The 57,671-nt window shown below is 52.6% G+C and carries 49 protein-coding genes, 1 tRNA gene, 1 other RNA gene and 1 pseudogene (2 of these 52 cut by a window edge); 38 read left to right on the forward strand and 14 right to left on the reverse strand.

The genetic code is table 11. The features are described from left to right. The 5 genes from NNL35_RS03780 to NNL35_RS03800 form a co-directional block, all read left to right on the forward strand. Positions 1 to 196: the end of an extracellular solute-binding protein gene (locus NNL35_RS03780; protein WP_006678126.1), read on the forward strand. Its footprint begins 1,097 nt before the window's first position; only the last 196 of its 1,293 coding nucleotides appear in the window; its start codon lies beyond the left edge, outside the window; the stop codon is at positions 194 to 196. Positions 197 to 282: 86 nt separating this feature from the next. Further along, on the forward strand, positions 283 to 1,584 hold the full coding sequence (locus NNL35_RS03785; protein ID WP_006678125.1) for a carbohydrate ABC transporter permease: 1,302 nt from the start codon (positions 283 to 285) through the stop codon (positions 1,582 to 1,584). Continuing rightward, positions 1,584 to 2,426: a sugar ABC transporter permease gene (locus NNL35_RS03790; protein ID WP_006678124.1), complete on the forward strand. Its 843-nt coding sequence runs from the start codon at positions 1,584 to 1,586 to the stop codon at positions 2,424 to 2,426. Before NNL35_RS03785 ends, NNL35_RS03790 begins: the two co-directional genes overlap by 1 nt. A gap of 88 nt (positions 2,427 to 2,514) precedes the next feature. Further along, the gene (locus tag NNL35_RS03795) at positions 2,515 to 3,222 is read left to right on the forward strand and encodes an MgtC/SapB family protein (RefSeq protein ID WP_006678123.1); all 708 of its coding nucleotides are present in this window, start codon (positions 2,515 to 2,517) and stop codon (positions 3,220 to 3,222) included. 31 nt (positions 3,223 to 3,253) lie between these two features. After that, a complete protein-coding gene (locus tag NNL35_RS03800; RefSeq protein ID WP_006678122.1) occupies positions 3,254 to 5,677 on the forward strand; it encodes a glycoside hydrolase family 31 protein in 2,424 nt (807 codons plus the stop codon). Between the two features lie 36 nt (positions 5,678 to 5,713). Here NNL35_RS03800 and NNL35_RS03805 read toward each other — a convergent pair whose 3' ends face one another. Together NNL35_RS03805 and clpP are read right to left on the reverse strand one after the other, a co-directional pair. Further along, positions 5,714 to 6,760, reverse strand: coding sequence for a LacI family DNA-binding transcriptional regulator (locus tag NNL35_RS03805; protein ID WP_006678121.1), 1,047 nt, complete (start codon positions 6,758 to 6,760; stop codon positions 5,714 to 5,716). Positions 6,761 to 6,937: 177 nt separating this feature from the next. Continuing rightward, positions 6,938 to 7,516: an ATP-dependent Clp endopeptidase proteolytic subunit ClpP gene (gene clpP / locus NNL35_RS03810; RefSeq protein ID WP_006678120.1), complete on the reverse strand. Its 579-nt coding sequence runs from the start codon at positions 7,514 to 7,516 to the stop codon at positions 6,938 to 6,940. A 295-nt stretch (positions 7,517 to 7,811) separates the two neighbouring features. Here clpP and NNL35_RS03815 point away from each other — a divergent pair, with 295 nt between their 5' ends. From NNL35_RS03815 to NNL35_RS03825, 3 genes are all read left to right on the forward strand, one after another. Continuing rightward, a complete protein-coding gene (locus tag NNL35_RS03815; RefSeq protein WP_006678119.1) occupies positions 7,812 to 8,765 on the forward strand; it encodes an ABC transporter permease in 954 nt (317 codons plus the stop codon). Between the two features lie 84 nt (positions 8,766 to 8,849). Beyond that, positions 8,850 to 10,391 carry an extracellular solute-binding protein gene (locus NNL35_RS03820; protein ID WP_006678118.1) on the forward strand — a complete coding sequence of 514 codons (1,542 nt, stop codon included), beginning with the start codon at positions 8,850 to 8,852 and terminating at the stop codon, positions 10,389 to 10,391. 390 nt (positions 10,392 to 10,781) lie between these two features. Next, a complete protein-coding gene (locus NNL35_RS03825) occupies positions 10,782 to 11,651 on the forward strand; it encodes a carbohydrate ABC transporter permease (protein ID WP_006678117.1) in 870 nt (289 codons plus the stop codon). Positions 11,652 to 12,290: 639 nt separating this feature from the next. Here the strand turns inward: NNL35_RS03825 and NNL35_RS03830 are convergent. After that, a complete protein-coding gene (locus NNL35_RS03830) occupies positions 12,291 to 14,636 on the reverse strand; it encodes a helix-turn-helix domain-containing protein (RefSeq protein ID WP_006678116.1) in 2,346 nt (781 codons plus the stop codon). A gap of 121 nt (positions 14,637 to 14,757) precedes the next feature. Between NNL35_RS03830 and NNL35_RS03835 the strand changes: the two genes are divergently transcribed. Both NNL35_RS03835 and NNL35_RS03840 read left to right on the forward strand, forming a co-directional pair. Beyond that, positions 14,758 to 16,677, forward strand: coding sequence for a heparinase II/III domain-containing protein (locus tag NNL35_RS03835; protein WP_006678115.1), 1,920 nt, complete (start codon positions 14,758 to 14,760; stop codon positions 16,675 to 16,677). A 548-nt stretch (positions 16,678 to 17,225) separates the two neighbouring features. Further along, positions 17,226 to 17,540: pseudogene (locus NNL35_RS03840) on the forward strand (hypothetical protein); the annotation flags it as partial. Positions 17,541 to 17,601: 61 nt separating this feature from the next. Here the strand turns inward: NNL35_RS03840 and NNL35_RS03845 are convergent. The 3 genes from NNL35_RS03845 to NNL35_RS03855 form a co-directional block, all read right to left on the reverse strand. Continuing rightward, positions 17,602 to 17,676 (reverse strand) — tRNA-Arg (locus NNL35_RS03845). 115 nt (positions 17,677 to 17,791) lie between these two features. Further along, positions 17,792 to 18,106 (reverse strand): DMT family transporter, encoded by a 315-nt coding sequence (locus NNL35_RS03850; RefSeq protein ID WP_006679161.1) that lies wholly within the window; start codon positions 18,104 to 18,106, stop codon positions 17,792 to 17,794. Next, entirely contained in the window at positions 18,106 to 18,468 is a 363-nt protein-coding gene (locus tag NNL35_RS03855) for a DMT family transporter (protein ID WP_006679162.1), read from the reverse strand. The genes NNL35_RS03850 and NNL35_RS03855 overlap by 1 nt, the downstream gene beginning before the upstream one ends. A 392-nt stretch (positions 18,469 to 18,860) precedes the next feature. On the opposite strand from NNL35_RS03855, the gene NNL35_RS03860 reads away from it, so the two are divergent. The 21 genes from NNL35_RS03860 to NNL35_RS03960 all read left to right on the forward strand — a co-directional run bounded on the left by NNL35_RS03860 (position 18,861) and on the right by NNL35_RS03960 (position 42,902). Continuing rightward, positions 18,861 to 19,916 (forward strand): sugar-binding transcriptional regulator, encoded by a 1,056-nt coding sequence (locus NNL35_RS03860; RefSeq protein ID WP_006679163.1) that lies wholly within the window; start codon positions 18,861 to 18,863, stop codon positions 19,914 to 19,916. Between the two features lie 32 nt (positions 19,917 to 19,948). Then, the gene (gap, locus tag NNL35_RS03865; RefSeq protein WP_181454460.1) at positions 19,949 to 20,956 is read left to right on the forward strand and encodes a type I glyceraldehyde-3-phosphate dehydrogenase; all 1,008 of its coding nucleotides are present in this window, start codon (positions 19,949 to 19,951) and stop codon (positions 20,954 to 20,956) included. 456 nt (positions 20,957 to 21,412) lie between these two features. Continuing rightward, positions 21,413 to 22,594, forward strand: a complete 1,182-nt coding sequence (locus NNL35_RS03870) for a phosphoglycerate kinase (RefSeq protein WP_006679165.1) — start codon at positions 21,413 to 21,415, stop codon at positions 22,592 to 22,594. A gap of 60 nt (positions 22,595 to 22,654) precedes the next feature. Further along, positions 22,655 to 23,407 carry a triose-phosphate isomerase gene (gene tpiA, locus NNL35_RS03875; RefSeq protein ID WP_006679166.1) on the forward strand — a complete coding sequence of 251 codons (753 nt, stop codon included), beginning with the start codon at positions 22,655 to 22,657 and terminating at the stop codon, positions 23,405 to 23,407. Position 23,408: 1 nt separating this feature from the next. Then, on the forward strand, positions 23,409 to 24,950 hold the full coding sequence (gene gpmI / locus NNL35_RS03880) for a 2,3-bisphosphoglycerate-independent phosphoglycerate mutase (RefSeq protein WP_006679167.1): 1,542 nt from the start codon (positions 23,409 to 23,411) through the stop codon (positions 24,948 to 24,950). Between the two features lie 59 nt (positions 24,951 to 25,009). Next, positions 25,010 to 26,296, forward strand: coding sequence for a phosphopyruvate hydratase (gene eno, locus NNL35_RS03885; protein WP_006679168.1), 1,287 nt, complete (start codon positions 25,010 to 25,012; stop codon positions 26,294 to 26,296). 355 nt (positions 26,297 to 26,651) lie between these two features. Then, positions 26,652 to 26,996, forward strand: a complete 345-nt coding sequence (locus tag NNL35_RS03890) for a PadR family transcriptional regulator (protein ID WP_420798550.1) — start codon at positions 26,652 to 26,654, stop codon at positions 26,994 to 26,996. A 47-nt stretch (positions 26,997 to 27,043) separates the two neighbouring features. Further along, the gene (locus NNL35_RS03895; protein ID WP_006679170.1) at positions 27,044 to 27,754 is read left to right on the forward strand and encodes a DUF1700 domain-containing protein; all 711 of its coding nucleotides are present in this window, start codon (positions 27,044 to 27,046) and stop codon (positions 27,752 to 27,754) included. Then, positions 27,755 to 28,609 carry a DUF4097 family beta strand repeat-containing protein gene (locus NNL35_RS03900; RefSeq protein ID WP_006679171.1) on the forward strand — a complete coding sequence of 285 codons (855 nt, stop codon included), beginning with the start codon at positions 27,755 to 27,757 and terminating at the stop codon, positions 28,607 to 28,609. Between the two features lie 143 nt (positions 28,610 to 28,752). Next, complete coding sequence (pdxK, locus tag NNL35_RS03905) at positions 28,753 to 29,577, forward strand: pyridoxine/pyridoxal/pyridoxamine kinase (protein WP_006679172.1); 825 nt, start codon at positions 28,753 to 28,755, stop codon at positions 29,575 to 29,577. A gap of 176 nt (positions 29,578 to 29,753) precedes the next feature. Then, on the forward strand, positions 29,754 to 29,990 hold the full coding sequence (gene secG / locus NNL35_RS03910; RefSeq protein WP_040733900.1) for a preprotein translocase subunit SecG: 237 nt from the start codon (positions 29,754 to 29,756) through the stop codon (positions 29,988 to 29,990). A gap of 337 nt (positions 29,991 to 30,327) precedes the next feature. Further along, positions 30,328 to 33,231 carry a ribonuclease R gene (gene rnr / locus NNL35_RS03915; protein ID WP_254552934.1) on the forward strand — a complete coding sequence of 968 codons (2,904 nt, stop codon included), beginning with the start codon at positions 30,328 to 30,330 and terminating at the stop codon, positions 33,229 to 33,231. Between the two features lie 260 nt (positions 33,232 to 33,491). Continuing rightward, complete coding sequence (locus tag NNL35_RS03920; protein WP_006678561.1) at positions 33,492 to 33,692, forward strand: cold-shock protein; 201 nt, start codon at positions 33,492 to 33,494, stop codon at positions 33,690 to 33,692. Positions 33,693 to 33,776: 84 nt separating this feature from the next. Continuing rightward, positions 33,777 to 33,998 carry a cold-shock protein gene (locus NNL35_RS03925; protein WP_006678562.1) on the forward strand — a complete coding sequence of 74 codons (222 nt, stop codon included), beginning with the start codon at positions 33,777 to 33,779 and terminating at the stop codon, positions 33,996 to 33,998. A 375-nt stretch (positions 33,999 to 34,373) separates the two neighbouring features. Then, positions 34,374 to 35,189: an MgtC/SapB family protein gene (locus tag NNL35_RS03930; RefSeq protein ID WP_006678563.1), complete on the forward strand. Its 816-nt coding sequence runs from the start codon at positions 34,374 to 34,376 to the stop codon at positions 35,187 to 35,189. Between the two features lie 221 nt (positions 35,190 to 35,410). Further along, the gene (gene smpB, locus NNL35_RS03935) at positions 35,411 to 35,884 is read left to right on the forward strand and encodes an SsrA-binding protein SmpB (RefSeq protein WP_006678564.1); all 474 of its coding nucleotides are present in this window, start codon (positions 35,411 to 35,413) and stop codon (positions 35,882 to 35,884) included. Positions 35,885 to 36,102: 218 nt separating this feature from the next. Next, positions 36,103 to 36,469, forward strand: a transfer-messenger RNA (tmRNA) gene (ssrA, locus tag NNL35_RS03940). 288 nt (positions 36,470 to 36,757) lie between these two features. Beyond that, positions 36,758 to 37,396 carry a TetR/AcrR family transcriptional regulator gene (locus NNL35_RS03945; protein WP_006678565.1) on the forward strand — a complete coding sequence of 213 codons (639 nt, stop codon included), beginning with the start codon at positions 36,758 to 36,760 and terminating at the stop codon, positions 37,394 to 37,396. Positions 37,397 to 37,585: 189 nt separating this feature from the next. Beyond that, positions 37,586 to 39,904, forward strand: a complete 2,319-nt coding sequence (locus NNL35_RS03950; RefSeq protein ID WP_006678566.1) for an ABC transporter permease — start codon at positions 37,586 to 37,588, stop codon at positions 39,902 to 39,904. 3 nt (positions 39,905 to 39,907) lie between these two features. Then, positions 39,908 to 40,666 carry an ABC transporter ATP-binding protein gene (locus NNL35_RS03955; protein ID WP_006678567.1) on the forward strand — a complete coding sequence of 253 codons (759 nt, stop codon included), beginning with the start codon at positions 39,908 to 39,910 and terminating at the stop codon, positions 40,664 to 40,666. A 529-nt stretch (positions 40,667 to 41,195) separates the two neighbouring features. Then, positions 41,196 to 42,902: an SWIM zinc finger family protein gene (locus tag NNL35_RS03960; protein WP_006678568.1), complete on the forward strand. Its 1,707-nt coding sequence runs from the start codon at positions 41,196 to 41,198 to the stop codon at positions 42,900 to 42,902. A 151-nt stretch (positions 42,903 to 43,053) separates the two neighbouring features. Here NNL35_RS03960 and NNL35_RS03965 read toward each other — a convergent pair whose 3' ends face one another. Then, positions 43,054 to 43,776 carry a hypothetical protein gene (locus NNL35_RS03965; protein ID WP_006678569.1) on the reverse strand — a complete coding sequence of 241 codons (723 nt, stop codon included), beginning with the start codon at positions 43,774 to 43,776 and terminating at the stop codon, positions 43,054 to 43,056. A 419-nt stretch (positions 43,777 to 44,195) separates the two neighbouring features. On the opposite strand from NNL35_RS03965, the gene NNL35_RS03970 reads away from it, so the two are divergent. The 6 genes from NNL35_RS03970 to NNL35_RS03995 all read left to right on the forward strand — a co-directional run bounded on the left by NNL35_RS03970 (position 44,196) and on the right by NNL35_RS03995 (position 49,037). Then, the gene (locus NNL35_RS03970; RefSeq protein ID WP_006285820.1) at positions 44,196 to 44,498 is read left to right on the forward strand and encodes an AbrB/MazE/SpoVT family DNA-binding domain-containing protein; all 303 of its coding nucleotides are present in this window, start codon (positions 44,196 to 44,198) and stop codon (positions 44,496 to 44,498) included. Next, positions 44,499 to 44,891 carry a type II toxin-antitoxin system death-on-curing family toxin gene (locus NNL35_RS03975; protein ID WP_006678570.1) on the forward strand — a complete coding sequence of 131 codons (393 nt, stop codon included), beginning with the start codon at positions 44,499 to 44,501 and terminating at the stop codon, positions 44,889 to 44,891. Between the two features lie 351 nt (positions 44,892 to 45,242). Next, the gene (locus NNL35_RS03980; protein WP_006678571.1) at positions 45,243 to 45,926 is read left to right on the forward strand and encodes a PspA/IM30 family protein; all 684 of its coding nucleotides are present in this window, start codon (positions 45,243 to 45,245) and stop codon (positions 45,924 to 45,926) included. Between the two features lie 27 nt (positions 45,927 to 45,953). Continuing rightward, positions 45,954 to 46,991 (forward strand): TFIIB-type zinc ribbon-containing protein, encoded by a 1,038-nt coding sequence (locus NNL35_RS03985; RefSeq protein WP_254552935.1) that lies wholly within the window; start codon positions 45,954 to 45,956, stop codon positions 46,989 to 46,991. Beyond that, positions 46,988 to 47,785 carry a TPM domain-containing protein gene (locus NNL35_RS03990; RefSeq protein ID WP_006678573.1) on the forward strand — a complete coding sequence of 266 codons (798 nt, stop codon included), beginning with the start codon at positions 46,988 to 46,990 and terminating at the stop codon, positions 47,783 to 47,785. The genes NNL35_RS03985 and NNL35_RS03990 overlap by 4 nt, the downstream gene beginning before the upstream one ends. 268 nt (positions 47,786 to 48,053) lie before the next feature. Beyond that, positions 48,054 to 49,037 (forward strand): SPFH domain-containing protein, encoded by a 984-nt coding sequence (locus NNL35_RS03995; protein ID WP_006678574.1) that lies wholly within the window; start codon positions 48,054 to 48,056, stop codon positions 49,035 to 49,037. 71 nt (positions 49,038 to 49,108) lie between these two features. On the opposite strand, the gene NNL35_RS04000 is transcribed toward NNL35_RS03995, so the two are convergent. Next, complete coding sequence (locus NNL35_RS04000; protein ID WP_006678575.1) at positions 49,109 to 50,017, reverse strand: EamA family transporter; 909 nt, start codon at positions 50,015 to 50,017, stop codon at positions 49,109 to 49,111. A 196-nt stretch (positions 50,018 to 50,213) separates the two neighbouring features. On the opposite strand from NNL35_RS04000, the gene NNL35_RS04005 reads away from it, so the two are divergent. Beyond that, positions 50,214 to 50,816 carry a hypothetical protein gene (locus NNL35_RS04005; RefSeq protein WP_254552936.1) on the forward strand — a complete coding sequence of 201 codons (603 nt, stop codon included), beginning with the start codon at positions 50,214 to 50,216 and terminating at the stop codon, positions 50,814 to 50,816. A gap of 47 nt (positions 50,817 to 50,863) precedes the next feature. Here NNL35_RS04005 and NNL35_RS04010 read toward each other — a convergent pair whose 3' ends face one another. From NNL35_RS04010 to NNL35_RS04035, 6 genes are all read right to left on the reverse strand, one after another. Further along, positions 50,864 to 51,730 carry an ATP-binding cassette domain-containing protein gene (locus NNL35_RS04010; RefSeq protein WP_006678577.1) on the reverse strand — a complete coding sequence of 289 codons (867 nt, stop codon included), beginning with the start codon at positions 51,728 to 51,730 and terminating at the stop codon, positions 50,864 to 50,866. Between the two features lie 2 nt (positions 51,731 to 51,732). Beyond that, on the reverse strand, positions 51,733 to 54,141 hold the full coding sequence (locus NNL35_RS04015) for a hypothetical protein (RefSeq protein WP_006678578.1): 2,409 nt from the start codon (positions 54,139 to 54,141) through the stop codon (positions 51,733 to 51,735). A 34-nt stretch (positions 54,142 to 54,175) separates the two neighbouring features. Continuing rightward, on the reverse strand, positions 54,176 to 55,375 hold the full coding sequence (locus NNL35_RS04020; RefSeq protein ID WP_006678579.1) for a hypothetical protein: 1,200 nt from the start codon (positions 55,373 to 55,375) through the stop codon (positions 54,176 to 54,178). A gap of 112 nt (positions 55,376 to 55,487) precedes the next feature. Then, a complete protein-coding gene (locus tag NNL35_RS04025) occupies positions 55,488 to 55,886 on the reverse strand; it encodes a hypothetical protein (RefSeq protein WP_138985662.1) in 399 nt (132 codons plus the stop codon). A 164-nt stretch (positions 55,887 to 56,050) separates the two neighbouring features. Beyond that, on the reverse strand, positions 56,051 to 57,181 hold the full coding sequence (locus NNL35_RS04030; RefSeq protein ID WP_006678580.1) for an ABC transporter permease: 1,131 nt from the start codon (positions 57,179 to 57,181) through the stop codon (positions 56,051 to 56,053). Then, on the reverse strand, positions 57,178 to 57,671 hold the 3' portion of the coding sequence (locus tag NNL35_RS04035) for an ABC transporter ATP-binding protein (RefSeq protein ID WP_006678581.1). 379 nt of this gene lie beyond the right edge of the window; the window shows 494 of its 873 coding nt (coding positions 380–873); its start codon lies beyond the right edge, outside the window; the stop codon is at positions 57,178 to 57,180. Before NNL35_RS04035 ends, NNL35_RS04030 begins: the two co-directional genes overlap by 4 nt.

The following is a 57,671-nucleotide window of genomic DNA, read 5'->3' on the forward strand; positions in this document are numbered from 1 at the left end:
TCCTTACTTCTCGGCGGTGGCCGAGCAGTCCAAATTCGCTACGCCAACGCCGAATAACCCGGAAATCTCCCAGACATGGGAGCCGATGAAAAATGCCCTTGTGTTCCTGGCCCAAGGGCAGGACGCCAAAGAGGTGCTGGATGAAGCGGTCGTTCAAATCAAAGAACAAATCGCGATCAACAACGCCAATAAGTAAGGAATGATTATCGGATTGGGGTGCGGGTCCGCATCCCCATCCGCTTGAATTCGCATTGCGGATGTCAACGAGGAGGCTTGATTAGATTGGGAGAACAACAGACACGAACCGACAAGCCGCAAATCAGTGCGCATAACCCGAAGTTGGCGATGCTGCTCTCCATTATCCCGGGGCTGGGGCAACTGTATAACCGGAGATATATCAAGGGTTCATTATTTTTGGTTTTATTTCTCTCATTTTTTATCGTGTTCGCTGATTTTTTGAACATTGGGTATTGGGGGCTCATGACGCTGGGGACGTTGGAAGGGGTTGACGACTCCCGCTCTTTGCTCATTCAAGGCATTATTTCGGTCATTTTGACCGTCTTCCTTCTTATCTTTTATTGGATCAACTTGACCGATGCGCGCAATGACGCCCAGAAAATCCGCGAAGGCTGGAAGATCACGACGATTCGCGAAGGCTTCAAGCAGGCGTGGGATAAAGGGGTTCCTTATCTGTTCGTCGGTCCCGGCATTTTCATGATTACGTTTGTGCTGATTTTGCCGCTCTTGTTCATGGTTTCCTTGGCATTTACGAATTACAATATTTACAATTCACCGCCCCGTTTCTTGCTCGATTGGGTAGGGTTTGAAAACTTTAAAAATATTTTTTCCGTTCCAATTTGGCGGAATACGTTTTTCTCCGTCCTGTCGTGGACGCTCGTATGGACATTCGTCGCGACGACGCTGCAGATTTCGCTGGCCTTGTTCTTGGCTGTAATCGTGAACGACAAGCGCGTCAAATTCAAGAAATTCATTCGAACGATGCTCATTCTGCCTTGGGCCGTTCCTTCCTTCGTATCCATTCTCGTGTTCGCCGCCATGTTCAATGATCAATTCGGTGCGGTGAACCGGCAAATTTTGGGGCCGTTGGGCCTGTCCATTCCTTGGATGTCCGATCCGCTATGGACAAAGGTAGCCATCATTATTATTCAAGTATGGCTCGGCTTCAGCTTCGTGTTCGCCTTGTTCACGGGGGTGCTCCAAAGCATATCAAACGACTGGTACGAGGCGGCGGAGGTCGACGGAGCGAGCAAGTGGCAAAGATTCCGCTACATTACGCTCCCGCATGTTCTGTTCGCGACCGCTCCGCTGCTCATTATGCAATATACGGGCAATTTCAACAACTTCAACCTGATCTACTTGTTCAACCAAGGCGGACCGCCAGTTCGCGGGCAGTCGGCCGGATCGACGGACATCGTCATTTCATGGGTGTACAAGCTGACCTTTGAAACGTTGAACTACAATATGGCGGCCGTTATCTCCATTATATTGGGTCTGATTGTGGCAACCGTCGCCTTTTTCCAATTCAGGAGAACCCGATCGTTCAAGGAGGAGGGCAGCGTCTGATGAGTACGAGATGGAAATCGAGATTGGAGCTCACCGGTATCTATGCATTCATTTTGTTCATGTTCATCGTGATCGTGTATCCGCTCGTATGGGCCTTGGGCGTCTCGCTAAATCCGGGCACCAGCTTATACAGCGCCAAGATTATTCCCGAGAACTGGTCGACGGAGCACTACTCCTGGCTGTTCTCCAGTCCGGACAGCGAATATATGCTGTGGTACAAAAATACGCTGATTGTCGCCAGCTGGAAGACGGTGCTCTCTCTGATCGTGACGACGTTCCTGGCGTATGCGTTCTCGCGCTATAACTTCAAAGGGCGCAAGCACGGCTTGTATGCGCTTCTGCTAATCAAGATGTTCCCGGTATTAATGGGGATGGTCGCCATTTATATTTTGCTGAACATTTTGGGTCTGCTCGATACGCTGGCCGGCTTGATTCTGGTCTATGTCGGATCGTCCATTCCAATGCACGCCTTTCTGATCAAAGGCTATTTCGATACAATTCCGCGGGATCTGGACGAGTCGGCGAAGATTGACGGCGCGGGCCACTTCCGGATTTTCTTCCAGATTATTTTACCGCTGGCGAAGCCGATACTGGCCGTGGTCGCCCTGTTCAATTTCATGACGCCGTTCATGGACTTCCTGCTGCCGCGGATCGTCATTCGCAGCTCGGAGAACTATACGCTCGCCGTCGGCTTGTTCAATCTGGTCAATCAGGAATTCAGCAACAACTTCACCCGGTTCGCAGCGGGCTCGATGCTTATCGCCATCCCGATTGCCGCGGTGTTCCTGTTCCTGCAGCGGTACCTCATTTCCGGGTTGACGGCGGGGGCGACGAAATCCTAGCGAAGCAGGCCAGTTTCAGAGTAGCGTAAGATTTTTTTCGTAAAAAGATAGAGATGAGAAAACAGGAGTGGCGAGGAGGGGAGATGCGATGACAAGCCCTTGGACGTTGGATCCGGCAAGCATATGCCTGCGGCTGCTTCTCTCGCTTGTGCTCGGGGGCATTATCGGCTTCGAGCGGGAGATGAATCAGCATGCCGCCGGATTCCGCACCAATATTTTGGTATGCATCGGCTCTTCGCTCATTATGCTGCTGTCCATCTATGGCTTCAACGCCTTCGTCGATGAACCGAATGTCCGGATGGATCCGGCCCGTCTGGCGGCGCAGGTCGTCAGCGGGATCGGATTCCTCGGCGCGGGAACGATTATTCGAACCGGTCTCTCCGTCAAAGGATTGACGACGGCCGCCACGCTCTGGGTGATGGCCGCGATTGGATTGGCGGTCGGCGCAGGATTCTATTTTCCGGCGATTTTGACATGCGGGCTCGTGTTTGTCTCCTTGCAGGTGTTGAACAAAATCGAGCTTCGTTATCTGGTAGCGAACAAGGCGCTGTCGGTGGAAGTGACTTCTTACGGAGGTCCGGAGACGCTCGGCACGATATCGAAGCAGCTGATGGCGGAGCGGGTGGAGATCCGGAACATGAATGTGGCCGATGCGGAGACGCCGGGTCCGATCGAGGGAGCCGCGCCCCCGCTGCAGATGACGATAACGGTTGTGCTGCCCAAAAAAAAGCCGATGAGCGATCTGGTTGAAGGGTTAAAAGCGATACCAGGCGTGACAGCAGTAAAAATAGAGTAACCATATGATGTGCGGAAAGTGAGAGGGTATCATGCAGACAAGTGAGACGATACATCCGGATAAATTGCACGGCGGGACGGTCGCGGCGAAGCGGAGCGGGATCGGCGCGATAAGCCGCGTGGAGGAACTGGACAGAGGATATCTCTGTATAGGGGACAGGGCGAATCTGGCGCTGTCCTTTCTCGATGAGCATCTGTTCCGCGTCAAGCTGACGTTCGATGCTTGTCCCGACTGGACGACAACGCCCGGCGTATTGCCGTGGGAGAAGACGATACAGCCCAGCCGGGAAGATACGGAGCGCGGCTTTCTTTTCACCACGAAGAAGCTGTCGGTGCGGATTGATGCCGAGGATGCTTCCATCACGGTAACCGATGCCGAAGGCAACGTCATCGGACGGCAGACATCGTTCAGCTGGGATGCGCGCGGCGCGGTGACGGGCTGCTTCGCGATGGACGAGCGCTCTCATTTTTATGGTCTGGGGGAAAAGACAAGTTATCTCGACAAGCGCGGAGAGAGCTATACGATGTGGAATACCGACGTGTATGCGCCGCATGTGCCGGAGATCGAGGCTTTATATCAGTCGATCCCGCTGCTGCTGCATGTCCATGATGGGGCAAGCTGCGGCATTTTTCTCGATAACCCGGGACGGACCACCTTCGATATGCGATCCCGCAGCGATCTCTTTGCCATTGAGAGCAAGACTGGGGATTACGATTACTACTTCATCTATGGTCCCGAATTGAAGCAGGTCATCTCCTGCTATACGGCATTGACCGGGCGGATGCAGATGCCGCCGAAGTGGGCGCTTGGCTACCACCAGTCGAAATACAGCTACAAAAGCGAAGAAGAAGTGCTGGCTCTGGCGCGCACCTTCCGCGACAAGCGCATACCATGCGACGTGATTCATCTCGATATTCATTATATGGACGAGTACCGCGTCTTCACCTTCGATAGCGATCGGTTCCCGCAGCCGCAGAACATGATTGCCGAATTAAAGAAAATGGGATTCCATATCGTCCCGATCGTCGACCCGGGGGTCAAGCAGGATCCGAAGTATCCGGTCTATCGCGAAGGGGTGCTGGAGGATCGCTTCTGCAAGAAGCTCGAAGGCGATGTGTACTTCGGCGATGTATGGCCGGGCCGAAGCGCCTTCCCGGACTTCACCAAGCAAGAGACGGCGGCCTGGTGGGGAGATCTGCACCGGTATTATACCGATATGGGCATCGCCGGCATCTGGAATGATATGAATGAACCGGCCGTGTTCAACGAATCGAAAACGATGGATCTCGACGTCGTGCACGACAATAACGGCAAGATGAAGACGCATGAGGAATGGCATAATCTGTACGGCATGCTGATGTCCAAGGCGACCTTCGAGGGGCTGCAGCGGCATCTTGAGGGCGAGCGCCCGTTCGTGCTGACGCGGGCGGGCTATAGCGGCATTCAGCGCTACGCGGCGGTCTGGACAGGCGATAACCGCAGCTTCTGGGAGCATATGGCGATGGCGATGCCGATGGTGCTCAATATGGGCTTGTCGGGCATTCCGTTCGCAGGTCCCGATATCGGCGGCTTCGCCCACCATACGAACAAGCAGCTGCTGATTCGATGGACGCAGATGGGCGCGCTGTTCCCCTTCTGCCGCAATCATAACGTCGGCGATTTCCTCGACCAGGAGCCGTGGGCGTTCGATCAAGAGACGGAAGATATCTGCCGCGCCTTCATCGGACTGCGGTATCAGCTGATGCCTTATCTCTATACGCTGTTCCATGAGGCGGCGCAGACGGGCATTCCGGTGATGCGGCCGCTGCTGCTGGAATATCCGGAGGATCAGCAGCTGTCTAATCTGTGCGATCAGTTCCTGCTGGGCCGCGATCTGCTCGTGGCGCCGATCTATCGGCCGGATACGGAGCACCGTACAGTCTATTTGCCGGAAGGCGAATGGTTCGATTACTGGACGGGCACGCCGTATACCGGCGGACAGCATCTGACGGTGCATGCCCCGCTGGATACGATGCCGCTGTTCGTTCGGGGCGGCGCGATCATTCCGCATGAGCCGCTGAAGCAGCATGCGGCCGATCAGACGGAAGCGTCATTATTGTTCCATCTGTACGGCGGGGCGCCGAACTCGTCCTATGTGCTGTATGAGGATGACGGCTTGACGTATGCCTATGAGAAGGGCGCTTATAATTTGCTTCGCGTGGAGGCGGAATGCACCGGCCGCGGCTTGAAGCTCGGCTACGAGTATGAGCGCAAGGAATATGAGCCGGCTCCCCGCAAGCTGTGCTTCTATCTTCATGGCCTCGATCCCGATGCGGTCACTATCGAAGGGCTTGAGCGGCTGGCGGCGAAGCCGGAGGACGATGCGGAAGGCTGGTACGTGGATGAGCGGTGCCATTGCGTCGTCATCGCGGTTCGGGACGACAAGAGCGAGCGGACAATCGAATTGAATTGGTAATGAGAAAGAGGGCGGTGTTTCCGCCCTCTTGTGGTATCATGTATGGGATGTGGAATATCTTCTTCGTTGGGTCGATTGGCGCACGATCAGCTCGGAAGGCAGCGTGACCGTCTTGTTCTTATTAATGCGCTCCGGGTCATCCATCAGCTCAATGAGCATCTCCAGCGCCTCCAGTCCAAGATGCTCCCCGCGAATGGTCGTGCAGCTGATCGATGGCGAGATCTTGTTAAGAAAGGCGGCATCGTTGAAGCCGATGATGCCGACATCCTCCGGCACGCGAAGATCGCGATCCCGGCAATATTTCAATACGCCGAGCGCCAATACGCTGTCTGCCGCGATAATGGCGTCGAAGGATCTGCCGCCAGAGCTGTATTCGTCGAGAGCGGCAATCATGTCTGCTTCTTCCGAGCCGCATAACACGACGCCGTCGTCTCCCGCCTCCAGGCCGTTGCTGTGCAAGGCCTGCTTGTACCCCCCGATCCGGTCGCGCACGACATCGATGTCCAGACTCTCGGTCAGGAACACGATCCGCCGGTACCCCTCGTCCAGCAAATGCTGGGCCGTGACATATCCGTCCCGGAAATTATCGCTATGAATGCAAAAAATATTGTGCTGCAGGCTGCGCCCGATCATGACGAACGGAATCGAATTCTGCTGCAGGCTCTGAATGAGCGAGCTTTTGTCCGCCGACATGACGCCGGATAAAATAAACCCGTCCACTCTCTTGTTCCGGTACAGCGTCAAGCATTTCTCAATTTGTTGATCGACAGAGCGAAAGGCGGAAATTTGCAAGTCATATCCGTATTTTTGAGTCGCGTTGGATAAACCAAGAAGCACATTGGAATAGTACGGATTTCCGAAAATTTCACTAGGTTCGCGCGCGATCGTATAGCAGATAGTGCGGGATTCGGCAGCCGGTGCATTCGGCTTCGCCTTGGGGCTGGGCACGTACCCGAGCTCCCGAATCGCTTTCTCTACTTTTTCATTCACTTCGGAGGATGTGTTTCCTTTGCCCGTAAGAACCCGCGATACGGTCGCCGGCGATACACCCGCTGCACGTGCTATATCTCTTACCGTTGGCAAGTCCCCGCCTCCTCTTCTACGGAATCATCATAGCTGCCATTCCTATTCTGGCTCATCATTTTATAATACGATGAAAGCGATCGGCAATTCAACATTGCAGCATAGAAAAAGCTGCCGTATGCGCAGGCGCGATACGAGCAGCTTGTTGATCTCATGATGTATTGCACGATGACGGAATTACTTGTGAAGCACTTTATCGACGAGGCCGTATTCGAGTGCTTCTTCAGCCGACATGAAGTAATCGCGATCGGTGTCTCTCTCGATCCGATCGAGCGGCTGGCCTGTGCGCTCCGCCAAAATATGATTCAGCTTGTCGCGCATCTTCAGAATGCGGCGGGCGCGAATCTCGATATCGGACGCTTGCCCTTCGGCTCCGCCCAGCGGCTGGTGAATCATTATCTCGCTGTTCGGCAGCGCGAACCGCTTGCCCTTCGCTCCGGCATTCAGCAGGAAGGCGCCCATCGACGCCGCCATGCCGACGCAGATCGTCGATACATCCGGCTTGATATGCTGCATCGTATCGTAAATGGCCATCCCTGCGGTAATGGAGCCGCCGGGGCTGTTGATGTACAGATGAATATCCTTGTCCGGATCATCGGCCTGCAGGAACAGCATTTGAGCGATGATCGAATTGGCTACCACATCGTTCACTTGGGAGCCGAGAAAAATAATGCGGTCCTTCAGCAATCTGGAATAAATGTCGTACGACCGTTCGCCTCGATTCGTCTGCTCGACAACTATAGGAACGTAACTCACGATAATCCCTCCTCAGCTTCAATAACATTAAATATTAACCAATTCACGGCCCCTTAAACACGATATGCATTCGCCGCGAATGACAAGAACCGTATCTTTATCATAGCGGATTGTCAGTCAAAAGTCAAAGATGGTCAAACTGTTTTTTTAGCTTTTTTTGAGCAACGATTCGGATGGATGCGTGTATCATTTTTTGCAGAGCGGGCCGAACGTTCAAAAAATGAGCATCAAAAAGTGAACGTTTCCGTGTCATCGAGGCGTGACCTACAATAGGTACACAAAGGAGGTGACGCCAATGTCAGCAGGAGCACCCTCATCTATCCGCGATCCTCGCGCCAGTGGGAGATGGAGCCGCATCGGGAGGACGCTGTGGAACGAAAAGTATTTATGGCTGATGGCTCTGCCCGGTCTGCTGTTCTTCGTCATTTATAAATATTTGCCGATGCTCGGAGTCGTAATCGCTTTCAAGGATTACAACATGATGCTCGGCATCTGGGACAGCAAGTGGGTCGGCTTGAAGCATTTCTACCGCATCTTCGAGAATCCGGATATCGGGCGCATTTTTCTGAACACCTTGATTATCAGCTTGTATCAGATTGTATTTGCCTTCACGATTCCGATATTTCTGGCGATTATGATCCATGAGGTAACGCAAAGGGCGTTCAAGCGGGTGCTGCAAACGGTCTTCTACATGCCGCACTTTCTGTCCTGGGTCGTCGTGGCGGGGATCTTCTATCTGATGTTCCAGAGCGATGGCGCCGTGAACAACATGCTGGTCGATATGGGAATGTCGAAAATCGATATTTTGTCCAATCCCGACAACTTCCGGTCCATGCTGGTGATGCAGGTCATATGGAAGGAATCCGGCTGGGGGACGATCATTTATTTGGCGGCGTTGTCCAGCATCGACGTCGAGCTGTATGAGGCGGCCAAGATGGACGGAGCCGGACGGCTGCGCCAGATCTGGAATATCACGCTGCCCGGCATCCGCAGCACGATCGTCGTCCTGTTCATCCTGCGGCTCGGCAGCGTGCTGGATGTCGGCTTCGAGCAGATCTTCCTCATGCTGAACCCTTCCGTGCGGGAAGTCGGGGAAGTCATCGAGACGTATGTCTACCAAGCGGGAGTCGTCAACGGCAACTTCAGCTTCTCGACCGCGGTCGGGCTGATGAAGGGCTTGATTGGGCTGATCCTGATCTACGGGGCCAACAAGCTGGCGAAGCGGATGGGGGAGCGTGGCGTATTCTAGGGCGGGTTGCCTCCATTGTTGTAAGTGCTTACATCGTAGAATGCCCATCATGATTCCACAATCAAAACGGGGGAGGATGTAATCATGCAATTCAAGGGGAAAAAAATCGTATCGCTCCTGGTGGCCTGTTCGATGGCTGTCGGCTTGCTGACGGCTTGCGGCAGCGGAGGGGGAACCAAGGAATCGAATGCCGGTGGAGGACAGAGCGCGGGGGACGAAGGCAAGAAGTACAGCTTCTCGGCCATGAATATCTTGTACGGCGCGGCGCCCCCGACGACGAATAGCTCAGGCATCAAGGCGATCGAGGAGCGGTATGGCATCGAATTCAAATATATTCCGGTCGCCGCGGGCGATTATGCGAACAAGATCGGCGTTACCGTCGCTTCGGGGGATATGCCGGATCTGATGCTGCTGGAGGATACGAACGCCAATTACTTCAGCTGGGCGGGGAACGGCATGTTCCTGCCGATCGAGGATTACATTAAGGATTACCCGAACCTGAGCAAGATTCCGCAGGAAATCTGGGACATGCTGACGTATGAAGGGCATATTTACGGCGTTCCGCGGCTGCGCGGGATTCCGTTCCAAACGATGGTGATTCGCCAGGACTGGCTCGACAAGCTGGGCTTGAAGATGCCGACCACCTACGATGAGCTGTATAATGTGATGAAGGCGTTCGCCGAGAACGATCCGGACGGCAACGGCAAGAAGGACACGTACGGATTCGCCCTGGACGGCAACTTCAGCGGGTTCAACGGACTGTTCGGCTCGTACCGGGCGCTCCGGTTCGGCTGGTTCGAGGATGGCCAGGGCGGGATTACGCACGGATACTTGATGCCGAACGCGAAGGAGGCGGTGGCCTTCCTGGCGCGAGGCTACAAGGAGGGGCTCTTCAGCCCGGATTATACGATTAAGAAGGGCACGCAGACCAGCGAGGACTTTCAGACCGGCAAAGCGGGCATTATCGGCAACTGGACGTATACCGCCTTCACGAAGAGCTGGTTCGACAAAGCGTATAGCGTCAACAAAGATTTCCGCGTCGCCCCGATTCCACCGCTAACGGCCCCGGACGGCTACAGGGGTTATGGCAAGTATCACGGCTTCTACGGGTTCTTCGTGATGCCGGCCAGCCTGGGCAAGGACGAGGGCAAGGTGAAGAAGCTGCTCTCCATCCTGGACGATCAGATCGGCGACGAAGGCGCCGAGTTCATGAAATGGGGCGTGGAGAACGAGCATTTCAAAGTAGAGAACGGCGAAAAAGTCCTGACGGACAAAGGCTTGACCGAAGGTACGGGCAAGTATTTGCTGACGAACCATGCGGCCGAAGGAGAATGGATCTACAACCCGGACGATACGGAGGAACTGAAGAAAATGAAGGACGAATCGTTCAAGGTAGCCATGGAAGGCGAGCCGTACAGCGATCAGTCGGTCGGCTTGTTCTCGCCGACATACAGTGAAAAAGGGAAAGAGCTTGACCAGTACTTGACGGACCAAGTGAATAAGATCATTCTTGGCGAACGTCCGGTGGACGATTACGACAAGGTGATTCAAGAGTGGAAGGACAGAGGCGGCGAGCAGGTCGTCAAGGAGTTCAACGAGGCGTACCAGAAGCGGAAGAACGGCTGACGGTTCAGCCGGCGCTGTTGTAGTTCCGAAGCCGCCATGCGCCGTCGCGATTCGCGGCTCGCGTGCGCTGGCTGGGGTGGGCTGCGCGGTTCGCCGCTGGTGTTCGCTGGCTGGGGTGGGCTGCCGCGGTTCGCCGCTGGCGTACGCTGGCTGGCGTGGGCAGCGCGGTTCGCGGCCGACGTTAGCTGGCTGGCGTGGGCAGCGCGGTTCGCGGCCGACGTTAGCTGGCTGGCGTTCGCGGCGCGAAGGCGCAGGCCCGTATCCTGAGGCGTATGCCCTGAGGCACGTATCCGCAGGCGAACTCCACAGGGAGCGTGGCCACAAGTGCATGACCGCAGTTGCGCAGCTATCAAGCGCATGGCGGCATGAAAGGAGTGAACATCTGTGTTAATGCGCGCAAGAAGCGGGGATCGGTGGTTCAACTTCATTAATGTAACGCTGCTCATCGTTTTGGCGGTCATTACGATCGTGCCTATCATTCACGTCTTCGCGATGTCGTTCGCCACGACGGAGGAGTCGCTGTCCGGCCGGTTCATCCTCTGGCCGTCGACATGGACGACCGAGGCTTACCGCTATATTTTCGATACGGGCGTCTTCTTCCTGTCATTGAAAAATACGGTGTGGCTGACGGTCGTCGGCACGTTCATCAACGTGATTCTGACGGCGCTGCTGGCTTATGTATGCTCCCGGCCGCAATTCAGCGCCCGGCGGGTCATCATGTTCCTGGTGCTGTTCACGATGCTGTTCGGCGGCGGCATGATCCCGACCTATCTGGTCGTGAAGGGGACCGGGCTCATCAACTCGCTGTGGGCGCTCATCCTTCCCGGGGCCATCTCCGCCTTCAATATGCTCGTGATGCGTGATTTCTTCGAATCGCTCCCGGAGAGCGTCATTGAATCGGCGCGCATCGACGGATGCGGGGATTTGCGGATATTGGGCCATATCGTCTTCCCGCTGTCCCTGCCCATCCTGGCAACATTCACCTTGTTCTATGCGGTGGGCAACTGGAATCAATACTTCTCGGCGATTCTGTACTTGAACGATCCGGATAAATGGCCGCTGCAAATCTTGCTCCGGCAAGTCGTGCTGATCGGACAGGCGGATATTTTCACCAACCTCGATCCGAACGTGCCCCTCCCACCATCGGTCTCGATACAGATGGCGACAGTGGTGCTCGCCTCGTTCCCGATCGTCGTGCTCTATCCGTTCCTGCAGCGCTATTTCGTGCAGGGACTGACGCTCGGCGCTGTGAAGGGCTAGAGCCATTGCAGCAGGCGTTCCGAGCCTGCTGCTTTTTGGCGTGATCGGGTACGCCGCGCATGGCGGGGGCGGGAGTTACCCTGCATCCCCCGCCAGATGCGGGCTACACCCCGATGATGCTCGGGCTCGCATTAGGTCGGTCCGCTGCGCGAGTACCTCTCATGCCGCCATTCTGCCGCATTTGACGAACCAATCCTGCATAGATGCAGCATTTTATCTCTTTTACGGGCAAATTTGCTAATATTCCTGCAAATATACAGGATTTTGCTCACATATTCCGAGTTTGACCTATCTAGAGCTGAAATTAATGTATTTTTGCAGGATTCACTTTGGCGAAAAGAGGCTTCGGTGGAAATCCTGCACTTTTGCAGTATTGATGGGCGCTAGGCCGGAAAGTGTATCTCAATTAGTGCGGCATCCGACCGGTATCACAGCATGAGGCGGCGTAAGGCCGGTCTCGCAGAAATCAGGAGCCTACCCAGACCGGAATGGCAGCTAAGATCAGCCGTTAGACCGGAGCTTCAGCAATCATAATCCGTTAAGATACGGCAGACTACCGACGAATGCTGCCCGCACTAAGGGCGGCGAGAACCGGGAGCCGTTGCTTCCTCTAGCGGCCGCATAGAACTGCCTAGCGGCTTATTCCTGTTCGGACATCTGCTTGCGGTATTGTCCCGGCGTCGTTCCGGTCGTCTTTTTGAACGTGCGGATGAAGTTCTGCACCGACGTGTAGCGCAGCTTGGCGGCGATATCCTGAATGCGCATATCGGTATGAAGCAGCATGTCCTTCGCCTTTTCGATGCGGTACGTAATGACGTAGTCCACGAAGTTGCAGCCGGTATGCTTCTTGAACAAACGGCTGACCTGGAACGTGTTCAGGCCGATGGCGTCGGCGCAGTGCTGCAGCGAGATGTCCTGATCATAATGGTCATGGATATAGGCGATGACACGCTCGATCCGTTCCGTATGCTTCGGATGGGCCTGCTCGTCCAGCAGCGTTTTGAGCCGTCCGAACACCTCGATCAGGAAGAAGGCTTCCACATCGCCGAGCGTCTGCTGGGCGGACAGGGCGCTGAGCAGCATGCGCTGCAGCTCCGGCGCGAACTCCATCCCGTGATGGTGTTCCATGCAGCGCAGCATCGAGCCGAGCAGCTGGGAGAAGAAGCCGTGCACCGAATCGACGGAGAAGATAGCGCCTTCCTTCAGCCCCTCCATCAGATGGATGAACTCGGTCCGGGCTGGTTCGAGCTTCGCGGCCTTCAGGCTATCCAAGATTTTGTACGTCGATTCGGTGATGTCCTCCAGTTGGAAGCTGAGCGCCGGGTCCAGCTCATGGATGAAGATGGCCTGATCCTCATTCAGCACGAACCGATAGCGCGAAGCTTGCTCGGCCTGGCGGTAGGCATCGGGCAGTCCGCCGAGCCCTTGCAGCGAGTAGGAGACGGAGAGCGTCACCGTCAGCTGCAAATAGGTCTCGATCGCATGGAGCAGATCGGCGCTCGCCTGCTTCAATTGATCCGGCTCGAGCGGCTCGGAATGGGAGATGAAGACGGCCAGCTGCCCTGGCTTCATCATGAGCGAATACGCTTGGCCGTACCGTTCGGCCAGTTCCAGCGCCATGTTCTCGACCGCGAAATAGAGCAGGTACTGATCGTCATGCGGGTACTTCGCATGCAGCTTCCAAGGATCGAAGGCAAGCAGCATGATGGCGATATAGGAGGCGCTGCTGCCGTACTGGATGTCTGTCCGCGCTTCATGCTCCTGGATGCTGCCAAGCAAATATTGATGCAGCGTGTGCTGCTCCATTTTGTCGCGATAGCGGCTCAGGCTGCTCTCGAGCTGCCGGTTCTCGTAGATCATCGATTTGATCGCGTGATGCACCTGCTCGATTTCATTGTCGTTGTCCTGGCCGTTCCACTGCTTGGATGAGCGGAGCGGCTGGATCGCCTGGGTCAGCTTCCTTACAGGACGGTACAGGCTGGTCGCTGCGCGCAGCGAGAGCAGGGCGGCGACGGCCACGAAGGTTAATGAAATGCCGAGGGTCAATCCTTGCACCCGGTCCGCGCTTCGGTTCAGCTCGTCTTCCGCGATGGCGGATATGTAGTACCAGTCCTGATTCCGGGAGGGCAGGACGCTCAGCACGGAGTCGACCCCGTTCAACCGGGTCCGAATCTGGGCGAGCGGTTCGGCGTTCTTGATTAACTCCAGGTTGTCCGCGCTAATCGTGCGCCCAATCTGATTGCGATCGGTGTCGAGCATAATCTGGCCCTGGCCGTTCACGGCGAACAGGGAGAGGGTGGAGTAGCTGTTTTTCGCTGACATCTGGTTGCCGAGCGTATCGGCGTCAAGGTAAGCGATGATCGCGCCGGAGATGGATTTTCGTTCGGTTGAGTCTTCGGCGATGGGCCGGATCAACGTCAGTACGTTCCGGTCAATGCGATGATTAGCCGGAATGCTGGTGCGAGTATCGATCCAGACGCCTTGCAGCGAAATATGTCTCGCCCGGTCCAGGGCGAGCGGATCGCGGAACTCTTCCTCGGTCAGCAAATGATTGTCCGAGGTCAGGATGCGTTCGGATTGGAAGGAATAGAAGTCGAGCTCGACGACATGCTCCATGCCGCTGCGGATATTGACGAGCACATTCTGCAGCTGGCGGACAACTTCGGGATGGCGCGGCGACAGCTCTTTCATGGCGAATTGGGCCAGAATGCCGGGATAGGCGCGCTTGTCGGAATACGTATATTGAAGAAGCAGCTCATCTATCTTCTTGATCTGATCGTTCATTTTGCTCTGGGCGTGCTGGAGCAGCGTCGTGTTGTACAGGGTGGCCTGCTCCCGGATGGTGGAGGTCAGGACGTTCGAGATTGTCAGACCGAGCACGAGCACGGGGATGGTCGCCAACAGCAGCATGGAGATGAGCATCTTTTGTTTATGGCGGACCGGACGCAGCAGATGGGAGAACTTGTGAGTCTTGGCAGCTAGCAAGGGGCGGTGCCTCCTAACATTTTCAAAATGTCGGGGTAAATATGTTCTAGTATAGCACAAATGAAAGCGCTAACGTTCAGATTCGGAAGCAACACGGCAAAAGAAAGGGAGGCTGTTAATTATGCTGACAGAAAAGTATGGTCCGGACGTGATCGGAACGGCGCTTGCTCCAATCCATGTCTATGAACCGGTACCGGCCGCTGCGCGGCGGGACGCTTGGCTGGCGTTGGACGATGGAGTCCGGTCGTTCTGGATTCGTGAGGCAGAGGCCTGCCTCGGCATGGAGTGGCCTGCGCTGCCGGCCACCTTGTATATGGATTATGTCCGGACGGGGGACCGATCGCGGTATCAGGAGCCCTATTTCGCGCGCCGCAAGGCATTGGTCCGTCTCGTAATGGCCGAATGCATGGAATACGAGGGACGCTTCCTGGATGATATCGTGAACGGCATCTGGGCCATGTGCGAGGAGAGCACCTGGTGCTGGCCGGCTCATCTGAACGGGGTCAGCCGCGTGAAGAGCAAATCGCTTCCCGATATCGATCGGCCGGTCTTCGACCTCGGCGCCGGGGAGACGGCAGCTATGCTGGCTTGGTCATATTATGTGCTGCGGGGAGCGCTGGATGAGCATTGCCCTCCGCTGGGCACGCGCCTTCGCCGAGAGCTGCAGACGCGCATCCTCGATTCGTATGAACGGGAGGACGGCTACTGGTGGATGTCTTTCCAGCCGGATCTCCTGATCAACAACTGGAATCCATGGTGCAATGCCAACTGCCTGGCCGTGCTGCTGCTCACCGAGGAGAAGGCGGAGCGCCGCGCTGCTCTCGTTTACAAGGCGCTTCGCAGCCTCGACCGCTTCATCGCTTCCTATGAAGAGGATGGCGGCTGTGATGAAGGACCCGCTTACTGGGTGCGGGCCGCTGCTTCGCTGTATGATGCCCTGCAGCTGCTGCATGCCGCCACGGGCGGCGCGATTGACGTATTCGCCGAGCCGAAAATCCGCAATATGGCCGCTTACATTCTCCATATGCACATCGGAGGGGATGCGTATGTCAACTTCGCCGATTCGGCAGCGAGAATCCCCGTGCCCGCCGGCCTGATCGCCCGCTTCGGCCAGGCGGTCGGAGATGCCCGGCTGGAGGATTTCGGGCGGCATGTCTACCGCCGGCAGGGAGGGCATCGCTATTGGGAGGGCGAGGAGCTTCCGAGCCTGCAGCGGATGCTCTTCGACCTGTTCGCGCTGCCGGATATGGAAGGGGCGGCAGCGGAGCCCCCGGCGCTGCCGCTCGATCGATGGATGCCGGGCGTGGAAGTGATGGTGGCGCGGGAGCGGGGCGACGGCCGCGGCTGGTTCCTTGCCGCGAAGGGCGGCCATAACGAAGAGAGCCACAACCATAATGACATCGGCAGCTTCATCGTCTATGCCGATCAATGCCCGTTGTGGATCGACGCCGGCGTCGGCACCTACACGGCAAAGACGTTCAGCCCGGAACGGTATTCGATCTGGACGATGCAGTCCGGGTATCACAACGTTCCGACTGTGAACGGGACGGAGCAAGCGGCTGGCCGCACTTTCCGGTCGGGTGAAGTTCGTCATGAAGCGGAAGTCGGACTGTCGCGTCTGACAGTCGACATCGCGCCGGCCTATCCTGCCGCGTCCGGCATTTGCCGGTGGACGCGGACCTTTACGCTGCTGCGGGAGCCGGCGGGGGGAAGCAGGCAAGGCGGGAGTGGCTCCGCTTCCCGCATCATTGTGGAAGAGGCGGTGCAGTTGGAGGCGCCGAGCAGCGATGTGGCGCTGAACTGGATGTGCGCCTATGAGCCGCGCTTCGAGTCCGGCCGCGTCGTCTTGGTTGACGAAGCCGGGGTCCCGAAGGCCTGCATGTCGTATGACGAGACGCTGTGGAATACCCGAGTGGAGCCGATCGCGCTGGAGGACGAGCGGCTGTGTGCCGCATGGGGCGGCAGGATCTATCGGGTTCGCCTGACGGCAAAGCGGCCGATTCATGAGGACAGCTGGCGGTTTGTGCTTGATAAGCAGTAGGCCGGAGAAGCCGGGCTGCACGCAAGCGAACGGAATCCGTTGGAAGGAGCTCGCTTCTAAAATAGCAAAAAAGACGGCCGCTCAGCCGTCTCAGACTGTCGACAAAGTCCTGTCGACGGTCTTTTTTTCTTAGGAAGGGCGGGGCCGGGGAAGGCAGGAGAGAGTAGGTTAGGGCACAAGCTGGTCCCTAGGTGAAGCTAGATGGTCTGCGCATGAAGGAAGCTAGTCCCCATATGAAATTGCTGCACAGGCGCAGCATTTTTAACCTCAAGAGGCTAAATTCCGAGAAAATCCTGCAAAATTACATTATTTCGCCATTTTGAACGCTATTTATGCCTTTCCGTAGGGTAATTGCTGTATTATTGCAGCAATCTTATTTTCGCCACCTCGTGTCAATGAAATTGCTGCATTTTTGCAGCTTTAGTGGAGCAGGTGACTAGCGTGGAGGGGAGATAATGCAGCTTTAGTGAAGCAGGTGACTAGAGTGGCGGGAGATAATGCAGCTTTAGTGGGTGGATGACTAGAGCGGCGGGATTAACGAAGCTTAGAAGCATGGTATTCGGTGGACGACCTTACGCGGGTTAAAAAGAATGTCTGCGCAAGCAATGCTTGTTTTTGCCGCCATGAACCTCAAAAAAATGGCGACCTGGCTCTGGAAGACCGGTCGCCTCTCCTAAGTTCTCTTTCGTATTTGTAAATATGGAAAAAACGTAAAAAACTCCCGCGACTGCAGCATGCAATATTCGCGGGAGTTGGTCATCAATCTGAGACGGCCGCTCGGCCGTCTTTCCTCTTTTCAGAGAAAACGAAAAAACATCCGTCCCCGGCTCCCTATGCGGAAGGAGCGGTTCAAGATGTTCTAAATGTCTGTAGGCTATTCGTTAAATATGTCGCTTCATATCAAAGGCATCATCAAGATGCTTATGGCGCGCCCGCAAGGAATCGAACCTTGATCTCAGGCTCCGGAGGCCTACGTCATATCCATTGGACCACGGGCGCACAATCAGAAGACGCAAAATTTATTATAGTGGATAGGCCGCCGGAATGCAAGAGTAAAATAAATGAAATGAATAAGACCTGATAAAGACAGGCAACGCACGCACCAGAACTCCGCTCAGGTTGTCAGGCGGAGTCCGATGATGCCGACCACGATCAGCGCCAGGAAGAAAAACTGCTTCCGCGTGTATTGCTCCTTGAACCAGAACAAGCTGACGAGCGTAATTCCGACCGCTCCGACACCGGCCCAGACCGCATACGCGACCCCGGAAGGGATGACGCTCATCGCGTGAGTCAACAAATAAATGGAGGCGACGAGACCGAGCGTTATAATGACAAGCGGCGTCTTTTTCTTGAAGCCATCGGCATACTTCATCGCGATGACTGAGATGATCTCCTCGAGTCCGGACAAGATTAGATAGAACCAGGCCATTAGGACTCTCTCCTTTCGCTGTTCCCGCTATCCTCGCGGTTCCCGCTATCCTCGCGGTTCGGGGTTGACAGCTTCATGCCGATGATACCGGTCAGCAGCACGAGCAGGAACGTAATCTGCAGCCCGTTGAACGCTTCCCCTAAATAGATGCTGGCCACATAGGTGCCGATCGTGCCGATGCCGACGAACACGGTATAGGCGATGGCGACGTTCAGCTTCCGATAGGACTGGATAAGCAATAGGTAACTGACCGTAATGAGAAGGATGACGCCGATCCATTCCCATGTCGTTGATGCGTACTTCAGGCCGGAAGCCCACACAATCTCCATTAAGGCGGCGACAAGTACAAGCAGCCAAGCCATAATAAAACCTCCTGTTGTCTTACATGATGCCAATGCAGCAGGCCATTCATGCCTGAGAATGGTTTACTGCACGTAAAATGAATGATTGTCATTCATTTTACACGATCATTGATTTTTCGTAAAGGCCATTCCCGAATCTATGCGGTCTCCGGCCGGATCTGGGACTTGTTTTGTCCAAAAGGAGCCGCAAATGGGTAAGGATAGGATAGGCGGAGAATATAAACGGGCCTCTGCTGGGCAATACAATGAATAAGTTATTCTTTCCTTGCCCATTATAGAGGCGGGATACTTGCAAGTTGAACGATTATTCGATAGAATAATGGTGGGACACAAATCGTTGCGATGGGACGTTTTTGGTCCAATGGTTGGTTACGGAGCAGGAGTGGAGAGAAATGCGTGATTGGTTACAATTACAAAAGCGACTGCTGCCCGAACTCATCGAACTGTTGAAGAAGCGTTACACCATCCTGCATCAGATCATGTTGTCCGATTGTATTGGCAGGAGGACGCTCGCGACGTCATTGCAGATGACCGAGCGCGTGCTGCGGGCGGAGACGGACCTGCTGAAGGCGCAGGGCCTGATCGAGATCGACAGCATGGGCATGCGCATCAGCGAGGAAGGCAGGCAGCTTGTCCGCCAGTTGGAGCCCTTGATGGGCGAACTGCTCGGCATGCGCCATCTGGAGGAGAGTCTCCGGCAAGCCTTCGGACTGACTCAGGTCATCGTCGTGCCCGGCGATTCGGATATATCGCCCGCCGTGAAGGATGAATTGGGCACGGCAGTATGCAGCGCTCTCAGCAGCGTCATGGGCAAGGAAGATGTTGTCGCGGTGACCGGCGGCTCCACATTGGCTGCGGTGGCAGATCAATTGACGAGCGCCACACCATGGAAGGGCAACTGGTTCGTACCGGCCCGAGGAGGATTGGGAGAGAGCCTGGAATACCAGGCGAATACGATTGCCTCGACGATGGCCAAGCGCGTAGGAGCTCAATACCGGCTGCTTCATGTACCCGATCAATTGAGCGAAGAAGCGTACCAATCGTTGAAGCAAGAGCCCAATATTCAGGAGATTCTGCGGGTTATCCGGCAAGCGCGCATCGTCGTGCATGGCATCGGAGACGCCCAAGTGATGGCTGCGCGCCGGAAGGTAGACGAAGCCACACGGGAAGAATTGAAGCGCCAGGGAGCTGTCGCCGAAGCGCTGGGGTATTACTTCGACCGGGATGGCCGCGTCGTACATACGATGTTGTCTCTGGGCTTGCGCCTGGAGGACATTACGCGTACCGAAGTGGTAATCGCCGTCGCAGGCGGGAAGAGCAAGGGCGAAGCCATTGCCGCCGTGCTGCGCCACGGGCATGAAGACATTCTGGTCATCGATGAAGCGGCAGCGGTTGAAGTGTTGAAGCATAGTGGTCTCGATGTGCCTACGGGCCGTCTTGAGCAATAAAAATCAAATCTACTTAGGAAATGGGAGGAATCATCATGGTGAAAGTGGGTATTAACGGCTTTGGTCGAATTGGTCGTAACGTGTTCCGTGCAGCTCTGGGCAATCCGGAAGTCGAAATTGTCGCAATCAACGATCTGACAGACGTCAAAACTCTGGCTCATCTGTTGAAATATGACACGACTCACGGCAAACTGGACGCTACGGTAGAAGCCAAAGAAGGCGCGCTTGTCGTTAACGGCAAAGAAGTGAAAGTCTTCGCTGAGCGCAACCCTGAGAACCTGCCATGGGGCGCTAACGGCGTTGAAATCGTTGTTGAATCGACGGGTATCTTCACAGCGAAAGACAAAGCTGAAATGCACTTGAAAGGCGGCGCGAAGAAAGTTATCATCTCCGCACCAGCTACGAACGAAGATATCACGATCGTTATGGGCGTTAACGAAGATAAATACGATGCTGCTAACCACACCATCATTTCGAACGCTTCCTGCACAACGAACTGCTTGGCTCCATTCGCGAAAGTGTTGAACGACAAGTTCGGCATCGTGAAAGGCATGATGACGACCGTTCACTCTTACACCAATGACCAAAACGTTCTTGACCTGCCGCACAAAGACATGCGTCGTGCTCGCGCAGCTGCCGAGAATATCATTCCTTCCACTACAGGCGCTGCAAAAGCGGTTAGCTTGGTATTGCCTGAGCTGAAAGGCAAATTGAACGGTATGGCTATGCGCGTTCCTACGCCTAACGTATCCGTAACGGACCTGGTCGTTGAACTGTCCAAAAACGTAACGGTTGAAGAAGTGAACGGTGCCCTCAAAGAAGCGGCTAACGGCCCGCTGAAAGGCATCATGAACTATTCCGAAGAGCCGCTCGTATCCAGCGACTACAACAGCGACCCAGCTTCTTCCACAATCGACGCGCTGTCGACGATGGTTGTAGGCGACAATATGGTAAAAGTCGTATCCTGGTATGACAACGAGTGGGGCTACTCCAACCGCGTTGTTGACCTGGTAGCTTTTATCGCAAAAAAAGGCCTGTAATCGCATAGCATTGACAATCAAAGAGGAGTAACCGCAAAGGGCTCCTCTTTGATCCATGCATACGTGCGCGTACGGCATATCGAGAACCTGACCGAACAGATACAAGAACGAATAGAGAAGCCGGATATGAACATAAAGATCCGGCCGAACGATAGATAGAGACGCTCCTGCAGGCCCATTCGTGGACTTGGAGCAGGGCGGCAGGGCTGGAGAGAGCCCGTGAACGATTCCGTAAGGAATACGAACCGAACCGTACAAGATATAAAATAGATAGAGCCGGATTAGACTTAGAAAGAGACGGCATCGAAAGATATACAGAACGAATACAGAACGAATATAGAGCGAAGCTGCCGCGGCAGCACCGCATACCGGACAGAGAACAGAACCGTATGGAGCCGATGAACGCAAGCTTCTCGAAGAGAGGCCCGTTCATGCGAGTGATAGGAGGAACGCGAGATGAACAAGAAAAGCGTGCGTGACATCGACGTAAAAGGCAAGCGCGTATTTGTGCGGGTAGACTTCAACGTGCCGCTGGAAGACGGCAAGATTACCGATGATACCCGGATTCGCGAGACATTGCCTACGATTCAGTATTTGGCGGAGCAAGGCGCCAAGATTATTTTGGCGAGCCACCTGGGACGTCCGAAAGGCGAGGTGGTCGAGTCGATGCGTCTGACGCCTGCGGCGAATCGTCTGAGCGAGCTGCTCGGCAAGCCGGTCAAGAAGCTGGACGAATCGATCGGCGAGCAGGTGCAAGCGGAGATCAACCGCATGAACGACGGCGACATTGTCGTACTGGAGAACGTTCGCTTCCACAAAGGCGAAGAGAAGAACGATCCGGAACTGGCAAAGGCGTTCGCAGCGCTTGCGGACGTGTATGTGAATGACGCTTTCGGTGCCGCGCACCGGGCGCATGCTTCGACCGAAGGCATCGCGCATCATCTGCCAGCCGTATCCGGCCTGCTGATGGAGAAGGAACTGTCGGTATTGGGCAAAGCGTTGTCCAATCCGGAACGTCCGTTCACTTCGATTATCGGCGGCTCCAAAGTCAAAGACAAAATCGACGTCATCAACAAAATGCTGGAAATCTCGGACAACGTCATTATCGGCGGCGGTCTGGCTTACACGTTCTTCAAGGCACAAGGCTATGAGATCGGCCAATCGCTGTGCGACAACGAGAAGCTCGATGTCGCGCTTGGCTTCATCGAGAAGGCGAAGCAGCTCGGCAAGAATTTCTACCTGCCTGTCGATATCGTCGTATCGGATGACTTCAGCGCGGATGCCAATACGAAGGTGGTCTCCATCGACGAGATTCCTGCTGATTGGGAAGGCATCGACATCGGGCCGAAGACACGCGAAATCTATGCGGATGTCATCAAAAACTCCAAGTTGATCGTATGGAACGGACCAATGGGCGTGTTCGAGATCGAACCGTTCTCTCACGGAACGCGCGCGGTCGCCCAGGCTTGCGCAGAGACCGAAGGTTATACGGTCATCGGCGGCGGCGATTCCGCGGCAGCGGTAGAGAAATTCCATCTGAAAGACAAGATGGACCATATCTCGACCGGCGGCGGCGCGTCCCTCGAATTCATGGAAGGCAAGCAATTGCCTGGCGTAGTGGCATTGAACGATAAGTAAGGAAGTGAAGCGGCAGCGGCGTTCCCGCCGCTTCTGCTGTGCAGAAGGAGTTGAGCTTGCGTGAGACAACCGATTATTGCAGGGAACTGGAAAATGTTCAAAACGGTTCCGGAAGCCGTCGCTTTCATTCAAGACGTGAAAGGGAAGGCGGAAGTAGAAGGCGTAGAAAGCGTCATCTGCGCACCGTTCACGAACTTGCCGGCTTTGGTGGAAGCGTCGAAGGGCACATCCATCAAGATTGGCGCGCAGAACCTTCATTTTGAAGATTCCGGCGCATTCACCGGGGAGATCAGCGGCGCGATGCTGAAAGACCTCGGCGTAGAATATGTCATTATCGGTCACTCCGAGCGCCGCGCGTACTTCGCGGAGACGGACGAGATCGTGAACAAAAAAATGCATGCCGCATTCCGGCATGGCCTGACGCCTATCGTCTGCGTCGGCGAGTCGCTGGAAGAGCGCGAAGCCGGCAAGACGAACGACGTGTGCAAAGTGCAGACGGAAGCGGCGTTCCAAGGTCTGTCCGCCGAGCAGGCGAAGACCGTCGTCATCGCTTACGAGCCAATATGGGCGATCGGCACGGGCAAATCTTCGACGGCTCAAGATGCGAATGACTCGATCAGTTACATCCGCAGCGTCGTCGCCGGCTTGTACAATGAGGAAGTGGCGCAAGCGGTCCGCATTCAATACGGCGGAAGCGTGAAGCCAGAGAATGTTCGCGAATATATGGGAGCAAGCGATATTGACGGCGCATTGGTAGGCGGCGCCAGCTTGCAGCCGGGTTCGTACATTCAACTGGTGGAAGGGGCGAAGTAAGATGTCTGCACCTAGACCTGTAGCTCTGATTATTATGGACGGCTTCGGACTGCGCAACGTAACGGAAGGCAATGCTGTCGCGCAGGCGAAGAAGCCGAATTACGATCGTTATATGAATACGTACCCGCATACGACTCTTACCGCCTGCGGTGAAGCGGTCGGTCTGCCGGAAGGCCAGATGGGCAACTCTGAGGTCGGCCATCTGAACATCGGCGCGGGCCGCATCGTGTATCAAGATCTGACCCGGATTACGAAATCGATTCGCGAAGGGGATTTCTTCGAGAACGAAACGCTGCTCGGGGCCGTCAAGCATGCGAAAGAGAACGGCACGGCGCTTCACCTGTACGGCCTGCTGTCGGACGGCGGCGTGCACAGCCATATCGATCATACACTCGCAATGCTGGAAATGGCTGCGAAGTCCGGCTTGACGAAGGTCTATGTTCATGCCTTCCTCGATGGACGCGACGTCGCTCCGGACAGTGCGATCGGTTATATCGAGCGCCTGCAGGCGAAAATCGACGAGCTTGGCGTCGGCCGCATCGCCACGGTGCAAGGCCGTTACTATGCGATGGACCGCGACAAGCGCTGGGAGCGGACGGAGAAGTCGTACCGCGCGATGGTATACGGCGACGGGCCGAGATACCGCGATCCGCTGCAAGCGGTGAAGGAATCGTACGAGCAGTCGGTATTCGACGAATTCGTCATGCCGACCGTTATCGTCGACGAGAACAATGAGCCGGTCGGCCTCGTGCGCGACAACGACGCGGTCGTGTTCTCGAACTTCCGTCCGGACCGGGCGATTCAATTGTCCCAGGTGTTCACGAACGAAGATTTCCGCGGCTTTGACCGGGGAGATCATTATCCGAAAAGCCTGTACTTCGTCTGCTTGACGCTGTTCGCGGAGACCGTCGGGGGATTCGTGGCGTACAAGCCGAAGGAGCTTGATAATACACTTGGCGAGGTTCTTGTTCAGCATGGCAAGAAGCAGCTTCGCATCGCCGAGACGGAGAAGTATCCGCACGTGACGTTCTTCTTCAGCGGCGGCCGCGACGTGGAGCTTCCAGGCGAGAAGCGCGTTCTGATCGCTTCGCCTAAGGTCGCGACCTACGACCTGAAGCCGGAAATGAGCGCGTATGAGGTGGCGGAAGCGGCTGTGCGCGAGATTGAATCGGATGTGCACGACACAATCATTCTGAACTTCGCCAACCCGGACATGGTCGGGCACAGCGGCAAGCTGGAGCCGACGATCAAGGCGGTCGAGGCGACGGATGAATGCATGGGCCGCGTCGTCGAAGCGGTACTGGCCAAGGGCGGTGTCTGCCTCATTACGGCGGATCACGGGAATGCCGATATGGTATTCGACGAGGAAGGCCGTCCGTTCACGGCGCATACGACGAATCCGGTGCCGTTCATCGTCACCGCGAAGGACGTCGAGCTGCGCGAAGGCGGCATCCTGGCCGATATCGCGCCGACGATTCTCGATCTGATGCAGCTGCCGAAGCCGGAAGAAATGACCGGGACTTCGTTAATTGACAAGAAATAATCAATACAGCTATTGTGAAAGCTAAGAAGATGAATGAATGACAAAGGAGATGTATCCCCATGACGATGATTATGGACGTATACGCACGCGAAGTGCTTGATTCCCGCGGCAACCCTACAGTAGAAGTCGAAGTAAAGCTTGAGTCCGGCGGCTTCGGCCATGCGATCGTGCCATCCGGCGCATCGACAGGCGCCCATGAAGCGGTTGAGCTTCGCGACGGCGACAAAGGCCGTTACCTCGGCAAGGGCGTAGAAAACGCCGTGAAAAACGTGAACGAAATTATCGCTCCTGAAATTATCGGCATGGACGCGCTGGATCAAGTCCTGATCGACCGCACCATGATCGAACTGGACGGCACTCCGAACAAAGGCAAGCTGGGCGCTAACGCGATTCTGGCGGTATCGATGGCGGTAGCCCGCGCAGCGGCGCACGCGCTTGACATGCCTCTCTACACTTACCTGGGCGGATTCAATGCGAAGCAATTGCCAGTGCCAATGATGAATATCATCAACGGCGGCGAGCATGCGGACAACAACGTAGATGTGCAAGAATTCATGATTCTGCCTGTTGGCGCTCCTAGCTTCAAAGAAGCGCTCCGCATGGGCGCGGAAATTTTCCACAACCTGAAATCCGTACTGAAAGGCAAAGGCTTGAATACGGCTGTAGGTGACGAAGGCGGCTTCGCGCCGAACCTCGGTTCGAACGAAGAAGCTATCCAAATTATCATTGAAGCCATCGAAAAAGCAGGCTACAAGCCAGGCGAAGAAGTATTCCTCGGCATGGACGTTGCTTCCACCGAGTTCTACAAAGACGGCAAATACACGCTGGCTGGCGAAGGCAAATCCTTCACTTCCGCTGAATTCGTTGACTTGCTCGCTTCGTGGGTGGACAAATACCCAATCCTTACGATCGAAGACGGCTGCTCCGAAGACGATTGGGATGGCTGGAAATTGCTCACTGACAAGCTGGGCGGCAAAGTGCAGCTCGTCGGCGACGACCTGTTCGTAACGAACACCGAGCGTCTGGCTACCGGTATCGAGAAAGGCATCGGCAACTCCATCTTGATCAAAGTGAACCAAATCGGTACGCTGACCGAAACGTTCGACGCGATCGAAATGGCGAAGCGCGCAGGCTACACGGCGGTTATCTCTCACCGTTCCGGCGAATCCGAGGACAGCACGATTGCCGACATCGCCGTGGCAACGAACGCAGGACAAATCAAAACGGGCGCACCTTCCCGTACGGACCGCGTAGCGAAGTACAACCAATTGCTCCGCATCGAGGACAACCTGGGCACAACTGCCCGCTACGACGGCCTGAAGTCGTTCTACAACCTGAAAAAATAAGACGAGCCGAGTTAAGCGGTACGTCCAAGCGAAGCCGGACTCCTGAGGGGGTCCGGTTTTTTGTTGTGCAGTTAAGGGTAAAGGCGCTATGTTCGCTCGAAATGCTAGGGTGCTGCGCTAAAGTTGTCCTAATTCGAAAGTTCAGGCATAAGCTGGACCTGAGGCTAGTTTTTCCATTTGCCTCTTGCGGGGAGGTCAACGGTGTGGATATAATGTATATTAGCTACTATTCAATAAACAATACTGATTGTTGATTATAACATAGAGTATTGCCAGAGGATTGCGATATGAGGGCAGGTGACCGATATTGAAGGAAATTATTCAGTTCAAAAAAGGCGTGCTCGGCTTGTGCGTAATGGTGCTGATCAATCAGCGCGATCGGTATGGCTTCGAGTTGGCGCAGCAAATATCGAAGCATGTGGAGGTGGCGGAAGGAGCGCTATACCCCGTACTTCGCCGCATGGTCGCGGATGGGCACTGCACGACTTACTTGCAGGAGTCCACGGAAGGCCCGCCGCGTAAATATTATAAGCTGACCCCGGCCGGCAAGGCGTACATGATGGAGCTGGTCAGCGAATGGGAGAAGTTCGTAGACGGCGTCCAGAGGCTGCTGGAGGCGACTGGTGATGGAGACCAGGCTCAGGATAACGAAGACAACGGCGGCGAGGCCGTTCGCGAAGAGGCGGAAGGGAACGTCTGATTTTTCGGTCTAAGAAGGTAGAACATTTGATGCAGGGGTGAGAAAGAGTGCATAAAGAGTATTTTTTATTAAAGCTGAAGTATGGATTGATGTCGCTCCCGCCTGAAGATAGAGATGAGATTTTGGCGGAGTACAGCGCCCATTTCGCATTCGGTGAGCAGCAAGGACGGACGGAAGAGGAGATTGCGAGGGAGCTTGGCGATCCGGAAGAACTGGCGGTCGAGCTGCTCGGGGCCCGGGATGGGGGAGCTTCCAGAGGGAACGAAGGCGGGATGGACCAGCCTTCGGGTTACTACCGGCCTGATATGCATCGGGGGCCGGACATGCAAGACGCAGGAGGCTACGGCCCGCATGGGACGCCGCATGGGACGCCGCACGGAACAGCATACGGAACACCGCCTATGCCGCCGCCGATGTATGATATGCCTTACAGGGACGGGTACGGACCTCCATCCAGAAGCGCGCTCAGCATTATCGGGGCTATCTTCTCTTGTTTTTTCGCCGTTCCGCTGCTTATCGCCGGATGGGGTTTATCCGTTGGCCTGGCTTGCGTTGCGTTCGTTCTGTTGATTGCTCCGCTAGTGTATTTGTTGAAGCTGGCCTTCGGGGGAGGCTTCTACGGAGCGGAAATGTCCATCATGTTCATCATGTTCGGTATCGGGATTTTCATGATTCAGGGCATTGGTATGTTGTTCCGCGCCTATGGCCGCCTGAATCGTATTTATTTCCAATGGGTTGCAGGAAGGGAGAGAAGCTAGATGAATAAGCTCATTATGAACATGGTCGGAATAGGCTGCATTGCCGCCGGAGTATTAGGTCTATTTGCATTCGGGACCGAGACGCTAACTACTTCCCAACTCCCGCATTATGAATATACGATCGAAGCCGGAACGGATTTGAAGCGGATCGAGCTGGAAGGAGACCGCGGCGATATTCAGGTCAATTGGGTGTTCGACGGGGGGAACACAATCGAGATCAACGGGCAGGCTCCGGATAAGGTGATATCCAACCTGAGCGAGGCGAAGGTGAGCAATGGAACGCTGGTGCTCGACTATCGGACCAAGGGATCGGAGCAATGGATTCAGTTCGGCGTCAACACGCAGAAGCAGAACCATGAAATCACGATTCATGCGACGGAGACCCAGGTACTGGAGCGTCTGAAGGCTAATGTGTCCATGGGAAAATTTACAATATCCGGCGGCAGGGTAGATGAACTGGAGGCGAACAGTAATCTCGGGGAAGTCATTGCGAAGCAGCTGCAAGGCAACCGAGTGAAGCTGTCCTCGGACGCCGGCTCGGTGCTGGCGGAGGACGTGGATGCGGTGATCGATGCCAGCTCCTCTCTCGGCCAGGTCAAGCTGCTGCATACGACCCAATCCGTCACGGCCAAGGCCGATGCCGGCAGTATCGTCATCGACCAGAAGGAGCCGCATCCGATAACGGCCAGCAGCAATCTCGGCAGCATCAAAATATCGGTATCGCCTCAGTTCGAGGGCGTGTATGATCTGCGTACGAATCTGGGAGATATCGACGCCCCGGATTCGAAAATGAAAAGCGATATGGTGATTCGGGCTCGAGCGGATCTTGGGGCGATTACCATTGTCGAAAAATAGCTTGTGATCTCGGGAGATGTGATTATAATCGGTTATAAGCGAATGTTCAAGGCGTCGGCGGCCGGCTGCGGTTAAAAGACGATTTTTTGAACAACCTCTATAATGAATTTATTTTGCTTTGCGGCATGAAAAGGGGCAATACGATGAAACCTATTCAGAAAGTACTCACATTGGCAGGCTCTGATTCCAGCGGGGGCGCAGGCATTCAAGCCGATTTGAAGACGTTCCAGGAACGCGGCGTATACGGCATGACCGCGATTACGACCATTGTCACAATGGATCCCGACGATTCCTGGGCGCATCGCGTCTTCCCGATCGAGCTGTCGACAATAGAAGAACAGTTGAAGACGATTCTGAGCGTAGGCATTCAAGGCATGAAGACGGGAATGCTGGGATCGATTGATATCATTGAATTGGCTGCGCGGACGATGGAGAAGCATAACATTCCGAACGTGGTCGTAGACCCGGTCATGGTCTGCAAAGGAGCGGATGAAGCTCTTCATCCGGAGACGAATGACGCGCTGCGCGATATTCTCGTTCCGAAGGCGACCGTCGTTACGCCGAATCTGTTCGAAGCCTCGCAATTGGCAGGCATCGCTCCGATTCGTACGCTGGACGAGATGAAGCAGGCGGCGGCTCTGATCCACGAGAAGGGCGCCAAGTACGTGCTCGTGAAGGGCGGCTCCAAGATTGGCCTGCCGACCTCGGTCGATGTGCTGTATGACGGCGCGAACTTCGAGCTGCTGGAGGCGGAAGTCATTAACACTACCTTCACGCATGGCGCAGGCTGCACGTATTCGGCCGCGATCGCTGCCGAGCTGGCGAAGGGCCATTCCGTTCGCGACAGCGTCCATACGGCCAAGCGGTTCATTACGGAAGCGATTCGCCATTCGTTCCGCCTGAACCAGTATGTCGGACCGGTTCGCCATAATGCGCTGCGCCAGGTTGAGCACGGGGAGCAGGAGTAACCGGGAGCTGGACCGGGGACAACCGGAAAGGGGCAAGCCTTCGGAAGTTCTGTTCCACTTTTGATGGGCAGCCGGGCAAGGTCCTTGCCTAATGGATGGTCCTGTGCTACAATAATATTGCTGTTTTCATGCAGCTGAATGTTTTCGAAGGTGTTATCGCATTGGAGGTGGAAGTTGTGGAAATTTTCTTGAAAATATTGCTCGTCATCTTTTCAATCGGATTGATTGGCATAGTCCTGCTGCAAAAAGGGAAAAGTGCCGGCCTGTCAGGCGCCATCTCCGGCGGTGCGGAACATCTCTTCGGAAAGCAAAAGGCGCGTGGTTTGGAGCTGTTCATGCAGCGTGCAACCATCGTAACGGCTGCAGGCTTTATGATTGTATCGATGATTGTGGCTTATTTGGGAACGAAATAATGAGAATGAGCAAGCGGGGACGTAGGTCTCCGCTTTTTTGATGTTTGTATGCCGGCCTATGAAGAGAGCGGCTTGGGCGGGGGCTGCGTTAGGCGTTAGTCGGCCGGATGGACCGGTTCGGAACGGCAAAAACTGCATGGGACGATTTCCGCCTTTCCGGGAAGACTGGGTATTGAGCCTTCTTCTGTAACCGGAGGGGCTGCTCTTGAATCTGCTGAAAGCAACCGAATGGAAGGACGCCGCGACCGCTGACGTTTTCGCATTTATTACGTGTATACAGGGGTATATATTGGTATACTGTTACAAGCAAGGTCATGGCGAGGTGTGAGGTGAGGACATGATAACGGAACAACAGTTGTTGGATTTTATGCGCGAAACCGCTTATAAGCCGATGACCTATCAGGAACTGGAGCAGCATTTCGATATTCAGGATGCTGCCGATTTCAAGGCATTTCTCGTAATGCTTACCCGGCTGGAGGAAGAAGGCCAGATTATACGTACCCGCTCGGATTGTTATGGCGTTCCCGAGCGAATGAATCTGCTGCGCGGCCGGCTGCAGGCGCATGCGAAGGGGTTTGGATTTCTGATACCGGATGAAACGGGACATCCCGATGTATACATTCATGCGAACGATATGAAGACGGCGATGCACGGCGATATCGTGCTCGTTCGCATCACCAGCAAGGGAACGGACGGAACGCGGATGGAAGGCGCGGTGGTGCGCGTCGTCAAGCGTGCTGTTGAGCAGATTGTCGGCATTATTGAAAATCATGAATCGTACGGCTTCGTTATCCCGGATGACAAGCGGATTAACCGGGATATTTTCGTCGCCCGCGAGCATATGCATGGCGCGGTTACGGGACAGAAGGTCGTCGTCCGCATCACTGTCTATCCGGAAGGCCGCGCGGCAGCCCAGGGCGAAGTGATCGAGGTGCTCGGGCATAAGGATGATCCGGGCGTCGATATTTTGTCGATTATCCGCAAGCATCAGCTGCCGGAGGCTTTCCCGGCCGAGGTGATGGCGGAAGCGGAGGCGGTGCCTGATGCGATCAGCGAAGAGGAGATCGTCAGCCAGGGGCGCCGGGATCTGCGCGGCAAGACGATCGTGACGATCGACGGGGAGGATGCGAAGGATCTCGACGATGCGGTGCACGTAGTGAAGCTGCCGAACGGCCATTATGAGCTGGGCGTCCACATTGCCGATGTCGGCTATTATGTGCCGGAAGGCTCGGAGCTGGACCGGGAAGCGTATGCGCGCGGCTGCAGCGTTTATTTGGTGGATCGGGTCATCCCGATGCTGCCGCACCGGCTGTCGAACGGCATCTGTTCGCTTCATCCGCATGTCGATCGGCTGACGCTGTCCTGCGTGATGGAGTTCGATGAGAAGATGAAGCCGGTCCGTCACGAGATTTTCCCGAGTGTGATCCGGACGGTGGAGCGGATGACATATACGAATGTGCGCAAAATTGTCGAGGGCGAGGATCCGGAGGTTATCGCGCGCTATGCGGAGCTGGAGGAGTTTTTCCTGCTCATGAAGGAGTTGGCCCTGAAGCTTCGCAAGCGGCGGATGCAGCGCGGGGCGATTGATTTCGACTTCGAGGAGTCGAAGGTGATCGTGGATGAGCAAGGCAAGCCTGTCGATATCGTGAAGCGGGAGCGTTCGATCGCGGAGCAGATTATCGAGGAATTCATGCTGGCGGCGAATGAGACGGTGGCGGAGCATTTCCATTGGCTGCGTGTGCCGTTCCTGTACCGGATTCACGAGGAGCCGAACGCGGAGAAGCTGTTCCACTTCATGGCGTTCGCGGCCAACTTCGGCTATGTCGTGCGCGGCAAGGGCAATTCGGTCCATCCGCGCTCGCTGCAGACGCTGCTGGAGGAGATCGAAGGCACCCGCGAGCAGACGGTGATCAGCACGATGATGCTGCGGTCAATGAAGCAGGCGAAGTATGATGCGGAGAGCACCGGCCACTTCGGGCTGGCCGCCGAATTCTATACGCACTTCACGTCGCCGATCCGGCGTTACCCGGATCTCGTCATTCACCGCGTCATCCGCGAGGTGATTCAGAACGGCGGAACGCTGTCCGAGAAGCGCCAGGAGTATTTGCAGACGCGCATGCCTGACATTGCGCAGCAATCGTCGGCGCGCGAGCGGGTAGCGGTGGACGCCGAACGGGATACGGAGGCGCTCAAGAAGGCCGAGTTCATGCTCGACAAAATTGGCGAGGAATTCGACGGCATCATCAGCAGCGTGACGAGCTTCGGCATGTTCGTCGAGCTGGACAATACGGTGGAAGGGCTTATCCGGCTGAGCGATCTGACGGATGATTATTATCATTTCCACGAGCAGCATATGCTGCTGGTCGGGGAGCGCACGTCGAACATTTTCCGCATTGGCGACGAGGTGCGCATCCGGGTAGGCCGGGTGAATCTGGAGGACTACACGATTGATTTTGAACTCGTGAGCAGCTCGCCGCGGTATAGCGACCGGGATATGCGCGAGTTCGGGCTCGACCTGCGCAAGCGCAGCCGCGGGGGTAAAGGCGCCGAGCGCAGCGGCGGTCGCGGCGCGGGCCGGGGCGAGCGCGGCGGGAAGCGCGCCGCCCGAGGCGATGAGCGCGGCGGCGGCAACGGGCGCCGCGGGCGTCAGGGCGGCCCAGGCGCGCGCGAGGAGGCTGCGCCGCAGCCATGGCGCGGCGGCAAGGCTGGCGCCGAGGCGCAGCCGGCGGGTTCGCCGGGAGCGGATGCGAGCGTGGAGGAATTGGCCGAGTCGTTCGAGGGCGAATGGTACAATCAGGCCGAGTTCCGCGAGCGGCAGGGCCGGCGGGGCCGCGGCGGGCGCGGGAATGAGCCGCAGGTGAATCCGTATGAGCGCAGCTCCGGGAAGCGGGCTCGCGGCAAGGGCGGCATTCGCCTCGGCCAGGATAACGGCGCCAAGGCGGAGAAGGCCGGTTCGCAGCCGGACGGCGAGAACTGGGTCGATGATCTGATTGAACGGGCCGAGGCGGAAGCGAAAGAGACGCAGCGCCGTTTCGACTTCGGATCCGGACGCGGCGGATACGGCCGGCGCAGCAGCGACGCGCCGAACGGCGGCGGCAAGAAGGGCCGCAAGAGCACGTCCGAGAGCGGCATTTTCATCGGCGAGCCGGCCGCCCGGGCGCGGAAGCAAGCGGGCCAAGCCGTGCGCAAGAAGCGGAAGGCAAGCAGCCAGACCGCCAAGTTCGTGCGCAAGAAGCGGTAAGGCATGAGACGGCCAGGCGGCCCTTCGGGGCCGCTCCTTCGGCCGAGCATCCAAAATCCCCTTCAACTGAAAAAGTTTTCTAAATTCATTTGCTTTTTATAATTGAATATGTTATACTTACATTGTTGTTAAATTTGAACCGCTATTCACATATTGAAAAGGGTATCATTTTACACAATGGAACTTTTTTCAATATGTGAATTTTTTTATATCTGATGTAAAAAATGGATCATATTCATTTAATTTTTGGAGGTTTATCCATGCAAACAGGTACAGTAAAATGGTTTAACGCAGAAAAAGGCTTCGGCTTCATCGAAGTCGAAGGCGGCAGTGACGTATTCGTACACTTCAGCGCAATCAATGGTGACGGCTTCAAGTCCTTGGACGAAGGCCAACGCGTACAATTCGATGTGGTACAAGGCAACCGCGGACCACAAGCGGAAAACGTAACCAAGCTGTAAGTAAAAGCCAAGCCGGACTGCTCTGAACGTACGTGAGGGGCAGTTCTTTCTTTTGGTCCGATTATCAAAAGGAGGGGTATCAAGATGAATTATCGCAAGAAGCCAGTAGAGGAAATTCCGGTGGAGAACACGGCAATCTGGTCGTGCACGAATGAGGACTGCAACGGCTGGATGCGGGACAATTTTGCCTTCGATCTGGAGCCGACTTGTCCGATGTGCTCCTCTGCCATGGCACGTGATATGAAAATGCTGCCTTTGCTTGTCAATACGAACGGCGATTCGAAAGCCAAGAGGTCAGACGAATAGCCGCGGGCTATCCTCCTCTGTCATATCAAGGAGCTGACCGATGGTGAGCTTCTTGTACAGCAGGGGATGGTTCCTTTGTTGATGAATCGGAATTAGATGCAGTTGCAGGTTATATGCGAGGGCCTTCCGCTTTATGCGGTTGGCCCTTGCTGCGTTATGTTGAAGTGTTCTTGATTCGCCCCCGGGGTCCTCTCAATTGCGTCTGTGTGGCTTGAATTGTCTGTTCGCCAGAGCCATGAGATGATTGGGTATTGGATATTCTATTCTTATGGGCACCCACCTTCCCGAGTTATGAAAACGATTAATCGGCCGGCATACATATGGTATAATATACATATTGTTATTGTTGGGAGAGGAAGGGCTAGGTGATGGCAAATGACTCCTGCGGATATTTCTCTGGTTCATGTGGTGCTCCGCATGGTGCTGGCCGTCGTGTTGGGCGGCTTCATCGGGCTGGAGCGTGAGAAGCGAAGCCAGGCTGCCGGACTGCGGACGCATATGCTGGTTAGTCTCGGGTCGGCGCTTGTCATGCTGATCTCGGTGTACGGATTTCCCGTTCTCGATGGGCGCGGCAAGGCGCAGGTTGATGTGGCCCGGATTGCGGCTCAGGTGGTCAGCGGGGTCGGGTTCCTCGGAGCGGGTACGATTATTCGGAACGGCACAAGCGTCAAAGGGCTGACGACGGCCGCTTCGCTGTGGGTCTCGGCTGCGATCGGGCTGGCTTGCGGTTCGGGCTTCATTACGGCGGCGCTGCTCGGCTGCGGGTTATCTCTGGTCGCGCTGTGGGTGTTGAATCAATATGATATCAAAAACCGGGTCGCCCACCGTCTTCATCTGTTGGAGATTATCGCTGACGAACGGGAAGGCTGGCTGACCGCGATGACGAAGGAAGTCGAGGCGCAGGGCATGTCGGTGCGCAGCTTCCGCATGCATGCCGTCTCGACCGCACGGAGCAAGAGCTGGACCCGATGGCTGCAGCCGGAACGGGAAGAAGCAAGCGCTTCCGAAGAGCTCGATGATGCGGAAGGAAGAGATGAGGATGAGCAAGAACCTGCGGATGTGGCGGCGGGTTGCGGTCGTTATGTGCGAATCGAGCTAAAGGTGTTGGCCGAGGACATGAAGTCGATCGCCGCGTGCTCGGAGCTGCTTCTCGCCAAGGAAGGCGTTCGGGATGTGCGGCTCGTGTCTTGAATGCGTTTAGGTTCGCATGGGGAGTATCGTTGTTTTACGAGTGTGGAAGTTCGGTAATGGCGGCGGTATCGGCTTGAGTCGGACGGGGTTTTTTTGATACAATATAAGTCTAGTCCGATTGCTGTCTTGCCGGTATCAGCGCCTTCCTGATGGAATGGGTGCGACCGGACGGGATTAGGGATTGGGCACTCATTACTGTCGTGCGTTGGAGGTCGTCGATCATGGGGAAAAAGACCGATGGCAAGGTATTGGCTCAAAATAAAAAGGCGTCCCATGATTATTTCATTGAGGACACCTATGAGGCCGGCATGGTGCTCACGGGAACGGAGATCAAGTCGCTGCGGCTGGGCAAGGCGAACATCGGAGATGCGTTCGCTACGATTCGGAACGGCGAAGTGTTCGTGCATAATATGCACATCAGCCCATTCGAGCAGGGCAACCGGTTCAATCCGGGGGATCCGACCCGGGCGCGCAAGCTGCTGCTTCATAAGGAGCAGATCAGCAAGCTGATCGGCTTGACGAAGCAGGAAGGCTATACGCTGGTGCCGCTTAAAATTTATGTGCGCAACGGCTATGCGAAGCTGCTGATTGGCCTTGGACGCGGGAAGAAGAATTACGACAAGCGTGAATCGGCCGCCAAGCGCGATGCGCAGCGCGAGATTCAGCGGGCCCTGCGGGAGAAGCAGAAGTATTGAGCGGTGTCGGCAGGATGGACACTATCCAGTCTTCTCCCTCCTTGGCAAGAAGTGAATACACATTGTGGCCTGATTTATGGTATACTAAATGCATCGGCCGTATCGGCTTCAGGTGGAGCTGGCCGGACGATGGAATGCAATGCACCGATGTCTCGACATCTTAATCCGAGACGGACTACCCCTTGGGGTGAAGCCTAACTCTGCTTCGCTTCGATTATGGGGGCGTTCTTGGATTCGACGGGGATAGTTCGAGCATGGGTAGCGGGTAGTGGGGACGCGTCCGCTTCATCAACGCTAACGCCAAATTTAAACGGCAAACAACAAACTTCTTACGCTTTAGCAGCTTAATAACCTGCTAGCGTGCTTCTACCCTGCATCGCCCATGTGCCGGGATAGGGGCTCAACTTCAGTGGGATACGCCGCGTAGTCTCCGCCTGGGGCTAACGGAAGAAGACAATCAGGCTGACCTGTGAGAAAGCCGGTTACAGGGCGTTCCCGCAGGTGACATCAAAACTGTGACTACACCCGTAGAAGCCTGTGTGGCGTTATCTTCGGACAGGGGTTCGAATCCCCTCGCCTCCACCATCAGGAAAGCCGACCGCGTGAGGTCGGCTTTTTTGCGTCTATGTAAGGGAGGAGAAACAGCCAAGCCCGTAGAGACAGGGGGCGAGCGCGCATAGGGGGCTGTCGCTCCATGGAACAGCATTAACGGACAAGCACGTCGTTTGAATAGCATTTTCCGGAAGTGAGCCCATTTTTTCTTGGCGTGTTTTCTTTGTTTTTTTGGCCAACTTAGGTCTCCCTTGACATCGCTGAAATACATGCTACTATTATACAGACAGATAGTCGGTCGGTTAGTAAGGAGGTACAAAAATGAGAGTTGTAAAACAAGCGGAGGAACGCAGGAACGAAATACTTGACGCGGCGGATGAGCTTTTCGGTCAGAAGGGCTTTGATGGCACAAGTACTAACGATATTCTCGAAAAGGTCGGAATTGCGCGGGGAACCTTGTATCATCACTTCAAGTCGAAGGAGGATATTATGGACGCGCTGATTGAGCGGTATAGTGTCCGTCTTTTAGGTGCGGCGCAGGAAATTGCCGCAGACAAGAGCATCCCCGTCGTCGACCGCATTATCCGCGTTGTTATGGCACTGAACATAAGCGGCGGAAGCAGCAGTAAGGAAATTATGGAGCACATTCATAAGCCGCAGAATGCACTTATGCATCAGAAAATACAAAGGGTCATCATCAACGGCGTTCCGCCCATACTGACAGAAATCATCCGCGAGGGCATTGAGCAGGGAATGTTCAACACACCGTTTCCGTATGAGTGCATGGAAATGGTTGTGACCTATGCGAATACAGTTTTTGATGACGATATGGTTCAAATGACGAACGAAGAGCGTGCTTCACGCATGCAGGCGTTTGTTTTCAACACAGAAAGGCTGCTCGGTGCCCAAAGCGGAAGTCTTATGCACGTTATGCAGATGTTTGGCGACCGAAATGGATGAAGAAATGAATAATTCAACAAAGCCATTCAGAAATTTCTACTTTTGTGGTCGGGACAGTTTATTTCAGCAATAGGAAGCGGGCTTACGTCGTTCGGGCTGGGGATTTGCGTTTTCCAGCAGACAGGAAAGGCATCGGCCATGGCACTTGTAACTGAAATCGGTAAAAAAGCTCCAAGACAGAGGTGACTTATGTATTACAGGATAATCCGCAATGATATTTTAAAGAGCAAAGCAGTTACCCTGACTACAATGATATTTATCGCTGCCGCGGCTATGCTTGTTTCACTTGCGGCGATACTCGTCGTCAATCTTTCGGGCGCGCTGGATACGCTGATGACACAAGCGAAAACTCCGCATTTTATGCAGATGCATTCGGGTGAACTTAATACTGCACGGCTTACATCTTTTGCGGAGCAAAATAGCAATGTCGACGAATTTCAGGTGCTTGAATTTCTTAACATGGACGGCGCTCGGATTATATTTGAAGATCGTTCGCTTGCGAATAGTGTTCAGGACAATGGGCTTAGCATACAGAGCGAGAAGTTCGATTATCTCCTTGGTCTTGACGGAAACGTCATAAACGTATCCGACGGCGAGCTTTATGTTCCGATAAGCTATATGAAGGACAACACCACAAAGGTCGGTGACAAGGCCGTAATAAGCGGAAAGGAATTTACCGTTGCGGGTTTTCTCCGCGATTCGCAGATGAATTCCATGCTCTCCTCCTCAAAGAGATTTCTTGTAAGTAGAAATGATTACGCGGAACTAAAAAACCATGGAAATATAGAGTATCTGATTGAGTTTAGGTTAAAGGATTTATCGAAGCTCAGCGAATTCGAAACGGCTTATGCTTCTGCGGGACTTGAAGCGAACGGGCCAACCATTACATATCCGCTTTTCAAAACGATTAACGCAGTTTCCGACGGGATGATGATTGGGGTTGTCCTTCTTGTAAGCGTACTTGTCGTTACAATTGCATTTATGTGCATACGCTTTACGCTCCTTGCGAAAATCGAAGATGATTACCGCGAAATTGGCGTTATGATGGCAATCGGGCTGCGGATCTCCGACATAAAGAAGATTTATCTTGCGAAGTACGCGGCGATTGCGGCGGCAGGCTGCATACTCGGTTTTGCACTTTCGTTTCTGTTCAAAGGCATGCTTCTTGAAAATATCCGGCTTTATATGGGTGAAAGCGAAAATTCTTCTTTTGCCTTGTTGTTCGGAATATTCGGCATACTGCTTGTATTCCTTGCAATCATTGCCTATGTAAGCGGAGTGCTGAGACGCTTTCGGAAAATATCTGCCGCCGAAGCAATCCGTTTTGGCACTTCACAGGAAAAAACCGCGGGCGCAAAGCGTTTTAACCTGAGCGGAAACAGGCTGTTTAACACGAATATTTTTCTCGGTGTCAAAGATGTTCTCGCAAGGAAAAAGCTTTATGCCACAATGCTTGCGGTGCTGGTGATTTCTGCATTTATCATAATTGTTCCGCAGAACCTGTACAACACGATATCCTCAAAAAACTTCATCAAATATATGGGGATAGGTAATAGCGATATACGCATAGACATTCAGCAGACCGGCAATATTTCTGAAAAAGCCACTGAAATTATAAAAACAATGAGCAGCGACAGTGCCATTTCAAAGTATGCCGTGCTTACAACCAAAACATTCAAAGCAAAGACGGAGGACGGCTCGGAGGAAAGGTTAAAAATTGAGCTCGGCGACCATTCCATATTCCCTGTAGAATATGCCGAGGGCAGAGCACCCGCCGCAGAAGACGAAATTGCGCTGTCGGCTATGAACGCCAATGAGCTGAGCACAAAGGTCGGCGAAATCATTACCTTGGTGATTGAGGGGAAGGAAAAAAATCTCACGGTAAGCGGCATTTATTCCGACATTACCAACGGAGGTAAAACCGCAAAGGCTGTTTTCACTGACAATTCGGCGGACATTATGTGGTACGTGATCTGTGCGGAGCTGTCAGATCCATCTCTTATTGACAGTAAGGTTTTGGAATATGCGGACAGGTTTGAGTATGCAAAGGTTTCGGACATTGATGAATATATGGCACAGACATATGGCTCAACAATAAGCTCCGTCGGGAAGGCCTCCAAATCTGCCATTGCTGTCGCGCTGATTATATCGGTATTGGTTACCTTGTTGTTTATGAAAATGCTTGTTGCAAAAGACAGATATTCCATTGCCGTCATGAAAGCGTTCGGTTTTACCAATTGGGATATTCAGGTGCAGTATGTTTCCCGTTCGGTATTCGTGCTGATTGTCGGAATTGTTCTCGGCACGCTTCTGGCTAACACGCTCGGAGAGATGCTTGCGGGCGCGGTGATCTCCTCCTTTGGAGCGTCGACGTTTCATTTTACAGTCAATCCGCTTGCTGCGTATCTGCTTAGTCCGCTGCTGATGATAGGCTCGGTACTTATCGCAACTATCATCGGGACATCGGGCGCGGGACAAGTCAAAATTTCCGAAAATATAAAGGAGTAGACAATGAAGAGGATGATTATCGGTGATCATATCGTAAAATCTTTCGGCGAGGGCGATGAAAAGCGCAATGTTCTCGACGGAGTGTCCGTTGAAATAAACGAGGGCGAGTTCGTTGCGGTGATGGGACCTTCGGGCTCGGGGAAATCAACGCTGATGTTTGCACTGAGCGGGACGGATGGCGTTGATGGCGGAAAAGTCGTAGTTGACGGCAGGGATTTATCGAAGATTGGGGAGAATGAGCTTTCCGATATACGCCGAACAAAAATGGGATTTGTGTTCCAACAACCGACGATGCTGAAAAATCTGAATATCCTCGACAACATCATTCTTCCGTCCATGCGGGGCAACAGAAAAAACGCCGCAAAAATTACAGAAAAAGCAAGAGCGCTTATGAAAAGGACAGGCATTGCGGAGCTTGAAAAGCGCGACACTACACAGGTGTCGGGAGGTCAGCTTCAGCGTGCGGGAATATGCCGCGCGCTTATGAACAGCCCGAGAATTATATTCGGCGACGAGCCTACGGGCGCGCTCAACTCCCAATCCGCGCAGGAAATTATGGACCTATTTTCCGAAATCAACGCGGAGGGTACTGCGGTTATGCTTGTCACTCACGACGCCAAGGTTGCGGCGCGGACGGAGCGTATTATGTTTATGCGCGATGGAAAAATCGTAAGCGATCTGAAGCTTCCGAAATTCACCGGGACGGATATGGATGGCAGGATCGAGAAAGTAACGGCGAAAATGAGGGAAATCGGAATATGATTTGTTGTTTTGAAAAGCAAATGAAGGAACTGTTGTCGGTGCAGACGGTGAGACCCTATATCTTGCGAGTACTTCTCGAAGACGACCTTGAATCGGTCGCAGGAATGTTTCGTGCCTAGTTGGAGTGATCTGGAGAATTTTTCTAAGGCGTGACTCCTCGCCTCCGCCATTACCATCAGAAAAGCGACCGTGATAGGTCGTTTTTTTGCGTGATAAGCCATTATGGGTGACATCATGAGGGTGAACGACTTTGGCGTGCTGCAGTTGGCTAATGACAAGGGGTAACCGCATCTGAGAAGCCGTGTATCAAAAAGTAGCAGCAAACGGGCACAGCCTTGAACCTCTATCTATGATTGCCATCTGGGAAAACCTGCGGCGTATAGTTTACTTATCGCAATTTGTCAAGATTGTTATAATAAGAGTATGTTTTTAGTTCTTTGTTTACCATCAGAGAAGGTAAATATTCCAATCACCTTTGTATCCAGTGTCATTAATAGCTAGTCCAATAAAGAGAAAGCAGGTGAACAAAATGAAGCTGACGGAAATTGAAAATACGATAGATCCAAATGTTTTAGAGCGAGGAGAAGCGTACTGGGAAAATGGTCATATCGTTGCTTTTCGTGAAGTGAAGCCCCGGGTTTACCACGCCGAGGTGGAGGGGGTCGTGTTTTACAATGTCGAAATTAAGCTTAGTTCGCGCGGGGAAGTCGTCCATACATTCTGTGATTGCCCCTATGACAAAGGCCCCATTTGTAAGCATGTCGCAGCTGTCCTTTTGGCAATCAGACATGCCTCCCAAAAAAAGAAGGCGGAATCCGATTCTAAAGGCAAGTCTGAAAATAAAAAGAGTATGGCTGACCATTTGTCCAAGCTCAGTAAGGACGAGTTGGTCGCGCTTCTTGTCCATTTCTCTAACGAAATCACGGAAGTAGAGCAAGCGCTCTCACTGAAATTTATAGACACCGGTGAGAAGGAAAGTGAAAACCATTTTAAAAAAATAATTCGTAACTCTATTAAACAAAACTCTGATCGTTCTGGCTTTGTTGCTTATCGGAATGTTCCCAACGCTGTCACGGGTGCCGAACAAATACTGAAGAAGGCGGAGGAAGCGCTGGATAGCGGAAATTACGTTCGTGCCGCTGAAATTAATTTTTGCATTATGCATGAGATGGGAGATTTGCTGCAGATGTGTGATGATTCCAGCGGAATCGTCGGAGGTCTAATTCAGGAATGTTTAAACAATATTCATCGTATATCAGTTCAGCTAGAAAATAGCTCCTCTAAGGATAGAGCCGTCCTATTTCAACGAGTTCTCAAAGAGGTGCTCCATCCGAATACAAAGGGCTGGAATGAGTGGCAATTGTCTCTTCTGGAAAGTGCAGGTTATTTGATGGCCGCTTCTGCGGAAAAGGATTTATGGGGTGAGTTGATCGCTAAATTAGAGGCGCATGAAAAAAGTCAATCCTTCTCCGGTACTTTTTTTACAGAGCATGCAGCTATACTTCGATACCAAGTCATTCAGAAGTTTGAAGGTGACAGTGTAGCATTGCAATTTTTACAAGACCACCTCGACAATCCGCACTTTCGCAAAATGGCGATTGAAGATGCTATCAAGAGACAGGAATTCGATCGAGCGCTGGAGCTTGCCGAGCAAGGAGAACAACAAGACGCTGAAAAAGGCTACCGCGGTCTTGTTAAACAATGGGAGGAGTATCGCTTCGAAATTTATGGGCATACTCGTCAAGTGGATCTTCAAAAGAAGCTTGCAGAGGAATTCGCAGTGTCAGGGGATTATCATTATTATATGATGTTAAAAGAATTATACAGCAGAGATGAATGGGAACAGGCATATGAGAGATTATTAGCCAAATTGGAAGACGAAGACAACAGGAATTGGCGAACGGAGTCCTTATATACCCGAGTGCTTATTGAAGAGAAGGAAACGGAGAAATTACTGAATTATGTCCGAAAGAACAAGCGGACGGTACTGGACTACTATCCATACCTCGTAAGTAAATATGCAGAAGAGGTCTTTGTTTTATTTACACAAACCATATCAGAGGAAATCGCCCAGGCTTCCAATCGAAAACAATATCAGAAAGGATGCAGAATGATTCGTGATCTCATCAAAGCAGGCGGGGCAGCCCATGCGGAAAAGGTTATTGAACAGTTATGCTCCACTTATCCCAATCGGCCTGCTCTTATCGATGAGCTGCGAAAGATTAAACGATTCTGATTCGGGGGATATCCAAATGTGATTACACCCGTACAAGCCTGTGAGGCGTTGGTCATTCGGTATTATTTACATGGCAAAACGGTCTTCGATAAGGAGGCTCTAACATAAACACAAGGGACTGCTCCTCTTTGAGCAGTCCCTCACAGCTAATTCAAAAAGTTATAGTGGCTCTCCAAGACCCTCCGCCTTGGTTACATGTGTAAGTGCCTGTAACCGTTCTGCCGTCCCCAGCTATAGTGCCGGTGTAGTCACAGTTATTTCCATCGCTGCTGTTTCTACGCAAAACCTGGACGTTATTGCCGAATAGGTTGATCGTCAATACAGCCGTAATATCCGGTGCCCCAGGCATAGTCCATCTTGCATCGAAAATGTTGGTGTTTCCCCGGCGCCGCCACACACCATTCCAGCCGCCTTCTTGTTCATACCAGACCCTGCCCAAATCGATTCTCTCGCGCCGGATGATTGTGGCCGTCCAAGTGCCTCCTCCTCGGATACATCGATAAGTCCCGCTAACCGTACGACCATCTCTGGAGAGTGTTCCTGTGTAGGCACAGTCATTTCCGTCGCTGCTGTTTTGCCGGAGGACAAAAACAAAATTTCCGAATATATAGATCGTTAAAACAGCTGTTATAGCCGGAGCTCCAGGCATAGTCCATCTGGCATCGAAGATGTTGCTGTTCCCTCGCCTGCGCCACACCCCGATCCACGGGCCTTCTTGTTCATGCCATTCAATGCCCAAATCTTGCTGTCGAAATGGGACACCGGATATGTCGGAAGGATAATCAAGTTGATAATACCCGCCAAATTGACCGTAACCATACGGGTCGTAACCGGATGGAGCGTAATTGGAATGACCGAAATCGTATCGATACATTGATTATTCTCCTTCGTTGTAACTATTTTGCATTATATTATGTTGGGGATTCGCCTATGGTACCTACAGCCGCCTATTTTTGGCATTCATACACTTTCAGTCAGGGAACAGAATCAGCGGCAGCAGTAATATCCGGTTAACTTATATTATTTATGGTTAATCAGATTAAATATCTGCATGAAGCCACCGAAGCCATGAAACTATCGGTAGTCTAGCCAGCCGATAGCAGAAAGTCTTCTGCTTCAGCGTAAATTTTCGAACAGGTGTTCGAACCCCCCGTCTCTACCATGAAAAACCCGACTGCATGAGGTCGGGTTTTTGCTTTACTCCTTCGTATTTTCTGTTAGAATGTTATTAAGTTATTACATTAGTAAGGTATAATTTTGTACGCTTGGATCATACTATGAGGAGAGAACATTATGATGAATGGTGTGGTCAATATGGAAAAAGACCGTGACACAACGAAGAGGACTCGATACGCTCGCAAAATAGGCCGAATGGGCAATAGTTTAGGGATTAGTTTACCAAAGAGACTTGCAGAAAAAATGAATGTTACACAGGGTGACGAGATTGAATTTTTCGAAAATGACCAGGGAGAAATCGTAATCAAAAAGGTTTGGAAATCGAATTTGCCTGAACATGTGCGGCCTGAAGTGTTAGAAGCATTTTATGATGTTTTTCATGAGGATAAGGACATATTTAATGACCTAAGGGACCGATAAATGGTAAAGTATTTGACCAAAGAAGAAGTGGTGGCCGGACACTACTTCATGATGAAGCAGATGCGCGATATGGAACAAGCGGGCGTTAAAGATCATCCTCTTCTTGAATCTGCCGTTTATAGGCCGCAGCAAAGTGTATTTGGCGAGGATGCGTATCCAACATTATTTGAGAAAGCAGCTGCGTTGGTTGATTCTTTGGCTAAAAACCATTGCTTTCATAATGGCAATAAACGAACGGCTTATTTATCTGTAAAATCATTCCTTAAAATTAATGGCTATCATCTAAAAATGGAACGGGAATTTGCAGTGAATTTCATGGTAGACATTGTAAATGGGAAATATTCTATTGCAGATATGGCTCAAATTTTTGCAGAAAATTGCATCAAAATGTAAGATGGGGCGGCGGGGATATCTAGCTGTAATTATTGCATGATCGAACCGGTTATTTCGGAACACTATCGCGAATGGAAGCGACGCAATCATTCCAGAACTCTTTAGATTATTTTGAAAAGGGGTTATATCCCCTGCCAATCGCTTGTATGGTACCGTCAATTTCGTCCTCTATGACGCCTTTGGCGGTACTTTTGCGTTCAAAGAATGTTGCCCCTGTACGTTTGCCGATTCCGAACAACCAGTGTATTTTACCCAAATTCACCATGCAGCTAATTTGCCCGAAATGAAACCTCCCTCCCCATTTTCCTGTATTATAAGATAAGATGGAATCTATTCGAGGGGGAGCTCAGCATGGGAATCTTGTCGAGGTTCAGGGATATTATGGCGAGCAATGTGAATGCTTTATTGGATAAGGCGGAAGACCCGGAGAAGACGATTGATCAGTATATGCGGAGCTTGCACCAGGACCTGGGCAAGGTGAAGGCGGAGACGGCTTCGGTGCTGGCGGACGAGGGCAGGGCCCGCAGGGCGTTGGATGAATGCAATGCCGAGATCCGCAAGCTGCAGCGTTACGCGGAGAAGTCCGTGGAAGCCGGCAAGAAAGAGGATGCGCTCAAGTTCCTCGAGAGGAAGGCAGCGCTGGCAGGGAAGAAGGGTGAATTGCAAACCGCCTATGAATTGGCTTCGGCCAACGCCGCAAAGATGAAGCAAATGCAGGATAAGCTGATATCGGATATCGGCCGGCTGGAAGCGAGGCATGCGGAGCTGAAAGGAAAGCTGGCGGCTGCCAAAATGAATTCCGGCGGCTCTTCCTTAGGCGATGTCAATTCCTCGTTCGATGCCTTGGAAGAGAAGGCGAATCGCGCCTTGGACGAAGCGATGGCCCTGGCCGAGCTTCGGGCAGGAGCGAAGGAAGACGATCTGGATGACCTGATTGCGCAATTGGAGAAGGATCTGCGCACGAATGCGAATACAACCACCAATGCGGAAGATGAATTGGCTGCACTCAAAGAGAAATTGAACAAGAAGGAATAATGGCTTCTTTGTAATAGGGGTGAGCAGATGCCGGTTATCGAATATAAATGCCCGAACTGCGGCAGCGGGATGGAGTTCAATGCGGAAACGGGAATGCTAGCCTGCCGAAGCTGCGGAAGGGAAGACAATATCGAGCAAATTCCCGATCCTTTGACGAAGCAAGTGTTTTCGGAAGAAGATAAGACTAAGGAATATCACTGCAACAGCTGCGGAGCCGTCATTATGACGGATGCGGAGACGAGCGCAACCAACTGCAGCTTCTGCGGTTCGGCCGTCGTGCTGGGCGATCGGCTGACCGGGGAACTGGCCCCGGCGAAGGTGATTCCTTTTTCCATCAGCAAGGAACAAGCGATGAAGGCTTTCCGCAAATGGTGCCGAGGTGGTCTGGTAACGCCACGCGGGTTCATGACGGCGGATCGAATCAAAGGAATCACCGGGTTGTATGTGCCGTTTTGGCTGTATGATCTCCATAACGAAGTTGAGGCATATGCCCGCGCCACGAGATTAAGCACGTACACTTCGGGAGATTACGAGTATACCAAAACAGATTATTATGACGTATACCGAGAAATCCATCTTGATTATGTAAGGGTGCCGATTGACGCATCGAAGAAAATGAATGATGAACTGATGGATAAATTGGAGCCTTTTCCTTATGATAAGCTGGAACGCTTCAAAACGCCGTATCTGGCCGGTTACATTGCCGAAAAGTACAGCTATAACGAGGAACAGCTATACCCCCGGGTGAAGCATAAGGTAGAAGACTATATCCGCTCTTATATTAAGTCTACGGTGTCGGGATATACGACTGTGAACTATACCGATGTCAACATTGATACCGAGCTGGAGCGTGCCGATTATGTCCTGCTTCCGGTATGGATGGTGAACTATGACTACAATAAAAAGGAGTATACGTTTGCCATGAATGGCCAGACGGGCAAGGTGGTTGGCAAGCCTCCAATTAGCAAGGGAAAAGTGGCCGCATGGTTTGCCGGGATTTCGGCCGCCTCCTTCCTGATCATGCACGCGGTGTCCTCCTGGGTTTTGGGAGGTGGATTGTGGTGAGAAGGAAGAGAGCGATCCTCGCCTACCTGTTCTTCTTCCTCATGATGCTGGCCATTCCGATGGACATCATTGCGGGTGAAGCGGCCGCGACGAACGAAAAGCAGTTGATTTTCGATACAGCGGAGCTGCTTACTTCGCAGGAGATTGAAGAGCTGAACGCGTTGGCGAATCAATACGGAGCCGAGCGGGAAACAGATTTTATCATTGTTACGATCAACGGCCCGGAAGCTTATGACGTGAAGGCAATGACGCAGGATTTCTATGATAATTATGGGCCCGGTTACGATAAGCCGCATGGCAATGCCGCCATTTTGATGGTGGACATGACGCATCGGGAAGTGTACCTGGCCGGATTTTATAAAGCGAAGACCTATCTGGATGATGACAGACTGGACAAAATACGAAGAAAGATATCATCAGATATGTCAGATGGCGAATACAAGCTTGCCTTTCAAAAATATATCCAATTGGCGCATAAATATATGGGATTCCGCCCAGAGGTGAACCCGGACAATCTCTTCTTCAATACGTGGGTGCAATTAGGCATCGCGCTGGTCATCGGAGGGAGCGTCGTTACTTTGATGGTCCTTCGTTCGGGCGGCCGGGTTACGGTCAATTCCCGGACTTACGAGAATTCTAGCACTTCGGGCGTCGTCGCTCGTGAGGACAAGTATCTTCATACCAACACAACGAGACGGAAGATCGAACGGAGCAGCAGCAGCGGCTCAAGCGGCGGAGGCGGAGGGACTACTTCAGGGGGCCATTCGCATAGCGGCAGCAGAGGATCATTTTAGAGGCGTCTGCTTTTGATCACGATGAAGAATAGGGGGCAAGACGGCATCGAATCTTGCATTCACTCTTGAAAAGCATATGCTTCCGAAGCATGTTTCCTGCGGAAACATTTTGGCTGCTCATGTAGTCTCGCCTACACTCCGCAGCTCCTTACAAGTTTTGCGGAGCAAAACTCGCATCGGAAGCATACGCTTCGAGTTCTTGCAACCTTCTCGGTGCTGAAAACCAGCCTTTTTGAACATAGATTTTTATTGAAAGGACGGGATAAGGATGGGATTCTTCAGAAACCAATTTGCGAATGTAGTCGAGTGGGAAGAATTTAGAGACGATATGATTTTTTGGAAGTGGAGCAATCGGGAGATTAAAAAAGGCTCCAAGTTAATTATCCGCGCCGGACAAGATGCGATTTTCGTAAATAACGGCAAAATCGAAGGGATTTTCAAGGATGAAGGGGAGTATAACATTGATTCGGATATCATCCCGTTCCTGTCCACGTTGAAAGGGTTCAAATTCGGCTTCAACAGCGGGATGAGGGTGGAGGTCCTGTTCGTGAACACGAAGGAGTTCACCGTTCGCTGGGGAACGCAGAACCCGGTTCTGATCCCGTCTCCGCAGCTTCCGGGCGGCATGCCTATTCGCGCCAACGGCACGTTTAATTTTAAAGTGAATGACTACGTGACGCTGATCGACAAGGTGGCCGGGATGAAGGACAGCTATCTGGTGGAGGATGTGAAAATACGGATTACTTCCGTGCTGGATCAGTTGTTAATGAAGTGGATCAGCCGGGAAGGGAAGGACATGTTCAACCTGCAGGCGAATGCTTCCGATATTGCCGCGGGCATCCGCGAAGATCTGGATATGCAAGTGATGGACAACGGCCTGACGATTACCGGCTTTCAAGTGATGAGCTTCAATTATCCGCAAGAAATTCAAGATATGATTACGAAGACGGCTTCGCATGAGATGATCGGCAATCTGCAGAAGTACCAGCAGGTGACGATGACGGACGGCATTGCCTCCGGCAAAGTAAAAGGCGGTGGCGCCGCTTCGGACATGGCAGGCATGATGATGGGAATGAACATCGCCAATGAAATGATGAAAAATATGAATCAAAACCAAAAGCCTTCGGCTGAGACAGCACCTGCCGCTTCCTCTCCTGCGGAAGGCAATCAAAAGCCGAACTTCTGTCCGAATTGCGGATCCAAAAACGAAGGAGCTAACTTTTGCCCGAATTGCGGTCACAAGCTCAACTGACCCGGACAGCCGCCATCCCAAAGCCGACCGTGCAAGGTCGGCTTTTTTGGGCTTGGTAACATGAAACGAGACTACAGCTCATCCGCAAGGCCTAACAAGGCGATGCCGGCAATGACCATGACGATAATCGCATATTGCTTCTTGTTCAGCCGCTCCTGGAGAAAGATTCGGGACAGGATGACCGAAAAAATGCTGTAGGAAGCAATCAGGGGCGCTGCAATGATGGCGTTGCTGGACATGGCGAATACATAAAAGAACTGCCCCGTTGTTTCAAATAGGGCGGCATATCCTTTCACGCGTTCTTGAAAAATGCGGAATGGCTGTTTTTTAATAAACTTGAGATATGTAAAGGCGAACACGGAGCAAATGAAAAAAGTGAATTCATAGGCGAGCAGAGCAGCATCTTCGCTGATTAGACTCAGTTCATCCAAATAAATCCCGTCGGCAAATGTCCCGAGCCCGTCGATGATGCAGTACAGAATCGGGAAGGTGATGGCCATAAAGCCGATCTGATATTTTTGATCGATCGCGGATAAGCTGTTCTGAAGCGCTTCGCGTTCCGCCCTCTTTTCCAAAATAGCAATTCCAATCACGCCGGCCGTAATCATGGTTATGCCTAAGATTTCAACGATGCTTAGCTCGTGGGTGAAGAAAATGAACAATAGTATGGCAGTTACGGCTCCAGAAGAATTTTGTACGGGAGATGCAATAGACAGTTCCATATACCGCAACCCAATATACCCGATCGTCATCGATAAGATGTACAGCGCGGATACCGGCAAATAGCGAACGAGATCGATCGGATCAAAGTTAATTCCTCTGATGAACAGATATGCCGTAGCGTGTATCCCCATAACCAAGCCGACCATAATGACGATTTTAATATGGCTGGACCGATCATGAGGGTCGCTGCCTTTTTTATAAAAGAGATCAGCGCCTCCCCAAGCCAAAGCGGTTACTACCGCATACAAAAACCACATGACTTCGCTCCTCTTGTTACATATTTCACATGTAGTATAAGCTCTATCATTATAAAGACTTCGCTATGAATGTCAAGAGCAAGAGATTGCAATTCAGGTCAAATATAGAGTAAGGCATGCTTGCTATGATGACAGGGAAAGGAGGAGGCCTTCGTGTATGAATGGAATGAAATGGTCCAGCTCATGATCGACTGGATTGGCTTATCGCAAAAGTCCGGGACCGATTCCATTAGCCATTCGCGCCGAAGTGTTCTCCCCTTATCATTATGTGATGAAGGAGCGAGGCAGAATGAGAGAGGTACAGGTGCAGGAAGCAGAAGTCAAGGTGGAGTTTATACCGGCGCATAAGTTTATCGGAATCTGGGACAGCTCGGCACAGAACTACGGCCAATTCTGGAGCAATGGGCATGATTGCGATGACATTTGCGGGATTCTGGAGAGCCTGTCTCATCATACGCTGTCTGGGCAATTGAGCCAGACGGCAGGATGGTTTTACGAAAAGGGGCGGAAGGGGTATTTCTACGGCATCCCTGTTCCTCATTATTATAAGGGGGACATTCCGGAGGGAATGGAGTGCCGTGATATACCTGAATCCGAGTATCTCGTTTTCTTTCATCCCCCTTTTGACTATTTGAAGGGCAACGGCGAGGTAATGAGCAAGGTGGAGCTAGCGGCGTGGAGCTTCGACCCTGAGAGCATGGGCTATGAATGGGATGAGGAGACGAAGCAGGACTATCAGCGCCATTTCCCGGAGGGTTACGGTTATGCCGTGCTGCGTCCGGTGAAGAAACGCAACTAAATCGCAGCGAAAACCGGCAGAACATCACTGCCGGTTTTGGTGACTATTCACTCGAAATATCGAAGGTACACATCCTCCAAATTCGGCTTTACCGTTCGGAATTCCATATGCTCCAAGGGTTCATCGTGAACGATTCTCGCCCAGATGCCGCTTGAATCGCTCGTAATCTGGCTAACTTTGAAGCGGGACTGCACCTCGGCAAGCTCAGACTCCGTGACGCGCACCTCATGGACTTTGCCTTCCATGCCGGCCAGGATGCGAGCAGGCTCGTTTTTGACAAGAAGCTTGCCTTCCTTCATGAGAAGAATTTGCTTCGAGATGAACTCGATATCGGACACGACATGGGTTGCGATAAGCACAATTTTGTTCATGGCGATGGTCGATATGAAGTTGCGGATGCGAATGCGCTCTTTCGGATCAAGCCCTGCGGTTGGCTCATCCAGGATCAAAAGCTTCGGGTCATTCAATAGCGCTTGGGCGATCAGAATACGCTGCTTCATTCCGCCAGAGTATGCGCCAAGCTTCGTATCCGCATCCTTGCGCAGGTTCACGATGTCCAGCAGATCATCGATTCTTTCTCTAGCCCGCGGCGCCTTGATCCCTTTGAGAGCGGCGATGTACCATAGAAATCTCCGACCCGTGAAATGATGATATAGTCCTTGCTGCTGAGGCATATATCCCAAAATATTCCGATACTCCTTGCCGAGACGAGAGATGATCTGATCGTTATATCGAATCTCTCCTTCATCCTGCTTCAACTGATTCGTAATCAGATTCATGAGCGTAGACTTGCCAGCGCCATTCGGACCCAATATGCCGTATATTCCAGGGGAGAACTCGGCACTGAAGCGATCTAGCGCCGTTTTGCGCCCTTTGTTATAGCGCTTCGTTACACGATCAATAGTCAGTTCCACGGTCAGTCCCCCTTCTGAATGAAGCTATTGAATGTCCGCCATGCGCCAATGCCGCATCCGATGCCAAGAAGAAGCAGCGTTCCATAATACATGCTCATGTTCAGCGCATATTGTGATGTTGGAAAGGCGTGATACAGTTGAAAAAGAAGATTGAAGGATATGCTGCCGATTGGTTTCCATCCCATATACTGCAGACCAAGCGGGATGACCACGATAGCGGTTGAAATTAGCAGCAGGATCGCTTGTCTGCGGACAAGCACCGCCAGGAATAGCACGACATGAACGAGCAGCAGCACGCCTCCGATCTGGAACACACCCATCAGAAGAACATACTGCAGGATGCTCAACGATCCCTCTACATGCCCGAGCACTTCGATGCTCTGAACCGGAGCCTGCCAATCGATGTCAGGGTAATGCCTTAGCATATTATAGAACTTCGGGATCTGAAGCAGGAGGAGCAGGAAGACGCTGTACAAATAGGCAACGGCATGCTTGGAGAGGAACAGGTTCCCCCTGCCATGATGGGTGCTCCGTAGTATAGCCATCATGCCATACCTGTAATCAAGGGCGAACAGCGGGCTGAGTCCGGCCAGCAATAAGACGGCATACAACAGGCCATCCCGCAGATCCGATTGCTGCCGGTTGAACAGCGCATCGGAAGATGTCACATTCACGAAGCTGCCCGTAATTCCACGGACTTCCTGCAGCCTTAACAAGTAATCCCTCTGCTCCTCAATGTACTGAAATGCTTTCGCTTGCTTGGCGAACTCCTCCAGCTTCACCTTTTCTGTATTATAGACCGTAAAATCAATGCTGCCGGTCGTATATTGTTCATACCAATAAGCGAATTGTCGCGGCAGATCATCATATTTTGCCCTTTCTTCCTGCAGGAAGTTCAGTTTATCTTTATTGATTGCACCGCTGATCTGATCCAAATAGCGGTTATAGACGATGGAATCGAAATCGAACCTTCGTTCATCCCAATCGATCTGCTGATATACGATAACTCCAGCGAGCAGCAGCAGGAGGATACTTTTCCCGGAGATGAACAATTTAAATCCTTCATGCATCAATAGGGAATTGGTGCGCCGCAGCTTGAACCATGCCGCATGCAATCTTCCCCGCCAGCGATCCCAAGGAAGCAGGGACCCGATGCCGGCATCGGACACATAAAGACACGCGCAGAGTAGGGGCAGCAGCATCATCACAGCCCCGCCGAGCCAATACGTCAATGTCGTCTTCTTTACCGGGTAACCGAACACATTCAGGTTCCGATAATCCGCAAGAAGCTGGAAGGAATCGTAGAATGCAACCACGTTCATATATTTGAACATATTCAGGTATGAATTCGGATGGATCACGGAATAGCATAGAAAGCTGATGCCTAACAATGCAGCTGTCGCCAGGTAGACTCCTCCGGCCCGGCGAAATAATAAGAAAAAGGCAGCAAGCATCCAGGCAAACAACAGGTTGGCAGCCACCTTCAGCAGCAGATACAGGAGCAGGAACTGTCCTGCTGTCAACGCTTCGACTGCGCCCTGGAACGACGGCATCGATTGGATATAACGGTCAAGGTCCCCAAAGCCATAGAGCTGTTCGCTTATCACCAAAATCGATCCCTGATATAAGAGGGTCAGCAGTACGGTCAGCAGGCTCAGCACAACCCATTTCGCTCGCCACAGGTCAAGCAGACCGTTGCGCGTCGAACGGATGAGGCGGTTCAGCCCTTCTTCCTTCTCAACCTGGAACAAAATGATGCATAGCAGGAACAAGAGCGCGGCAAGGCACATATCCGTGGACTGCAGCCGCGTGCCTGATGTGAGCCCCTCTTCCAGTCCCAACTGCAGCGGCAAGCCGCGGAGCGGTTCGAAGTCATGCACCGTTTTCCCAATATTACGGTAGGAGTAAGTTCCCTCCTGATAGAAGATGGAGACCGACAGCATCTCTTCTGCTCGAGTGCCCATTTCTTCCATCGTCCGCCGATACTGGTCCATATGCTCGTATTGCTTTTTGATTCGTTCGATGAGATATAATTCTCGGCCAATCAGCTCCGGGTTGCCTGCATAAGGGCTTTGCCTATACTGCTTATACTCCTGAGGATGGGCCTGCTTGGCTTCATGGATGGCTTGCTCCCAGATCTCTTCGGCAATGGTTCCTTCTTGGGCAAATGTGCTGTATAAAGCCAATAAATCCGCTTGTCTGGCGGTTACTGCCAGCCCCTCATCGGTTGGCAAGCTTCGATATTGTTGCTCCAGGCGTTCATACTCATCTCTGTGTTGAATCAGAGCTATTTGCTCGCGGAACTGGGTATTATAGTAGAACAGCCCATTGCCCAGCAGCAGCAGGACGGCCAAAAGGGCAAAGACTCGTCTATGCCATACCTTCAACAGTTCATATCCGATTAATGTCATGAGGAACTCCTTGCATCAATGGCATTCTCAAGGTTTAACGGAGCTTTGTCTCCAACAAAGGTTTTAACTTAGCTTGTCCTGACTCGATCTCTCGTTTGTCCAAATACAAGATGGAACTCTTATCTGACTGCTCGTTATAGGCAAACATATAGCGATCGTCACCTGGAACCATTTCAATATGTTTGGAAAAAGGAGATAGATCAACTTGATGAATCAGAGCGTTATCTTTGAAAATGGATAGCTGAACCGGGACGTCTGGAGCATATTCATGGACATAGCCGCCTATCGGCTGAATATATGTATATAACGAGTCTCTGTAAATATAAGAAATAATAGGTGGGTGATCTACCTTTACTTCTTCGATATGATTCCCTTCCAGGTCGGACGAGTATTTCTTGTGCGTCCGCTTGTCCAGCGGATCGCCATAGAAATAAGAGAAGTAAAGCCTATTATTAGCGATGCTGCGTAAGCTGGATAACCCGCCATCTCCGCGATCCCACAATGTTGTCACTTGGCCGCTTTGAAGATCGTATCGTTGGGTTTCATAGCCTTTCTCGTTAAATACAAGCCAGTATAATTGCGTTCCATATGGAATGATATCGGTTATCTCATTCACTTGATCAGATGCGTGATAAATCAATTCGGGATCTTGCTTCAAATTATCAAGGCTCGCTTTGAAGACGTTCACTTCCAAGTCACTCTCTCTGTTCCCGTCTGTAGTCGAATAATAGAGATAGCCTCGATGAATGGCCAGCGATCTCGGCGCGGCTTCAAATGTTTTGATGACTTTTCGATTTTTTCCGTCCGGATCCAACCTGACGAGCGTCCAGGTAGTATCGAACCTTGAGCGTTTGCTTTCCCTATCCCAGTAGTTTTCTAGTACATACAGGTGCGAATCATAATACTGTAAAAACTGAGGAGGCTCAGACGATGTAAATTGAACGAACGCCGAGCAGTTTTCGGTAGTCGGGTTGTCCATGCATTGATTGTCAGGGCGATTATCTAGAAGAATGGGCTTTGTGCTCTCTTTGTCCATATAATAAATCAGTTGATCGTGAAGGAAGTAATATCCCGTCTCTGATCGGGTTATCTTCAAACCATATCCTTGTTTGTGGAACATAAATGGATAATCCCAATCCAACTGATACTCATTGTCGTCAGGTAATGTCTTACTAGAACACCCTGATGCAAGGATCAGGCATAGTAGCAGGGTAAAGAAAATGTATTTCTTCATCACGGTATCCTTTCTCTAGATATTGCAGTTATGTGACGATAAAGAGATAATGCCTTGGGGAAAGTGCTCCGTTCCCCTTCCCCCAAGGCTAAATTGTTAATGTAAAATATTACTAGTAGTTAACTGACGTAGTATCTTCCCATGTAGCTGAACCTACTTCCGCCTTATGCTCTGCAGTTGCGGATACTGACAATGCAGGCACGTATTGTGCTTTGGCGGTAGCCGAGACACCTGGCTGCTTTTCATAAGCCGAAGCTGTTGCAGAGCGAGTTTTGCTTGCATCTCCATGCTTGTAGTAGTAAGTTACTTTAACAGAAGAGTAGCAATTGCTGCCCCCACATGAAGTTTGTCCTGAGGCGCTGTCACTATAAATTGTTATCCTGCCAGAAGTATCATTATTTCCGGCTTTACCAGTGGTATAGGACTTAGCGTACGCCCCGCTAGCAAATAACATCGATGCTGCCAGCACAGAAGTTACAAGAGCTAAACATTTTCTGCGGTTAAGCTTCAAGAGAATCACTCCTAATCAGTTATTAGGTGATTTGTAAGTGATTTCCTATGATGCTCCTACCAATATTCGGCCGAATTAGTAGTATAAACACCACCCGATACATATATTACCACATAATTGGTTTATATGTAATATATAAATTTAAGCGCTTTTCCTAAACCTCCTTAAGTCACCTGGTGCCGCTGGAACACACGCCGGGTCACCCAGACAAGAACTCCAGTGACGGCGACGACGCAGCTTACCGCAGCCACGGGATAGAGGATGGGGAAGCCAAATATATTAACTGTCTCGAATCGATTAAATAGCGTGGGAACCCGGATGAATTGGCTATAGCTGAATGTTGCCAGCCACTCGATAATGTCAAATCGAATGTTGAACATATCATTTAGTACGTAAGGGGCGCCAAGGATACAACCCGCAATGAATAGCGTCAAGAACGATGATTTACTTAAGGAAGACACGAACATAACTGCAAGCGCAAATGCAATGCATCCGATGATATGTACCCCAAACTGAATGACGTAATACTGTATAACCGTCCATGAATACGGAGAGTGCATGAACTGGTGCGAATCCCCATATCTGCTTATGGTATAGAGTGGACTGCTCGCTCCATCCAGATTGCCGGACAGTAGCCCGCTCACAGCGAGATTGATCAGTTGGAAGGCGGCGCTGCATATGAATGCATAGATAATGGCGGCACAGCATTTGGCGGAGATGAGCTGCCCCTTCCCATACCGGCTGCTTAAGATTAGGCTGTCCATTCCAGTTGTATATTCTTCAGAATACAGAGGAGCCAAACCGATAAGAATCATCACGCCTATGAAGGCAACCCCGAATTGATCTATGTTATAGAAAATACTGGCCCAAGGCTTGTTGTAATATACTTGACCCGAAGGAGGCCCCTTCTCCATCAGGAGTCGTTCATGAAGGGCATGCTTCTTGTATTCATAACTGCCGGGAGCGCTAAGCCGAAGCTCGGCCCGAATCTCCGCAAGCTGCTTCGTATAAGAATCTTCTAACATAGGCACATCCCATATATCCTGGAGCAAACCGCGGTCAACGAGCGGCAATAATCTTCTGTCCTCATGTTCTTCAAATATTTTTAGTACCTCCGCAATATCTTGCTCCGTTATGACCCGTTCATACGGTTTATATTTTTGGGAGCCGTCCTTGTAATAATCAATCTGGTAAACGATAAAAAGGCCAAAAACGAGCAGCAGGAGCAGGCTGACGATAAGCACGCTTTTACGCGAGATAATTTTGATTAATTCATATTTCAACAAATGTCTCATGCTTCAAACTCCTCGTTAAAATAGTGCAAATACAAATCTTCAAGCCCCGGCGATTCTGGCTGCGCAGAGGAGAAAGGCTGGTCCTTTGCCAGAATTCGCACCTCAATGCCGTCCGGCTGGCGAAGGAGGTTCCCGATTTTGTAGCGCAGCTTCAACTGAGGCAGCTGGCTCTCATCGATCTTCGCCTTCCAGACGCTGCCTGCGAGTTGTCCCAGCAGCGAAGCGAGCCGATCCTGCTTCAGCAGCTGCCCTTCCTTCATGAGCAGAACTTCCTTGGCGGCATATTCGATATCCGACACGATATGGGTCGACAAAACGACGATGCGGTCTCCCGACAGCTCGGACAAAATATTACGGAAGCGAATCCGCTCCTTCGGATCGAGTCCGGCGGTAGGCTCGTCCAGAATTAGCACCTTCGGGTCATTCAGCAGCGCCTGAGCGATGCCGAGCCGCTGCCGCATTCCGCCGGAGAAGGATTTGATCTTTCGCT

This window comes from Paenibacillus dendritiformis, assembly GCF_945605565.1.
Taxonomy (GTDB): Bacteria; Bacillota; Bacilli; order Paenibacillales; family Paenibacillaceae; genus Paenibacillus_B; species Paenibacillus_B dendritiformis_A.

Excerpts from the sequence above, each read along its gene's own strand:
- NNL35_RS03925 (WP_006678562.1), top strand. The coding sequence starts at position 33,777 with ATGAATTATCGCAAGAAGCCAGTAGAGGAAATTCCGGTGGAGAACACG.
- NNL35_RS03975 (WP_006678570.1), top strand. The coding sequence starts at position 44,499 with ATGGTAAAGTATTTGACCAAAGAAGAAGTGGTGGCCGGACACTACTTC.
- NNL35_RS03985 (WP_254552935.1), top strand. The coding sequence starts at position 45,954 with ATGCCGGTTATCGAATATAAATGCCCGAACTGCGGCAGCGGGATGGAG.
- smpB (WP_006678564.1), top strand. The coding sequence starts at position 35,411 with ATGGGGAAAAAGACCGATGGCAAGGTATTGGCTCAAAATAAAAAGGCG.
- NNL35_RS03825 (WP_006678117.1), top strand. The coding sequence starts at position 10,782 with ATGCGCGCAAGAAGCGGGGATCGGTGGTTCAACTTCATTAATGTAACG.
- eno (WP_006679168.1), top strand. The coding sequence starts at position 25,010 with ATGACGATGATTATGGACGTATACGCACGCGAAGTGCTTGATTCCCGC.
- NNL35_RS03945 (WP_006678565.1), top strand. The coding sequence starts at position 36,758 with ATGAGAGTTGTAAAACAAGCGGAGGAACGCAGGAACGAAATACTTGAC.
- NNL35_RS04015 (WP_006678578.1), bottom strand. The coding sequence starts at position 54,141 with ATGACATTAATCGGATATGAACTGTTGAAGGTATGGCATAGACGAGTC.
- NNL35_RS03800 (WP_006678122.1), top strand. The coding sequence starts at position 3,254 with ATGCAGACAAGTGAGACGATACATCCGGATAAATTGCACGGCGGGACG.
- NNL35_RS03950 (WP_006678566.1), top strand. The coding sequence starts at position 37,586 with ATGTATTACAGGATAATCCGCAATGATATTTTAAAGAGCAAAGCAGTT.
- NNL35_RS03965 (WP_006678569.1), bottom strand. The coding sequence starts at position 43,776 with ATGTATCGATACGATTTCGGTCATTCCAATTACGCTCCATCCGGTTAC.
- NNL35_RS03995 (WP_006678574.1), top strand. The coding sequence starts at position 48,054 with ATGGGATTCTTCAGAAACCAATTTGCGAATGTAGTCGAGTGGGAAGAA.
- rnr (WP_254552934.1), top strand. The coding sequence starts at position 30,328 with ATGATAACGGAACAACAGTTGTTGGATTTTATGCGCGAAACCGCTTAT.
- NNL35_RS03790 (WP_006678124.1), top strand. The coding sequence starts at position 1,584 with ATGAGTACGAGATGGAAATCGAGATTGGAGCTCACCGGTATCTATGCA.
- NNL35_RS03815 (WP_006678119.1), top strand. The coding sequence starts at position 7,812 with ATGTCAGCAGGAGCACCCTCATCTATCCGCGATCCTCGCGCCAGTGGG.
- NNL35_RS03820 (WP_006678118.1), top strand. The coding sequence starts at position 8,850 with ATGCAATTCAAGGGGAAAAAAATCGTATCGCTCCTGGTGGCCTGTTCG.
- NNL35_RS04030 (WP_006678580.1), bottom strand. The coding sequence starts at position 57,181 with ATGAGACATTTGTTGAAATATGAATTAATCAAAATTATCTCGCGTAAA.
- NNL35_RS03900 (WP_006679171.1), top strand. The coding sequence starts at position 27,755 with ATGAATAAGCTCATTATGAACATGGTCGGAATAGGCTGCATTGCCGCC.
- NNL35_RS03850 (WP_006679161.1), bottom strand. The coding sequence starts at position 18,106 with ATGGCCTGGTTCTATCTAATCTTGTCCGGACTCGAGGAGATCATCTCA.
- gpmI (WP_006679167.1), top strand. The coding sequence starts at position 23,409 with ATGTCTGCACCTAGACCTGTAGCTCTGATTATTATGGACGGCTTCGGA.
- NNL35_RS03970 (WP_006285820.1), top strand. The coding sequence starts at position 44,196 with ATGATGAATGGTGTGGTCAATATGGAAAAAGACCGTGACACAACGAAG.
- NNL35_RS03920 (WP_006678561.1), top strand. The coding sequence starts at position 33,492 with ATGCAAACAGGTACAGTAAAATGGTTTAACGCAGAAAAAGGCTTCGGC.
- NNL35_RS03860 (WP_006679163.1), top strand. The coding sequence starts at position 18,861 with ATGCGTGATTGGTTACAATTACAAAAGCGACTGCTGCCCGAACTCATC.
- pdxK (WP_006679172.1), top strand. The coding sequence starts at position 28,753 with ATGAAACCTATTCAGAAAGTACTCACATTGGCAGGCTCTGATTCCAGC.
- NNL35_RS03980 (WP_006678571.1), top strand. The coding sequence starts at position 45,243 with ATGGGAATCTTGTCGAGGTTCAGGGATATTATGGCGAGCAATGTGAAT.
- NNL35_RS03835 (WP_006678115.1), top strand. The coding sequence starts at position 14,758 with ATGCTGACAGAAAAGTATGGTCCGGACGTGATCGGAACGGCGCTTGCT.
- NNL35_RS03795 (WP_006678123.1), top strand. The coding sequence starts at position 2,515 with ATGACAAGCCCTTGGACGTTGGATCCGGCAAGCATATGCCTGCGGCTG.
- NNL35_RS04020 (WP_006678579.1), bottom strand. The coding sequence starts at position 55,375 with ATGAAGAAATACATTTTCTTTACCCTGCTACTATGCCTGATCCTTGCA.
- NNL35_RS03930 (WP_006678563.1), top strand. The coding sequence starts at position 34,374 with ATGACTCCTGCGGATATTTCTCTGGTTCATGTGGTGCTCCGCATGGTG.
- NNL35_RS03960 (WP_006678568.1), top strand. The coding sequence starts at position 41,196 with ATGAAGCTGACGGAAATTGAAAATACGATAGATCCAAATGTTTTAGAG.
- NNL35_RS03855 (WP_006679162.1), bottom strand. The coding sequence starts at position 18,468 with ATGGCTTGGCTGCTTGTACTTGTCGCCGCCTTAATGGAGATTGTGTGG.
- NNL35_RS03870 (WP_006679165.1), top strand. The coding sequence starts at position 21,413 with ATGAACAAGAAAAGCGTGCGTGACATCGACGTAAAAGGCAAGCGCGTA.
- NNL35_RS03890 (WP_420798550.1), top strand. The coding sequence starts at position 26,652 with ATGGTGCTGATCAATCAGCGCGATCGGTATGGCTTCGAGTTGGCGCAG.
- NNL35_RS03955 (WP_006678567.1), top strand. The coding sequence starts at position 39,908 with ATGAAGAGGATGATTATCGGTGATCATATCGTAAAATCTTTCGGCGAG.
- NNL35_RS04000 (WP_006678575.1), bottom strand. The coding sequence starts at position 50,017 with ATGTGGTTTTTGTATGCGGTAGTAACCGCTTTGGCTTGGGGAGGCGCT.